This window comes from Pseudomonas sp. ACN8, assembly GCF_002303925.1.
Lineage (GTDB): Bacteria > Pseudomonadota > Gammaproteobacteria > Pseudomonadales > Pseudomonadaceae > Aquipseudomonas.
In genome coordinates this window covers 57,135-107,232 of the sequence record NZ_MRCS01000020.1, presented here as the reverse complement: position 1 = coordinate 107,232, position 50,098 = coordinate 57,135, and the positions used below count along the sequence as shown (strand labels likewise).

47 protein-coding genes and 2 tRNA genes (1 of these 49 running past the window's edge) are annotated in these 50,098 nt (G+C 60.7%); 31 read left to right on the top strand and 18 right to left on the bottom strand.

The window, feature by feature from the left end; translation table 11 throughout:
• Positions 1–280: 280 nt before the first annotated feature.
• Positions 281–1,189, bottom strand: coding sequence for a LysR family transcriptional regulator (locus BSF44_RS13640; protein WP_095943937.1), 909 nt, complete (start codon positions 1,187–1,189; stop codon positions 281–283).
• Between the two features lie 106 nt (positions 1,190–1,295).
• Here BSF44_RS13640 and BSF44_RS13635 point away from each other — a divergent pair, with 106 nt between their 5' ends.
• From BSF44_RS13635 to BSF44_RS13625, 3 genes are all read left to right on the top strand, one after another.
• Positions 1,296–1,892 carry a short chain dehydrogenase gene (locus BSF44_RS13635; protein WP_095943936.1) on the top strand — a complete coding sequence of 199 codons (597 nt, stop codon included), beginning with the start codon at positions 1,296–1,298 and terminating at the stop codon, positions 1,890–1,892.
• A 109-nt stretch (positions 1,893–2,001) separates the two neighbouring features.
• Positions 2,002–2,670 (top strand): COG3650 family protein, encoded by a 669-nt coding sequence (locus BSF44_RS13630; RefSeq protein ID WP_095943935.1) that lies wholly within the window; start codon positions 2,002–2,004, stop codon positions 2,668–2,670.
• Between the two features lie 95 nt (positions 2,671–2,765).
• A complete protein-coding gene (locus tag BSF44_RS13625; protein WP_095943934.1) occupies positions 2,766–4,379 on the top strand; it encodes an NAD(P)/FAD-dependent oxidoreductase in 1,614 nt (537 codons plus the stop codon).
• Between the two features lie 125 nt (positions 4,380–4,504).
• Here the strand turns inward: BSF44_RS13625 and BSF44_RS13620 are convergent, their stop codons facing one another.
• Positions 4,505–5,602, bottom strand: coding sequence for a PLP-dependent cysteine synthase family protein (locus BSF44_RS13620; protein ID WP_172435347.1), 1,098 nt, complete (start codon positions 5,600–5,602; stop codon positions 4,505–4,507).
• A gap of 247 nt (positions 5,603–5,849) precedes the next feature.
• Between BSF44_RS13620 and nhaA the strand changes: the two genes are divergently transcribed.
• Positions 5,850–7,037: a Na+/H+ antiporter NhaA gene (gene nhaA / locus BSF44_RS13615; RefSeq protein ID WP_095943932.1), complete on the top strand. Its 1,188-nt coding sequence runs from the start codon at positions 5,850–5,852 to the stop codon at positions 7,035–7,037.
• A gap of 101 nt (positions 7,038–7,138) precedes the next feature.
• Here nhaA and BSF44_RS13610 read toward each other — a convergent pair whose 3' ends face one another.
• On the bottom strand, positions 7,139–7,603 hold the full coding sequence (locus BSF44_RS13610) for a glycine zipper 2TM domain-containing protein (RefSeq protein ID WP_007992400.1): 465 nt from the start codon (positions 7,601–7,603) through the stop codon (positions 7,139–7,141).
• A gap of 165 nt (positions 7,604–7,768) precedes the next feature.
• Between BSF44_RS13610 and BSF44_RS13605 the strand changes: the two genes are divergently transcribed.
• Positions 7,769–8,005, top strand: a complete 237-nt coding sequence (locus BSF44_RS13605; protein ID WP_056720840.1) for a hypothetical protein — start codon at positions 7,769–7,771, stop codon at positions 8,003–8,005.
• Positions 8,006–8,010: 5 nt separating this feature from the next.
• Here BSF44_RS13605 and pdxH read toward each other — a convergent pair whose 3' ends face one another.
• The 5 genes from pdxH to dinG form a co-directional block, all read right to left on the bottom strand.
• Positions 8,011–8,658 carry a pyridoxamine 5'-phosphate oxidase gene (gene pdxH, locus BSF44_RS13600; protein WP_095943931.1) on the bottom strand — a complete coding sequence of 216 codons (648 nt, stop codon included), beginning with the start codon at positions 8,656–8,658 and terminating at the stop codon, positions 8,011–8,013.
• Positions 8,659–8,682: 24 nt separating this feature from the next.
• Complete coding sequence (locus BSF44_RS13595) at positions 8,683–9,690, bottom strand: OmpA family protein (protein WP_095943930.1); 1,008 nt, start codon at positions 9,688–9,690, stop codon at positions 8,683–8,685.
• A gap of 113 nt (positions 9,691–9,803) precedes the next feature.
• Positions 9,804–10,949 carry a serine hydrolase domain-containing protein gene (locus tag BSF44_RS13590; protein ID WP_095943929.1) on the bottom strand — a complete coding sequence of 382 codons (1,146 nt, stop codon included), beginning with the start codon at positions 10,947–10,949 and terminating at the stop codon, positions 9,804–9,806.
• 219 nt (positions 10,950–11,168) lie between these two features.
• Positions 11,169–13,556: a beta-galactosidase gene (locus BSF44_RS13585; protein ID WP_095943928.1), complete on the bottom strand. Its 2,388-nt coding sequence runs from the start codon at positions 13,554–13,556 to the stop codon at positions 11,169–11,171.
• Positions 13,557–13,652: 96 nt separating this feature from the next.
• Positions 13,653–15,797 (bottom strand): ATP-dependent DNA helicase DinG, encoded by a 2,145-nt coding sequence (dinG, locus tag BSF44_RS13580; RefSeq protein WP_095943927.1) that lies wholly within the window; start codon positions 15,795–15,797, stop codon positions 13,653–13,655.
• Positions 15,798–15,896: 99 nt separating this feature from the next.
• On the opposite strand from dinG, the gene BSF44_RS13575 reads away from it, so the two are divergent.
• Complete coding sequence (locus tag BSF44_RS13575; RefSeq protein WP_095943926.1) at positions 15,897–16,361, top strand: CopD family protein; 465 nt, start codon at positions 15,897–15,899, stop codon at positions 16,359–16,361.
• Positions 16,362–16,477: 116 nt separating this feature from the next.
• On the opposite strand, the gene BSF44_RS13570 is transcribed toward BSF44_RS13575, so the two are convergent.
• The 4 genes from BSF44_RS13570 to BSF44_RS13555 all read right to left on the bottom strand — a co-directional run bounded on the left by BSF44_RS13570 (position 16,478) and on the right by BSF44_RS13555 (position 19,143).
• The gene (locus BSF44_RS13570) at positions 16,478–17,236 is read right to left on the bottom strand and encodes a collagen-like protein (protein WP_095943925.1); all 759 of its coding nucleotides are present in this window, start codon (positions 17,234–17,236) and stop codon (positions 16,478–16,480) included.
• The gene (locus BSF44_RS13565; protein ID WP_095943924.1) at positions 17,229–17,507 is read right to left on the bottom strand and encodes a DUF1145 domain-containing protein; all 279 of its coding nucleotides are present in this window, start codon (positions 17,505–17,507) and stop codon (positions 17,229–17,231) included. Before BSF44_RS13565 ends, BSF44_RS13570 begins: the two co-directional genes overlap by 8 nt.
• A gap of 148 nt (positions 17,508–17,655) precedes the next feature.
• Positions 17,656–18,363, bottom strand: coding sequence for an OmpA family protein (locus BSF44_RS13560; RefSeq protein WP_095943923.1), 708 nt, complete (start codon positions 18,361–18,363; stop codon positions 17,656–17,658).
• A 90-nt stretch (positions 18,364–18,453) separates the two neighbouring features.
• Entirely contained in the window at positions 18,454–19,143 is a 690-nt protein-coding gene (locus BSF44_RS13555; protein ID WP_008052136.1) for an OmpA family protein, read from the bottom strand.
• Between the two features lie 189 nt (positions 19,144–19,332).
• Between BSF44_RS13555 and BSF44_RS13550 the strand changes: the two genes are divergently transcribed.
• The 4 genes from BSF44_RS13550 (at position 19,333) to BSF44_RS13535 (ending at position 21,096) form a co-directional block, all read left to right on the top strand.
• Entirely contained in the window at positions 19,333–19,830 is a 498-nt protein-coding gene (locus BSF44_RS13550) for a DUF6231 family protein (protein ID WP_095943922.1), read from the top strand.
• 4 nt (positions 19,831–19,834) lie between these two features.
• Complete coding sequence (locus tag BSF44_RS13545; RefSeq protein WP_095943921.1) at positions 19,835–20,311, top strand: YchJ family protein; 477 nt, start codon at positions 19,835–19,837, stop codon at positions 20,309–20,311.
• An 87-nt stretch (positions 20,312–20,398) separates the two neighbouring features.
• Positions 20,399–20,893, top strand: coding sequence for an LEA type 2 family protein (locus BSF44_RS13540; RefSeq protein ID WP_095943920.1), 495 nt, complete (start codon positions 20,399–20,401; stop codon positions 20,891–20,893).
• Entirely contained in the window at positions 20,890–21,096 is a 207-nt protein-coding gene (locus BSF44_RS13535) for an SEC-C metal-binding domain-containing protein (RefSeq protein WP_007955014.1), read from the top strand. Before BSF44_RS13540 ends, BSF44_RS13535 begins: the two co-directional genes overlap by 4 nt.
• A gap of 98 nt (positions 21,097–21,194) precedes the next feature.
• On the opposite strand, the gene BSF44_RS13530 is transcribed toward BSF44_RS13535, so the two are convergent.
• Positions 21,195–21,752, bottom strand: a complete 558-nt coding sequence (locus BSF44_RS13530) for a cysteine hydrolase family protein (RefSeq protein ID WP_095943919.1) — start codon at positions 21,750–21,752, stop codon at positions 21,195–21,197.
• A 194-nt stretch (positions 21,753–21,946) separates the two neighbouring features.
• On the opposite strand from BSF44_RS13530, the gene BSF44_RS13525 reads away from it, so the two are divergent.
• From BSF44_RS13525 to BSF44_RS13500, 6 genes are all read left to right on the top strand, one after another.
• Positions 21,947–24,397, top strand: a complete 2,451-nt coding sequence (locus BSF44_RS13525) for a penicillin acylase family protein (RefSeq protein WP_095943918.1) — start codon at positions 21,947–21,949, stop codon at positions 24,395–24,397.
• Positions 24,398–24,739: 342 nt separating this feature from the next.
• A complete protein-coding gene (locus tag BSF44_RS13520) occupies positions 24,740–25,522 on the top strand; it encodes a transporter substrate-binding domain-containing protein (RefSeq protein WP_056720873.1) in 783 nt (260 codons plus the stop codon).
• 56 nt (positions 25,523–25,578) lie between these two features.
• Positions 25,579–26,307 (top strand): ABC transporter permease, encoded by a 729-nt coding sequence (locus BSF44_RS13515; protein ID WP_095943917.1) that lies wholly within the window; start codon positions 25,579–25,581, stop codon positions 26,305–26,307.
• Positions 26,304–27,014, top strand: a complete 711-nt coding sequence (locus tag BSF44_RS13510; protein WP_046029299.1) for an ABC transporter permease — start codon at positions 26,304–26,306, stop codon at positions 27,012–27,014. The genes BSF44_RS13515 and BSF44_RS13510 overlap by 4 nt, the downstream gene beginning before the upstream one ends.
• A 27-nt stretch (positions 27,015–27,041) precedes the next feature.
• The gene (locus BSF44_RS13505) at positions 27,042–28,160 is read left to right on the top strand and encodes a succinylglutamate desuccinylase/aspartoacylase family protein (RefSeq protein ID WP_095943916.1); all 1,119 of its coding nucleotides are present in this window, start codon (positions 27,042–27,044) and stop codon (positions 28,158–28,160) included.
• 13 nt (positions 28,161–28,173) lie between these two features.
• On the top strand, positions 28,174–28,938 hold the full coding sequence (locus BSF44_RS13500; RefSeq protein ID WP_095943915.1) for an ABC transporter ATP-binding protein: 765 nt from the start codon (positions 28,174–28,176) through the stop codon (positions 28,936–28,938).
• A 128-nt stretch (positions 28,939–29,066) separates the two neighbouring features.
• Here BSF44_RS13500 and BSF44_RS13495 read toward each other — a convergent pair whose 3' ends face one another.
• Together BSF44_RS13495 and dcd are read right to left on the bottom strand one after the other, a co-directional pair.
• Positions 29,067–29,276, bottom strand: a complete 210-nt coding sequence (locus BSF44_RS13495) for a hypothetical protein (RefSeq protein WP_033047523.1) — start codon at positions 29,274–29,276, stop codon at positions 29,067–29,069.
• Positions 29,277–29,383: 107 nt separating this feature from the next.
• Positions 29,384–29,950 (bottom strand): dCTP deaminase, encoded by a 567-nt coding sequence (gene dcd / locus BSF44_RS13490; RefSeq protein WP_007940589.1) that lies wholly within the window; start codon positions 29,948–29,950, stop codon positions 29,384–29,386.
• Positions 29,951–30,303: 353 nt separating this feature from the next.
• Between dcd and BSF44_RS13485 the strand changes: the two genes are divergently transcribed.
• Positions 30,304–30,513 (top strand): cold-shock protein, encoded by a 210-nt coding sequence (locus tag BSF44_RS13485; protein WP_002554837.1) that lies wholly within the window; start codon positions 30,304–30,306, stop codon positions 30,511–30,513.
• A 149-nt stretch (positions 30,514–30,662) separates the two neighbouring features.
• Here the strand turns inward: BSF44_RS13485 and BSF44_RS13480 are convergent, their stop codons facing one another.
• Positions 30,663–31,670, bottom strand: a complete 1,008-nt coding sequence (locus BSF44_RS13480) for a DUF481 domain-containing protein (RefSeq protein ID WP_095943914.1) — start codon at positions 31,668–31,670, stop codon at positions 30,663–30,665.
• A gap of 163 nt (positions 31,671–31,833) precedes the next feature.
• Between BSF44_RS13480 and BSF44_RS13475 the strand changes: the two genes are divergently transcribed.
• The 4 genes from BSF44_RS13475 (at position 31,834) to BSF44_RS13460 (ending at position 36,623) form a co-directional block, all read left to right on the top strand.
• Complete coding sequence (locus tag BSF44_RS13475; RefSeq protein WP_095943940.1) at positions 31,834–32,187, top strand: MGMT family protein; 354 nt, start codon at positions 31,834–31,836, stop codon at positions 32,185–32,187.
• Positions 32,188–32,231: 44 nt separating this feature from the next.
• Entirely contained in the window at positions 32,232–33,791 is a 1,560-nt protein-coding gene (locus tag BSF44_RS13470) for an AmpG family muropeptide MFS transporter (protein WP_095943913.1), read from the top strand.
• A 143-nt stretch (positions 33,792–33,934) separates the two neighbouring features.
• Entirely contained in the window at positions 33,935–35,650 is a 1,716-nt protein-coding gene (locus BSF44_RS13465; RefSeq protein ID WP_095943912.1) for a proline--tRNA ligase, read from the top strand.
• A 19-nt stretch (positions 35,651–35,669) separates the two neighbouring features.
• A complete protein-coding gene (locus BSF44_RS13460; RefSeq protein WP_095943911.1) occupies positions 35,670–36,623 on the top strand; it encodes a hypothetical protein in 954 nt (317 codons plus the stop codon).
• 109 nt (positions 36,624–36,732) lie between these two features.
• Here the strand turns inward: BSF44_RS13460 and dinB are convergent, their stop codons facing one another.
• Positions 36,733–37,794 carry a DNA polymerase IV gene (dinB, locus tag BSF44_RS13455; RefSeq protein WP_095943910.1) on the bottom strand — a complete coding sequence of 354 codons (1,062 nt, stop codon included), beginning with the start codon at positions 37,792–37,794 and terminating at the stop codon, positions 36,733–36,735.
• Between the two features lie 300 nt (positions 37,795–38,094).
• On the opposite strand from dinB, the gene BSF44_RS13450 reads away from it, so the two are divergent.
• The 4 genes from BSF44_RS13450 to BSF44_RS13435 all read left to right on the top strand — a co-directional run bounded on the left by BSF44_RS13450 (position 38,095) and on the right by BSF44_RS13435 (position 42,697).
• Positions 38,095–38,171 (top strand) — tRNA-Met (locus BSF44_RS13450).
• A 232-nt stretch (positions 38,172–38,403) separates the two neighbouring features.
• Positions 38,404–38,480: transfer RNA gene (locus tag BSF44_RS13445), tRNA-Met, on the top strand.
• Between the two features lie 279 nt (positions 38,481–38,759).
• Positions 38,760–41,402, top strand: coding sequence for a bifunctional lysylphosphatidylglycerol flippase/synthetase MprF (mprF, locus tag BSF44_RS13440; RefSeq protein WP_095943909.1), 2,643 nt, complete (start codon positions 38,760–38,762; stop codon positions 41,400–41,402).
• Entirely contained in the window at positions 41,402–42,697 is a 1,296-nt protein-coding gene (locus BSF44_RS13435; RefSeq protein ID WP_095943908.1) for a virulence factor family protein, read from the top strand. Before mprF ends, BSF44_RS13435 begins: the two co-directional genes overlap by 1 nt.
• Before the next feature lie 169 nt (positions 42,698–42,866).
• Here BSF44_RS13435 and BSF44_RS13430 read toward each other — a convergent pair whose 3' ends face one another.
• On the bottom strand, positions 42,867–44,768 hold the full coding sequence (locus BSF44_RS13430; RefSeq protein WP_095943907.1) for a potassium transporter Kup: 1,902 nt from the start codon (positions 44,766–44,768) through the stop codon (positions 42,867–42,869).
• Between the two features lie 293 nt (positions 44,769–45,061).
• Here BSF44_RS13430 and rimO point away from each other — a divergent pair, with 293 nt between their 5' ends.
• The 6 genes from rimO to tsaA form a co-directional block, all read left to right on the top strand.
• A complete protein-coding gene (gene rimO / locus BSF44_RS13425; protein WP_008052161.1) occupies positions 45,062–46,399 on the top strand; it encodes a 30S ribosomal protein S12 methylthiotransferase RimO in 1,338 nt (445 codons plus the stop codon).
• A gap of 112 nt (positions 46,400–46,511) precedes the next feature.
• Entirely contained in the window at positions 46,512–46,985 is a 474-nt protein-coding gene (locus BSF44_RS13420) for a GNAT family N-acetyltransferase (RefSeq protein WP_095943906.1), read from the top strand.
• Positions 46,986–47,171: 186 nt separating this feature from the next.
• Entirely contained in the window at positions 47,172–47,882 is a 711-nt protein-coding gene (locus tag BSF44_RS13415; RefSeq protein ID WP_095943905.1) for an rRNA pseudouridine synthase, read from the top strand.
• Between the two features lie 75 nt (positions 47,883–47,957).
• The gene (locus BSF44_RS13410) at positions 47,958–48,428 is read left to right on the top strand and encodes a DUF1456 family protein (RefSeq protein ID WP_095943904.1); all 471 of its coding nucleotides are present in this window, start codon (positions 47,958–47,960) and stop codon (positions 48,426–48,428) included.
• 217 nt (positions 48,429–48,645) lie between these two features.
• Positions 48,646–49,416 (top strand): SDR family oxidoreductase, encoded by a 771-nt coding sequence (locus BSF44_RS13405; protein WP_095943903.1) that lies wholly within the window; start codon positions 48,646–48,648, stop codon positions 49,414–49,416.
• A gap of 187 nt (positions 49,417–49,603) precedes the next feature.
• Positions 49,604–50,098 carry the 5' portion of a tRNA (N6-threonylcarbamoyladenosine(37)-N6)-methyltransferase TrmO gene (gene tsaA, locus BSF44_RS13400; RefSeq protein ID WP_095943902.1) on the top strand. The gene runs 204 nt beyond the window's last position, so the window shows 495 of its 699 coding nt (coding positions 1–495); its start codon is at positions 49,604–49,606; the stop codon falls past the right edge of the window.

The window sequence follows — 50,098 nt, the reverse complement described above, 5'->3', positions numbered from 1 at the left end:
CTTCGATTCACGCTTCCTCCCCACACTCGGTCGCCCTCGTGCAGTTGCGCTTCACTTCGTTCGCTGTGGTCAGCTTACGGCGGGACTTTCACCCACAAGATTGCGCCCATGCTGGGCGCACACAAAAAACGGCCTTCACAGGCCGTTTTTTTATGCCCGCCATGAGATCCCTTGTAGGAGCGAGCTCGCTCGCGATGGACGTTAACGATGACGGGGGCTGGCTGGATGAACGTGGTGTCTATACGTTCTTCGCGAGCAAGCTCGCTCCTACAGGGGGTCGTTACAACCGATCCAACACTTCCCCACTGCGCTTGAACCACCCCATCAAATAATCCGCCAGTACCTGCGTGCGCTTGGGCAATCCACCCTGATAAGGATGCACCAGGTACATCGGCATGCTGCGGGTCTGATAATCGCGCAGGAGCCATCGCAAACGCCCGTCGGCCAGTTCTGTTGGCAGACAGTAGGACGGCAGGCGTGCAATACCGGCACCGACCAGCGCGGCTTTCTTCAACAGGTTGTAATGGTTGCTGGCGAACGGTCCCGATACCCGCACCCGCAACAACTCATGCTGCTGGTGATACAGCCATTCTTCGCGACCGCTGTAATGGCTGTTGAGCAGGCAACGATGTTCGGCCAGCGCCTGGGGCGTTTGCGGTTCACCGTATTGCTCCAGGTAAGCCGGGCTGGCACAGGTGAGCTCTTGCCACGCCAGCAACGGGCGCGCCACCAGTCGCTGGTCAATGGCCACGTCGGAACGAATCGCCAGATCGAAACCGTCGCGAGACAGTTCACGGTAGCTGTTGTTGAGCTCCAGTTCGATCTGCACTTGGGGATACTTGGCGGAGAACTCCAGCAACAGGCCATCGAAGAAGGTTTCCCCGAGCGACACCGGCACCGTCATCCGCACCGGGCCGGCCATGTCGTCTTTCAGACGCGCCAGGGCCTGGCGCGCCCGCTCGACTTGCACCACCAGCGCCTGGGCCTGGGGCAACAACGCAGCGCCGGCCGCGGTCAGGCTCAAGCGGCGGGTGGTGCGCTGCAACAGCACCACGGAAAACTGCGCTTCCAGCTGGCTGATACGCTTGGACAACTGGCCTTTGCTGCAACCGAGCTGCTGCGCCGCCAGGGTGAAACTCCCCGCTTCGATCAACACCGCGAACGCGGCAAGATCATCCATCTCGCTCATGGATTGTTTCCATTTGAAAACCAAAGGTTGCCTATTAGTGCGCTTATCTGGAGAAAAAACCACCCTAAACTGAAGCCTCGTTCAACCCACAACGAGGATCAGCCCCATGAAAATTCTTTTGATCGGCGCAGGCGGCACCATCGGCTCGGCCGTCGACAAGGAACTGTCGCAACGCCACGAAATCATCCGCATCGGTCGCACCAGCGGCGACTTTCAGGTGGACATCAGTGACAGCGCCTCGATTCGCAAACTGTTCGAGCAGACCGGAAAATTCGACGCACTGGTATGTGCAGCCGGCAACGTGACCTTCGCACCGCTCAATGAGATGACCGAAGAGAGCTTTGCCCTGGGCCTGAAAGACAAGCTCATGGGCCAGGTCAACCTGCTGCTGATCGGCCGCGAGTTCGCCAATGACCGCGCATCGTTCACCTTCACCACCGGCGTGCTCAGTCACGATCCGATCTACAGCGGTGCCTCGGCAGCACTGGTCAACGGTGCACTGGACAGCTTCGTCCGGGCCGCCGCCATCGAACTGCCGCGCGGCTTGCGCGTGAACTCGATCAGCCCGAACGTCCTCGTCGAAGCCATGGGCAAATACGCGCCGTACTTCCGTGGCTTCAAGCCGGTTCCTGCGGCGGATGTGGCTTTGGCCTACGCCAAAAGCGTGGAAGGCCTGCAAACAGGTCAGACCTTTCACATCTGAAGATAAAAAACGCAACCTGCATCAGCGCCAATACAACGTGGAGACGATAACGGGTTGTGATGAACGGTCAGGCTGAGTAACGTGGCGACACTTGTCAGGAGACCCCAAGATGCGTGTTGCCCGTTCCTTAGTCCTCGTTGCCCTGCTTCCGCTGTTTGCCGCTTGCCAGTTGTTCGACGGTGAACGGCAGAGCGCCTCCCATGTCGGCCAGACACGCATGCAAGGCCAGTTGACCGCGGCGCAGGGCAGACTGCTGTTCCAGCCGTGCAACCAGACAAACCGCTACGTGGTCAACGACACGGGCGGTACCAGCGTCCTGCAGCAGGCCGCAAACCTGGCGGACAAGCAGGGCAAGCTGTTTGCCGACGTGCGCGGACGGGTTGTGGCCGGCAGCGGTGGTGACGGCCAGCTCGATCTGGAGCAGTTGTACCGCGTCGAGCGCTCGGGCAACGCGTGCGACGATCCGAATTTCAAGCTGCTGATCCTGCGCGCCGCCGGCCACACCCCGGAGTGGAGCGTGAAAGTCAGCGGCAAAGGCATGGTCCTCGACCGGTCCGGGCAGCCGCCGTTGGCCGTGCCTTACGTCGAGGAGCAACTGGGCGATGGCCGTTTCAACCTCAGCACCGAAGCCAACAACCAGCACATCGAACTGTGGGTTGCACCGCAACGTTGCGTCGACAGCAGCACCGGCAGCATCCAGCACATGAGTGCCGAGTTGCGCATCGACGGTCAGGTACAGCGCGGCTGCGGGTATTTCGGCGGATCGCGCGACGACTGATCGTATAAGCCTCACGGGCCTGCGCCTTTGCGGCTTATAATCGCGGGCTTCAAACGCCCTGGCGCAGTTGTGCGCCCCGCGAACCGGATCCCGCCATGTTACGAATCACCGAACTCAAGTTGCCGATCGACCATCCCGAAGAAGACCTGCGCCCTGCCATCGTGCAGCGCTTAGGGCTTGCCAGCGATGACCTGCTCGATTTCACCTTGTTCAAGCGCAGCTACGATGCGCGTAAAAAGTCCTCCGAGCTGTGCTTCATCTACACCATCGACCTTGAAGTTCGGGACGAGGCGTCGGTACTGCAAAAGTTCGCCGATGACCGTAACGTCAGCGTGGCGCCGGATGTCAGCTACAAAGCGGTCGGCCAGGCACCGGCCGACCTGAGCGCGCGTCCGATCGTCGTCGGTTTCGGTCCGTGCGGGATTTTCGCCGGGCTGCTGCTGGCGCAAATGGGCTTCAAGCCGATCATTCTCGAACGCGGCACCGAAGTACGCCAGCGCACCAAGGACACCTGGGGCCTGTGGCGCAAAAGCGTGCTCAACCCGGAATCCAACGTGCAGTTCGGTGAAGGCGGCGCGGGGACATTCTCCGACGGCAAGCTCTACAGCCAGATCAAGGACCCGAAGTTCCTCGGCCGTAAAGTCTTGCACGAATTCGTCAAGGCCGGTGCCCCGGAAGAGATCCTCTACGTCAGCAAACCGCACATCGGTACGTTCCGTTTGACTGGCGTTGTGGAAAACATGCGTGAACAGATTCGCGCCCTGGGCGGTGAAGTGCGCTTCCAGCAGCGTGTCACCGATGTGTTGATCGAAGACGGCCAACTGGTCGGCGTCGAGCTCAACGGCGGCGAGCAGATCCACTCGAAACACGTGATCCTGGCCCTCGGCCACAGCGCACGCGACACCTTCCGCATGCTCCACGGCCGTGGCGTGTTCATGGAAGCCAAGCCGTTCTCGGTGGGTTTCCGCATCGAGCACCCGCAGTCGCTGATCGACCGTGCGCGCCTGGGCAAATACGCCGGCCACCCGAAACTGGGCGCCGCCGACTACAAACTGGTGCACCATGCCAAGAATGGCCGTTCGGTCTACAGCTTCTGCATGTGCCCGGGCGGCACCGTGGTGGCGGCGACCTCCGAGCCGAACCGCGTGGTCACCAACGGCATGAGCCAGTACTCGCGTAACGAGCGCAATGCCAACTCCGGTATCGTCGTCGGCATCACGCCGGAAGTCGATTATCCGGGCGGCCCGCTGGCCGGTATCGAGCTGCAGGAACGTCTGGAATCCCATGCATTCGTGCTGGGCGGCAGCAACTACGAAGCGCCGGCGCAATTGGTCGGCGATTTTATCGCAGGCAAACCGTCCACCGAACTGGGCAGCGTCGAGCCGTCCTACAAGCCGGGCGTAGCCCTGGGTGATCTGGCGCTGGCACTGCCGGCATTCGCCATCGAAGCGATTCGCGAAGCTTTGCCGGCGTTCGAGAAGCAGATTCGTGGTTACTCGCTGCACGACGCGGTGTTGACCGGCATCGAGACCCGCACCTCCTCGCCGCTGCGCATTACCCGGAACGAGTTGTTGCAGAGCCTGAACGTGAAGGGCTTGTTCCCGGCCGGTGAAGGTGCCGGCTATGCGGGCGGGATTCTGTCGGCGGGTGTTGATGGGATTCGCATTGCCGAGGCTGTGGCTCGGGACATCCTCGGCCTGGAAGCCTGACGCAAATCCCCTGTAGGAGCGAGCCTGCTCGCGATAGCGGTAGATCAGTCAACATCACTGTTGAATGCTGATCCGCCATCGCGAGCAGGCTCACTCCCACATTGGTACTCAGTGTCTGAAAGATCTCAGATATTGGCGCGCAACACCGACGCCGGCAACGGCTCACCCCGCTCCACCGTCGCCGCCACCGTCGCCATCAAACCACTCAGTTCATACCCCTGAGCCTTGAGCCAGTCCTGATCGTAATAGGTCGTGGCATAGCGCTCGCCGCTGTCACACAGAATCGCCACCATCGACCCCGTCTCCCCCGCCGCTTTCATGTGCTGGGCGGCCATCAGTGCGCCGATCAGGTTGGTCCCGCTCGACCCGCCCACATGGCGTCCCAGACGCTCCGCCAGGTAGTGCATGGCCGCCAGCGACAGGGCATCCGGCACTTTGACCATCGCGTCGATCACCTTGGGCAGAAACGACGCCTCCACCCGCGGCCGGCCGATGCCTTCGATGCGCGAGCCGTGGTCCAGTCGCAGGCTGGCATCGCCGGTCTGGTAGTAATCGAAGAACACCGAACGCTCGGCATCGGCACACAGCACGCGAGTGCCGTGCTGGCGATAACGCACGTACCGGCCCAAAGTGGCTGTGGTGCCGCCGGTACCGGGGCTGGAAATCAGCCAGCTCGGCTCGGGATGCTGTTCGAAGCGCATCTGCTGAAAGATCGACTCGGCAATGTTGTTGTTCGCTCGCCAGTCAGTGGCGCGCTCGGCGTAGGTGAACTGGTCGATGAAGTGCCCGTCGTGTTCACGAGCCAGGCGCTCGGACTCAGCGTAGATCTGGGTCGGATCGTCCACCAGATGGCTTTGGCCACCGTAAAAGGCGATCTGCGCAATCTTTTCCTTGGACGTGGTCGCTGGCATCACAGCAATGAACGGCAAGCCCAGCATGCGCGCGAAGTACGCTTCGGAAATCGCCGTCGAACCGCTGGAAGCCTCAATGACCGGCGCGCCGGGTTTGAGCCAGCCGTTACACAGCGCATACAGGAACAGCGAACGGGCCAGGCGGTGCTTGAGGCTGCCCGTGGGGTGGCTGGACTCATCCTTGAAATACAACTCGATGTCCGGAAAACCCGGCAGCGGCAAGGGGATCAAGTGGGTGTCGGCGCTGCGCTGGAAATCGGCTTCGATGATCCGGATCGCTTCGCGGGACCACTGTCGGTTGTCGCTCATGATGGTTTTCTCGTTGTATCGGGCAGGAGTCGGCCTTATGACAAGGCTCATCCAACAAGCTTAGGAAAAATCCTGCGTCCAGCACAGGTACAGCTGAAATCCAATACGCCCGGCAACTGCTAGGCTCAGGTCGGTGCCGAGGGATCAGTCTGTAACGACATATAACAAAAAAGAATATAACTTTTGTTTTAACAACTAACAGTACTTGTTAGGGTGTAACACCTTTTGAATTCACAGATGGAGAGCGACCTTGCCTCTGCGTAGCACTTTCACGCGTTTCTTTCAGTTGGAAGCTGCCAGCGGTCTGTTACTGATCGCCGCTGCCGTTCTGGCTCTGATTATCAACAACTCGCCGCTGTCGTGGCTGTACAACGGCCTGCTGGACACCCCCGTGGTGGCCCAGATCGGCGCGCTGAAAATCGCCAAGCCCTTGCTGCTGTGGATCAACGACGGCCTGATGGCGCTGTTCTTCCTGCTGATCGGCCTGGAAGTGAAGCGCGAAGTCCTCGACGGCCAGTTGTCCAGACCGTCGCAAATCGTCCTGCCCGGTGCCGCCGCCATTGGGGGCATGGTGGTGCCGGCGCTGATCTACTGGTACCTCAATCGCGACACGCCACCGGCCCTCAACGGCTGGGCAATCCCGACCGCCACCGACATTGCCTTCGCCCTTGGCGTGCTGGCGTTGCTGGGCAAACGGGTTCCGGTATCGCTGAAACTGTTCCTGATGACCCTGGCGATCATCGACGACCTCGGCGCGATCATCATCATTGCGATCTTCTATTCCGGCGCGTTGTCGACCCTGTCCCTGGCGCTGGCCGCGACCTGTATTGCGGCGCTGATCGGGATGAACCGGCTCGGTGTGGTCAAGCTTGGGCCGTACATGATCGTCGGCCTGATCCTCTGGGTCTGCGTACTCAAAAGCGGTGTCCACGCCACCCTGGCCGGCGTGACCCTGGCTTTCTGCATTCCGCTGCGCACGAAAAATGCCGAACCTTCGCCTTTGCTGACCCTGGAACACGCCCTGCATCCATGGGTCGCCTACGGCATCCTGCCGCTGTTCGCCTTTGCCAATGCCGGCCTGTCCCTGAGCGGAGTCACCGTCGAAAGCTTCACTCACCATGTTCCGATGGGCATCGCCATCGGGCTGCTGCTGGGCAAGACCGTCGGGGTCTTCGGCCTGACCTGGCTGGCCGTGAAAACCGGTATCGCCGCCTTGCCCCAAGGCGCCAACTGGGGCCAGATACTGGGCGTAGCAATACTCTGCGGCATTGGTTTCACGATGAGCCTGTTTGTAGGCTCGCTGGCCTTCGAGCCGGGCGTGAGTGATTTCGCCGGGATGGACCGCATGGGGATCTTGACCGGTTCGATTCTGGCGGCGCTGATCGGTTATGTGGTGACGGCGATGGCCAGCCGCAAGAACACTGCGCTGACCTCCTGATAAACCGCAATAACGCCTGGCGCCGATCAAGCCCCTCCTGAGCTGAAAAACAAAAAACCCGATCAGTCACCTGATCGGGTTTTTTTATCCGGTGTTTGCGCTTAGTGCGAAACGCGACTGGTGCCATTCACACTGGCGATGCGCACACGCTCGCCAACACGGAACACTTCGTTCGGCTGAACTTCCTGAACGTAGGCGCGCATGCTGCCATCGTCTTCGCGCACGGTAATTTCCACGCCCTGGGTGCGGGTCAGGCCTTCTTCAGCGGCTGAACCGAGCAGGCCGCCGGCCACGGCACCGATGACTGCAGCAACGACGCTGCCTTTGCCGCCACCGATGGAGCTGCCGCCAACGCCCCCGACCACTGCGCCAGCAGCGCCGCCGATCGGGGTTTTGGTGCCTTCGATTTTCACCGGGCGCAATGCTTCGATGGTACCCATGCGAACGGTCTGCACACGACGCGCCTCGTCACGGGAATAGGAGTCACCGGTCAGGCTCGATTGGCAACCAGTGAGCAACATCGCCATCGTGGAAAAGGAAGCAACCAGTAGAACAGACTTACGCATAGCATCAACTCCAAAGAAACAGTTGTTCATTAAACTCCGCCGCTTGACGCCTGTCACGGCATCGCCCGGGTAAAATTGGTTTGATTCAGGCTCCGTTAAGGCGCCTCCACGAACTCACACAGTAGCGGCAAATTCGCAAAACTGCCCCACTGGCCAAGGATTTCAATGGACTATTTTATCATCGTCGTCACGACTGTTGCCGGTTTGTACTTCCATTGGTGGCTGTACGTGCGGATCAAACGCTGGATGGACCGCGACCTGGCGCTAGCGCTGGCGGGCAAGGACGAGCAGAAAAAAGCCTTCATGCTCGAACGATTGGCGAGTGCCCGGGCGCAAAAGATCAAGCGTCGAGACCTGCCGAAGTGGCTGGAAGCCGCTGCGGCAGGCTATCCCGATCGGTAGACTGCTCAGGGTGCCAGACGTTCAAGAATCCAGTCGGCGCCCTGCTGGCGGTAGTTGAGGCGGTCGTGCAGGCGACTTGGGCGGCCCTGCCAGAACTCGATGCGCTCCGGCAGCAGGCGATAACCGCCCCAGTGTTCCGGGCAATGGGGTTGGGTGTCGCTGAAACGTTGCTCCGTGTCCTTGAGCAGCGCTTCGAGCTCGCTACGATCGGCGATCACCCGGCTCTGCGGTGACGCCCAGGCCCCCAGGCGACTGCCCAGTGGACGGACCTGATAATAGGCGTCGGACTCCTCAGGCGTCACCTTCACCACCCGCCCTTCGATGCGCACCTGGCGCTCCAGCGCCGGCCAGAAAAACGTCATGGCCGCGAACGGATTCGCAGCCAGATGCTGGCCCTTGGCGCTTTCGTAGTTGGTGAAAAAGGTGAAGCCCTGCTCGTCCAGGCCCTTGAGCAACAGAATGCGACAGTGCGGTCGACCATCCTGGTCGACGGTGGCCAGGGTCATGGCGTTGGCTTCCACCGGTGCCTGCTCGGTTTTCACCGCGTCGGCGAACCACTGGTGAAACAGAGCGAACGGCTCGGCCGGGGCTTGAGCCTCGGTCAGGCCATCACGGGTGTAGTCACGACGCATATCAGCCAGGCCCTGGGTCATGGCGCATTCCTTTTGGTTAACGAATCACTGCTTTGCAGTATCGGTGGCGACGACTTTCTTGTCAGCCGTCGAGGCTTTGGCTGGCGTGGTCTTTTTTGCCGGCGTTGCGGTTTTCGCAGGCGCTTTCTTCGCCGATGCTTTTTTCGCGGGGGCTTTTTTCGTTGCCGGAACCGAAGCCTTTTTAGTCGCAGGGGCCGGTGTCACAGGCTTGGCGACCGGCTTGGCGTCCGCGGCGGCAACCATGGTCACAGGTGCTGGAGCCGGCATGTTGTACTTGCTCAGCAGTGCGACCATGGTGTTTTGCGGGGTCACCAGCAGTTCCACGCGACGGTTCAACGCACGACCCTGCACGCTGTCGTTGGCGGCACGCGGTGCATCACCGCCCAGACCACGCAGCATCAAGCGATCACGCTGCAAACCACTGAGACGGAAAATCGCCGCAACGGACTGGGCACGCTCCTGGCTGAGTTTGACGTTGGCAGGCGCAGCGCCGGACGTATCGCTGTGGCCGAGGATCAACACAGCGGTCTTAGGATCGGCTTCAAGGATCTTGGCAACGCGGGTGAACGGACCGAGCGTGACTGGCAGCAGCATGGCCGGACGATCAGGGTTGAACGAGCCTTCGACCGGCGCAGTCACCACCAGTACGTTTTCACGGCGCTCGAGTTGCATGTTGCTGCCCTTGACCGCCTCGCGCAGTCGCGGTTCGTAGTCGTCAAGCCAGGCCTGGGTGACTTTCGGGTCTGGCATCGGTACAACCTTGGCAGTGCTCTGCTCGCTACCGCCGAACGGCCACCACCACTTGCTGCCGCTATCGGTTTCGGCCTTGGTCACCGCAACGGGTTTGACTTCAGGTTTTACCTCCGGCTTGGTCACGGGCTTGCCGGCGCTGTCGTCGGAACCGAACGGCCAGTACCAGTGGCTACCGCTTTCAGTCTTGGCGACAGGTGCCGTCGCGTCTTTCTGTGGAGTCTGTGCGCAACCGGTAATAGCGAAGCACAGGGCCAAAGCGAGGGTTTTATTGGATGACATTGGATATCCACAAAAATGAAGTCAAAAAAATCAGGCCACATTGGCCGGTAGAAGCAGACGCTTTGAAACTGGAAAGGCTAACGGGTTCCAGCCCTGGAACCCGATAGTCGTTTTTACAGACAAGTGGCCAGAACCCGCACCAGCTTTTGCGCGCGCGGGTCCATCAAGACGTACGGCCCCAGGGTATTTGTCACAAACCCGAAAGCCACATCGTGCTCCGGGTCGGCAAAACCGATGGAGCCGCCGGCACCCGGATGACCAAACGCCCGCGGGCCAAGGCCGAAGGTGGCATTGGCAACGTCCGGTTGATCGAGCATGCAGCCCAGGCCGAAACGGGTCTGGGTCAGTAAAGTCTTGTCCTCGCCGAGGCTGTGCTCGCGAGTCAATTCATCGAGCATTTCGCTTTCCAGGAGGCTGCCGTCCAGCAGGCCCGCGTAGAATCCGGCCAGGCTGCGGGCATTGCCATGACCATTGGCGGCCGGCTGTTGCATGCGTCGCCACTCGGGTTTGTTGGTGCTGGTCATGATCGACGGCGGGTTAGTGAACGCCCGGGTCGTCATGGCCGTTGGCTCACGCATGGTCACTTGCAACAGGCGCTGGGCAGCGGCATCGCCGACATTGCCCTTGCCCCGCGCAATGTGGGCCACGCGATGGAACTCTTCGTCGGCCAGACCCACATGAAAGTCCAGGCCCAACGGTTTGGCGACCCGCGCGACGATGGATTCCCCCGGTCCACGACCGTCGGCACGGCGCAGCAATTCGCCGATCAGCCAGCCATAGGTGATCGCCGCGTAACCGTGGCCTTCGCCCGGCGTCCACCACGGCGCTTCGGCGGCCAGGGCGTCAACCATGGTTTGCCAGTCGTAAAGGGCTTCGGGGGCCAGCAACTCGCGCAATGCCGGAAGGCCGGCCTGATGGCAGAGCAGTTGACGCAGGGTGACGGACGCTTTGCCCGCTGCAGCAAATTCGGGCCAGTAGCGCGCAACCGGGGCATCCAGTTGCAGCTTGCCTTCGGCCACCAATTGCAACGCGGTGACCGCGGTGAAGGTCTTGGTGCAGGAGAACAGGTTGGCGATGGTGTCGCTGTGCCAGGCCTCGGCCCCATCCTTGTCGGCAGTGCCGGCCCACAGATCGACAACGGTTTCGCCGCCGACCTGAATGCACAACCCTGCGCCACGCTCCTGAGGATCGTCGAACAGCGCCGCGAACGCCTCTCGCACCGCTTCGAACTTAAGCTCGTAATGACCCTGAATCTGCACCCGTAACTCCCCGGATTAACGCTCTACAAAGTGGTCGGCATTGTTCCAGCCCTTGAGGGTTTTGGGAACAGGGTTGGGCCGGGCGGTCAACGTGTTACCGGTCCAAAATGCAACAGTGATGCTAATGATGTCTTCGCGAGCAGGCTCGCTCCCACAGGAGAATGCATTCCAAAGTGGGAACGAGCCTGCTCGCGAAGAATGATGACGCGGTTTCGGGTCTTAGTGACCTTTGCCGGAATGCCCACCGGCGCCCTTCCCCGGCCCCTTGCCGGCCTCGGCCTTGCGGCCGCCCTCGGCGTCGTGACTGGCTTTGTCGGCGGCGGCAGCCTTCTCGGCCTCTTTGCCCAGTTGCTCGACTGTCGCCAGGTTGCTCTTGCGCACGCTGTCGACAAAACCCTGGAACGGCAGATCAGTAATGCCCACCAACCCGAAGTGACCATTTTCACCGTCAAGCAAGCGCCCGGTGACCGGTTGATCGAGGTACTGGAACCAATGCACACCGACAATCGACGGCTCGCTCAATGCCTGCTTGAGGAAGTTGGCGTACGCCGGGCCGCGATCCTCTTCCTTCAACAACGGGGTGACGCCGCCCCAGAACGGGCCACGATCAGCCGAGCCGAAATTGAACTCGGTGATCAGCACCGGTTTGTCGAGACTGCGCAACTTGGCGAAGTCGTAACCATCCTGGGGTTGCAGGGTGTACATGTTGAAGCTCAACACGTCGCAGTACTGGGCGCAGGACTCCACCGCTTGCGGCGTGCCGATCGCGAAACGGCCACCGAGCAGCAGCTGGTTCGGCGCGTGCCACTTGAGTGAATCGGAGATGGTCTTGAAGTAGGTGTCGGCAAAGACCTTCTGGAAGTATTTGAAGTCGGCTTCGATTTCCGGGTGCTCGGCGCTCGGAAGCGGTGGCACGAACCCTGGATCTTCCATCAGCTCCCAGGCTGGCAGATCAATGCCCCAGGCTTTCGACAGGCCAGCCTGATTGCGGTACTTGTCACGCAGTTGCTTGAGGAACGCGCGCTTGGCCGGCACGTCGGTGGTCATTTTCAAAGTGCCGTAGGCCAGGGCATAACGGGCTTTCGGATCATCGCCTGGACCGGCCCAGGCCAGTTCGTTGTCGGCGTAGTAACCGATCAGCCACGGATCGTCACGATGGTCGCGGGCAGCAATCGCCACTGCACGCTCGGTGGCCATGGCAAAACGCGGATCGAACGGGTCCGGCATGCCGCCCCACCAGTCGGTGCCGGTGCTGATGCTGGCGTAGTCGCCGACGATCGACAACGGCAAGGTGTAAGGCACACGATCAGCGTCGCCCAATACGGGTGCGCTCCAGTTGCCGACGGTGTTGAAGCCCCAGGCCTGCAAGCGATCGAGGGTGTGGCGGGCCCAGCGCTGCTCGTCGAATAGCGTTTTGCACGGTTCTACGGAATTCGGCGCTGCCGTCGCTTCGGACTTGGCTGTTTCGGCGACGCCGGCCTTGGTTTCTTTGCCCTGCGCGCAAGGATCGCCATACAGGCGCTGCAGGTTGGCAGCGTAAAAGTCGTACCAACGCCCGGCATTGTAGCCGCGCCCTTGATCGGCACCGTTGCCGCCACGGTTGTCGCCATCTCCGTAATGACTGGCCAGCGCCTCGTCAGCCTTGGGCAAGGATTCGAACATCCACTCGCGACCGGCAACGTAGGTCTGGTTGACATCCGGCGCCACGGTATTGACCCCAAGGGAATAGAACGGGTGCCCCTCGGGCGTCACCAGGTACCAGCGACCATCACGCTTTTCCGTGCGGAAAAAGCCGCTGGCCTTGAAGGTCGGGCCTTTGTTTAAACCACCGAACTTGTCCAGGGAGGACTTTTCGCGCTCGGCCAGCCAGGTTTTCAGTTGCTGCTGCTCCTTGCTGGCAGCACTTTTCAGTTGTTCGTCGCTGCTGATTTTTTCCGGCCATTTGGCCCGGGTCGACTGGCCGTAAGCATCCACCAATCCGCCATACACGGCCTGGGTGACCGACTCGCCGTCCTGCACACCAAAGCGTTCCAGCAGGATGCTTTGCGCGGCTTTGGGCTGGTCCATCGACAAGCTCACCGACACCACCTGGCTGCGATCCAGTTCACCGGCGCTGCTGGCCAGCAACACACGCTGGCCCTCGACGGTCATCGGCATCGGCGGGCCAGCCTTCATGCCCTGGCTCAACGGCGATGTCGCTTGCAGCGGTACCAACAGGGTTTGCGCAGGCCCCGCCGGCAGATCGACGCGGCTGACCAGGGTCTTGCCGTCGTTGCTCTGGATGGTCACGTACAGGGTCAAAGCCCAGTCCATCGCGCTCTGGATCCGCAGGCTCATGACGCCCGACTGCGACCAGTCCCAGGCGCCGGTTTGCGGGGTCAGGCGCAAAGTCGGCCGGGCGACCGGGTTGAACGTCACCCGGCGCAGCACTTCGCCCTCGGGGGTTTGCTCGGCGTTGGATTGCGGCAGGCTGGCGTCCTGAGTCGCCACCTGGACCACGTCGGCGGGGCGCACAAAATTGAACAGCGTCTGCTGGCTGGCGGGGGCGGCCAATAGCGGTGTTGCGAACATCAGGGCAAAAACGGCAGGCAACGAACGGCAAATCATGAGAACGAATTTCTCCCTAACGACCTTCAATGGGCCAGTGGAAAAGCGATGGCAGAGAGATAGACAACACGGTGGGCAAAACTGCCCACCGGTGTTTCAGGAAATTTCTCGACGGAACGGCGGCAACGCGTTGAGGATGGCTTTGCCATAGCGCTGGGTCACCAGGCGCCGGTCGAGCAAGGTGATGGTGCCGCGGTCTTCTTCGGTGCGCAGCAAGCGACCGCAGGCCTGGACCAGCTTCAGCGAGGCGTCCGGCACGGAGATTTCCATGAACGGATTGCCGCCCCGGGCTTCGATCCACTCGGCCAGAGCTGCTTCCACCGGATCATCGGGTACCGAGAACGGAATCTTGGCGATCACCACGTGCTCGCAATAGGCACCGGGCAAGTCGACCCCTTCGGCGAAGCTCGCCAGGCCGAACAGCACGCTGGAATCGCCGCCATCGACTCGCGCCTTGTGCTTGTTCAGGGTTTCCTGTTTCGACAGGTTGCCCTGGATGAACACTTGCTTGCGCCAGTCGCGGTCGAGGCCGTCGAACACGTCCTGCATCTGTTTACGCGAGGAAAACAGCACCAGCGTGCCCCGCGAGCCTTCGACCAATTCAGGCAGGTCGCGAATTATCGCGGCGGTATGCGCCGCTGCATCACGGGGATCGGCGTTCAGGTTCGGCACCCGCAGCACACCGGCGTCAGCGTGATGGAAGGGGCTCGGCACCACCGCCGTCACCGCCTTTTTAGGCAGGCCGGCGCGCATACGGAAGCGGTCGAAGGTGCCGAGGGCAGTCAGGGTCGCCGACGTCACCAGGCAGCCATAGGCCACGTTCCACAGGTTGCGGCGAAGCATCTCTGCCGCGAGGATGGGACTTGCGTTGACCTCGATGTCGAACAGCGAACCGCTCTCGGCCAGGGTCAGCCAGCGGGCCATGGGCGGGTTGTCTTCCGGGTCTTCGACGGTGAAGGCGGTCCACAACTCCCAGTTGCCGGAAGAACGCGACAACAGGCTGCCGAACAGCGGATACCACTCCTCGGCCTGGTTGCTGGCGATGCCGATGTTGACCTCGCCGTCCATGCCTTCCTTGAGCAACTCGGTCAGGCGGGTGAACAGATCGGTCAGCCGCGCGAAGCCTTTCTTCAGTTCGATGCCCATTTCACGCATGTGCTCGGGAATCACCCCGCCGACGAATCGGTGACGCGGGCGCTCGCGGCCTTCGACGTCTTCGCCGGGTTTGAAATCGGCAATCTGCTCGCAGGCGGTAAACATGAACTGCTGCTGGGTCTTGATCTCCCGCGCCAGCTCCGGCACCTGCTCGATCAACTTGCCCAGGTCCCCCGGCAGCGGGTGCTGGGCCAGAAGCTTGGTGAGGTTCTTGGCGGTGGTTTCCAGCCAGTCGGCGGTGGAACGCAGGCGCGTGTAATGGGCGAAGTGGCCGATGGCCTTGTCCGGCAGGTGATGACCTTCGTCGAACACGTAGAGGGTGTCGCGCGGATCGGGCAGCACGGCGCCGCCGCCCAGGGCCAGGTCGGCCAGCACCATGTCGTGGTTGGTGACGATCACGTCGACCTTGCCCATGCCTTCGCGGGCCTTGTAGAAGGCGCACTGGCCGAAGTTCGGGCAATGACGATTGGTGCACTGGCTGTGGTCGGTGGTCAGCCGTGCCCAGTCGGCGTCTTCCAGGGCGGTGGACCAACTGTCGCGGTCGCCGTCCCACTTATTGCCGGCGAGTTTTTCGATCATGCTGGTGAACAGCTTCTGGCTGGCCTCGTCGACCTCGATCTTGAAGCCTTCTTCTTCGAACAACTGAGCGGTGGCGGTTTGCGCGTGGCCTTCCTGGAGCAACATGTCGAGCTTGGACAGGCACATATAGCGCCCGCGCCCCTTGGCCAGGGCGAAGCTGAAATTCAGCCCGCTGTTGCGCATCAGGTCAGGCAAGTCCTTGTAGACGATCTGCTCCTGCAGGGCCACGGTGGCCGTGGCGATCACCAGGCGTTTGCCGGCGGCCTTCGCCGTGGGAATCGCCGCCAGGCTGTAGGCCACGGTCTTGCCGGTACCGGTGCCGGCTTCCACCGCGACAATCGCAGGGTCGCCACTGCGCCGGCCTTCGTCGTCGGTGTCGATGTCCCCCAGGACCTTGGCGACTTCGGCAATCATCAGGCGTTGGCCATAACGCGGCTTGAGGCTCTTGGCTTCGAGAAAACGCGAGTAGGCGCCCTGGATCGTGGTTTTGAGTTCAGTGCTGATCATGGATTGTCGGGCGCAAAAAACGCTGGATAAATTTTCAGTGGTTCGGTTCGGCGGCTATCATACCCCGCTAATGAATCCCGCGCAGAACGGAGTAACCCAATGACACCTTTTAGCCTCATTTATAGCCTGCATGTACTGGCGGCCCTGGTCTGGGTCGGCGGCATGTTTTTCGCCTGGATGGTCCTGCGCCCCGCTGCGATCAAAGCACTTGAAGGCCCTGCCCGGCTGAAGCTGTGGGTAGAAGTGTTTCAAGGTTTTTTCCGCTGGGTCTGGGTGGCGGTGGTGCTGTTGCCAGTCAGCGGCGTGGGCATGCTGCACATGCACTTCGGTGGCTTTGAAACTGCGCCACGTTATGTGCAGGTGATGATGGGCTTGTATGTGGTGATGACCGCGCTGTTTATCCGCATTCAGGCGTTGATGCTGCCCGAACTGCGCGCCGCGGTGGCCGAACAGGATTGGCCCGCTGGTGCAGCGGTGCTGGGTCGGATCCGCAAGTTGGTGGGGATCAATCTGTTGGTGGGGCTGGCTTTGGTGGCGATTGCCGCCGCTCGGCCGATGCTCTAAAAGCATCGTCGGATCGCCGCACGGACCAAGCTCGCACACAGGGGCTGTACAGATCCTGTGGGAGCGAGCTTGCTCGCGATAGCGGTCTGACAGACAGCTCACATTTCGGCGATTGCTTACATCCGCTGTACCGTCACCGAACCCGCCGCGCCTTCCGGCCCCGGCTGCCCGTCAGCCCCAGGCTTACCGCTCTTGCCGCCATCGGTCTTGTAAATCAGGCAGCCCTTGGCCTTGCCACCCGCGCCAGGTTTGCCGCCAGGGCCGGCCAGGCCACCGGCACCGCCGGCCACCTGAACCTTGATCCGGTCTGCCGGGAAGTCGTGGGGCACGGCCAGCTTGACCAGCGCCCCCGGCGCTCCGGGTTGACCATTGCTGCCATCACTGCCATCGGCACCGCGCCCCGCTTGACCCCAGGTGCAGCCCGGCTCCTGGCCGTTGGCCCCATCAAGGCCAACGAACCCCGGTGCGCCCGCACCACCGCGGGCATCAACGATCAACTGCGCTGCATTCAGTGTCTTGATCTGCAAATCAAGGTTGCGCCCGGATCGAGCGGCCTTCTGGTAAGTCCCGGGGGCGCCACGGGAGGTGATCTGGCTGCCTTCGGACAAGTCAGCGCGACGGACCTTCAGCGCCAGCGCCTGTTCCCCCGGCACGATAGCTATGCGCGCTTCGCGCCCCAGATGCAATTCACCCACGGTGACTTCCGTGACGTTCGAAGGAATCAGCAAGGTGCCGTAATCGGCCACTTCCAGGCGTTCCAATTGCAGGGTGCTGGCGGTGTTGGGCAAGCGCATCAGCGAGTTGGTTTCGACACTCACCACCTGTGCGCTGGCCAATGGGCTTATGAGTACGGCGAGCAGACAGAGTTTACGCATGGGAAGCCTTCGAAGCGGTGGGGGCTGGAATGGTTTGCAGGTGGAATACGCCGAAAATGACGATCTTCAGGCGGTCAAGCCAGGGATGGGCACGACCCCGGAGGCTGCGATAGCACAGCAACGCTTCCAGAAGATGGATGACTCCCAACAGGCCGCCGGCCAGATTGACCAATGGGTGCAGCGGAAAGACAAACGGTATGAGCAGATTGACCAGCGCTACCGCCCAGAACAGCAAGGTCAGTAACCGCCCCAGTCCCCATATGACTTTCATACGCGCCCCCGATGAGAATTATTGTTTGCGCGCACAGTAACGGCTTCCACGCGGGATAAGCCAGAGGGCAACGGAAAATTCTTCATGAAGGCCGCCAAACGGCCGTCGCAGCGATCACACACGTCGCCCGACGGCTCTATCTCTTGGCTCAGCGGTTTATATGCAGCTCCACGCGACGGTTTTTCGCGCGGCCTTCTTCTGTTTCGTTGTCGGCAATCGGTTGGCTCTCGCCCCTGCCTTCGCTGGTGACTTTGTTCGGCGCCACACCCTGGCTCAACAGGTATTCCGCCACGCTGCTGGCACGCCGCTCCGACAAGGCCTGGTTATAGGCATCCGAACCGACGCTATCGGTATGACCGACCACCTTGATGCTGACCACATCGGCATCCTCGAACTTGCTCATCAACGCGTCCAGTTGACTCTTCGCCGTCGGGGTCAGCTCGGATTGATTGAAGACAAACAGTACATCGCTCAGAGTAATGACTTCGGATTGCGCAGGCTCGACCTGGACGCTATCCGGGTACTGCGGCACCGGGCAACCGCGATGGTCGACCGGGGTATTGGCGGGAGTATCAGCGCAACGGTCGCGCCGGTCGAAAATGCCGTCGCCGTCTTCGTCGCCATCCTGGGCATAGCATATCAAGCCGCCGGACAAGATACCCAGCGCCGCCCCACCCGCGGCCCAACCACCACTCTCGATTGCGCCCAGACCACCACCGACCAGGCCGCCGATGAGGCTGCAAATTGGCCAGGTGCGTTGATTGAGGGGGGCAGTGCCATCGCTGTGGGTTGCGCAGCCGGTCAAGAGGCTGCCAAGTAGCAGAACCGGCAAGACGGTCCTTGTGAGAACGATCATATTGAAAGCTCCTGTGTACCGGCCAATACCGGTTACACAGGAGTAAAGACCCGCATCCGCGACTGCACAAGGCGCGGATGCGAGGGGAGCTTAACGCTGGATTTTGATTTCGGTACGACGGTTCTGTGCACGACCGTCAGCGGTTTTGTTGTCCGCAACCGGCTGGCTTTCACCGGCACCGACAACCGAGACGAAGTTGCTGCGAGGTACGCCTTGCTCGATGAGGTATTCAACCACCGAGTGGGCGCGTTTATCCGACAGTTTCTGGTTGTAGGTGTCACTGCCCACGCTGTCGGTATGGCCGGTCACGGTCAGTTGAGCGGTAGGGGCTTCGGCTTTCAGGCGAGTGGCAATCTTGTCGAGTACCTGTTTGTCGGACGAGGTAAGCGTGGCTTTGTCAAACTGGAAGTGAACATCGCGGATGACGATGGTTTCTTCCTGAACCACAACCGCTTCTTCGACCACAGGCGCAGGTGGTGGGCAACCGTTGGCATCGACCTGAACGCCTTTTGGCGTGCCTGGGCACTTGTCGCGACTATCCGGCACGCCATCACCGTCTTCGTCGCCATCACCGTGCACCCAGCAATAAGCCGCCGCCGTACCGCCGACGAGCAGAGCACCATACCCTGCCCATGCCGAGCTTTCGGTCGCACCGAGGCCCGCACCCACGACACCCCCCACTGCCGCACAGGTCGGCCAGTCGGTTTTCTGCAAACCTGCGCAACCAGTCAAGACACTGGTTAGCAGAACCAAGGGTAATGCTGTCCGAACTATGCTCATCTAGTTTTCTCCTGAAGGATCGGCTTAGAACCGATTCAGGTAGTAAAGACCCGAGTTTTAAACTCCGCCAGCAATAAACCCTGCTGTTTATTCGCGTATTAACGGCAGCTTGGCGCTTTTGTCACCAAGGCGCTCTAGGCCCGAACGTTAGGGCAGGCTAGTCTTGGCAGATCTGATTGAGGATCTTCGATGATTGCAGGTATTTCTTCACGCACGCCACAACAGGCACTGGCCGCGTTACTCGACCGATATGCCCCCGCGCGCCTGTTGTTGATCGGCGCCAGCGAGTTCCCGGCACTGGAAGCTTTCAAATTCGCTCACCCGGACAGCAGTGTCGCTTTCGCGCCCCCCGGGCCGTTGCCCGACGAGTTGGCGGCCCGCCGTTTCGACCTGGCCCTGGTGGTCGACTGCCTGGAGCATTTGCCCAAGCGCGAGGGCCTGAACCTGCTGGGCGGCATCCGCAACCTCAACGCCAGCCGCATCGCAGTGCTGGCGGATCTGCCGGCCTGTGGCTGGCAGGAAACGGACTTTTTCTCCCTGGCACTGCAAGCCAGCGAACGCTTTCAACGGGACGAACAGGTCCTGACCCTGTTCACCTACGATCTGCTTGAATACAAACAAGTCCCCGACTGGCTCAATTCGCGCTTCTGGGCCAATCCGGAAAACTTCGGGAAATACTGGTGGTAATGCAATGAGTACATCCATTTGCCCTTGCGGTAGCGGCACCCTGCTCGACGCCTGCTGCGGCCACTACCATGCCGGGCACCCGGCACCGTGCGCCGAAGCCTTGATGCGCTCGCGCTACAGCGCCTACGTGCTGGGGCTGGTCGACTATCTGGTGGCCACCACCCTGCCCGCCCAGCAGGCCGGTCTGGACCGTCAATCGATCAGCGACTGGAGCGCGCAAAGTACATGGCTGGGCCTTGAGGTGGAAAGCTCAGAAGTGCTGGGCGGCCAGCCTGAACACGCTTTCGTGACCTTCACCGCGCGCTGGCACGACAGCAGTGGCGAGCACAGCCATCGAGAGCGCTCATCGTTCGTACAGAACACCGGGCGCTGGTACTTCATCGACCCCACCGTACAACTCAAACTCGGGCGCAATGACGCCTGCCCGTGCGCCAGTGGGCAGAAGTTCAAGAAGTGTTGTGCGGGGTACTTCAGCAGTTAGGACATGCATAGACGGCCCGCCACGCAGGCGCTGTCGAAGGCTGCGATCCTTTGGGTCTAGACTGGTGTTCAAGGGAGAAACACCACGATGATCATCCGCCGCGGCGCACTCTGTCTGCTCACGTTGTTCCTGACACTGGGACTTGGTGGCTGTGCGTCATGGTTCGACGACGACTTGCCGGATCCCGAGGTCCATCTGGTGAACATCGAGGTGGTCAGCGCCAAACTGCTGGAACAGAAATTCCTCCTGCATTTTCGCATCGACAACCCCAACGACAGCGACCTGACCGTGCGCAGCCTGGAGTATCGCGTTCACCTGGGTGACATACTGCTGGCCGACGGCGAGTACGAACACTGGTTCACCATCAGCCCCAGGCACAGCGCTTACTTCAAGGTGCCGATCCGCACCAACCTGTGGTCCAAGGTCCGTGAAATGGCCAAACTGCTGAAAAAATCCGATCAGCCCATTCCCTATCGTCTGGAAGGTGAACTGGAAACCGGTATATTCATCGCCCACTACGTGCACCTGGCGCGCAATGGCGTGATAATCGCCGCCGATTTAATTCCGGAGCAACACCGATGACCCAGCAACCCCACGTCCACGGCCCTGACTGCAACCACGATCATGACCATCACCACCATGATCACGACCACGGCCATGTCCACGGTCCGAACTGCGGCCACGCTCATCAGGAACCGGTGCGCAATGCCCTGAAAGATGTCGGCCGCAACGATCCGTGCCCGTGCGGCAACGGCAAGAAATTCAAGAAGTGCCACGGCGCTTGATGCACTCCCCTGTAGGAGCGAGCCTGCTCGCGATGGACTGTCAGTCGACATCTGTGTCGCTGACACACCTTCGCGAGCAGGCTCGCTCCTACAGGTTTTTAATCTGCCTTTAATACACACGCAGCGCTGACCACCGTCGCATACTCACCATGCAAATTCCCCAACGACATCCCATGCACCTCTTCGGCGCTATGGGCATGGCCGAAAAAATCAGCCTTGTCGAAGGTAAAGCACGCATCCTCGGCCACCCACGTATCAAACCCCAGGTTGCCCGCTGTACGCGCCGTGGATTCCACCGAATTATGGGTCGCGACACCCACGATGATCAACTGCCCGATCCCCGCCTCGCGCAACTGCGCCTCCAGCCCCGTTGAACAAAACGCATCGGGCACCTGCTTCTGGATCAAGCGTTCACCGGCCATTGGCTGAAACCGTTCCTGAAACTCCACTCCCGACTGCTGCGGCCAGAATACCGAGTCCTCCGAGCGGGACAGGTGTTGCACATGGATCACCGGCCTGGCGGTGCGCCGCCAATGGCCGAGCAATTCCAGCATGCGCTCTTCGGCCAGAGGATTATTCCTGCGGCCGAGCCTGGGATGCAGGATGCCTTTTTGTTGATCGATGATGATCAGTGCCGCGTTTGCCTTGAGCTCCATGCCGACTGTTCTCCTGGATTGTTGAGCGTGTCGCACTTCAACATCCCCCATTGCCACTGGCAAGACTGCGATCTTTTCGGTTTATCAGACAAATCCTGAAATAACCTTGTACCCCGCTTGCGCGGCCACCTCCCGCTCACTAACGTAGCGCCTTTATTGCGCGCCGCCGCCTCTACCCCCGCAGGAGCTTTGCCATGGCCTCGCCAGCCCTTACTCATTTTCTACCCCGGTTCGGCGTTGCCGCAGCAGTGGCCGGTGTGTTGAGCCTGACCGGTTGTCAGAACTTCAGCGCCCAGGACACCCTCCCGCCGACCTCCGGCGTACAGCCACTCAAGGGCCTGGCGCAGAGCGTTTCGGTGCGCCGCAATGCCATGGGCGTGCCGCTGATCGAAAGCAACAGCTTCCACGACGCGCTGTTCACCCTCGGTTACGTGCATGCCAGCGACCGCATCACGCAGATGGTCACCCTGCGCCTGCTGGCCCAGGGCCGTTTGGCCGAGATGCACGGTGCCGACCTGCTGGATGCCGACCGTTACATGCGGGCGGTCAACCTGAAGAAAAGTGCCGGCGAGTTGTACAAGGCTTCTTCGCCGCGCCTCAAGCGTTTCTTCGAAGTCTATGCGCGCGGGGTCAACGCCTACCTGTTCCGCTACCGCGACAAGCTGCCGGCAGATCTGGCAGCCACCGGCTACAAGCCTGAATACTGGCAGCCGGAGGATTCGGCGCTGATTTTCTGCCTGCTGAACTTCAGCCAGTCGACCAACCTGCCGGAAGAAATTTCCTCGCTGGTACTGGCCCAGACCGTCACCACCGACAAACTGGCGTGGCTGACGCCGTCGGCTCCCGACGAAAAACTGCCGGTCGCCGAAAGCGAAAAACTGCAAGGTCTTAAGCTCAATGGGCAAGTACCGGGGCTGGCGGAACTCAGCAAGGCCACCGGGCAACTGTCGGACCTCAACCTGCTCGGCGCCACCTCGTCGAACAACTGGGCCATCGCTGCGCAACGCAGCCGCAGCGGCAAGAGCCTGCTGGCCAGTGACAGTCACGGCCCGCTGGGCGTGCCTTCGTTGTTCAGTTACGTGCAGATTCGCGCTCCGAAATATCAGGCGTCCGGCGTGACCATCGCAGGCCTGCCGATGGTGCTTGGCGGTTTCAACGGCAAGGTGGCGTGGAGCATGACGTCCGTGATGGGCGACAACCAGGACCTGTTCCTGGAGAAGATCAAGCGCCAGGGCAACGGGCTTACCTACGAAAACGCCGGGAAGTGGCAGCCGGCGATCGTGCGCAATGAAACCTATTTCGTCAAAGGCCAGCGGCCGATTCGCGAAGCCGTGTACGAAACCCGCCATGGCCCTCTGCTCAACAGCGCCCAGGGCACCACGCTGGCCAATGGTTTCGGCCTGGCCTTGCAGACGCCGAACTTCACCGACGACAAAACCCTGGACGCGTTCTTCGACCTGTCCCGCGCCCAGAGCGTCGAGAAAGCCTCGGATGCCAGCCGCGAAATCCGCGCCATTGCGCTGAACCTGGTATTCGCCGACGCCAGCCACATCGGCTGGCAAGTCACCGGTCGTTACCCGAACCGTCGTGAAGGCGAAGGCCTGCTGCCCTCACCGGGCTGGGAAGGTCGTTACGATTGGGACGGTTACGCCGACCCGATGCTGCACCCGTACGACCAGGACCCGGCCCAAGGCTGGCTCGGCACCGCCAACCAGCGGGTCATTCCCCATGGCTACGGCATGCAGTTGTCCAATTCCTGGGCGGCTCCGGAGCGCGGCGAGCGCCTGGCGGAACTGGCCGGCGCAGGCAAGCACGACAGCCGCAGCCTGATCGCCATGCAATACGACCAGACCACTACCTTCGCTGCCAAACTGAAGAAAATGTTTGAAGCGCCGGGCATGGCCCAGCCGCTCAAACACGCCATGGAGACCTTGCCGGCGGCCGATCGCGCCAAGGCACACGAAGCCTATAGCCGCTTGATGGCGTTCGATGGCAAGCTCGGCCCAGCCTCCACCGATGCGGCCATCTACGAACTGTTCCTGCAGGAAAGCACGCGGCAGATCTTCCTCGATGAACTGGGCCCTGAAAGCAGCCCGGCGTGGAAAGCTTTTGTCGCCGAAGGCAAGTTGTCCTACGCGGCCCAGGCCGATCACTTGCTCGGGCGTGAGGACAGCCCGTTCTGGGATGACGTGCGCACTGCACAGAAAGAAGACAAACCGGCCATCCTCGCTCGCAGCCTCGCCGCCGCAATCAGCGCCGGCGACAGCCAGTTGGGCGGTGATCACAACGCCTGGCAATGGGGCAAATTGCATCGCCATGAATGGAAAAACAGCAGCGGCCAGACCGTGCGCGGCCCCCAGCCGGCCGGCGGCGATCACACCACCCTCAACACAGCCGCCTTCGCCTGGGGCCAGGACTTCAACACCACGCTGGCGCCAGCCATGCGCTTTATCGTCGACTTCGGCCAGTCCGAACCGCTGATGGCGCAGAACGGCACCGGCCAATCCGGCAACCCGGCCAGCCCGAACTACCTCAACAGCATCGAGCCGTGGCTCAAGGGCCAGTACATGAGCCTGCCGATGCAGCCGCAGAACTTCGATAACGCCTATGGCAAGGCGCGGTTGACCCTGACTCCAGGAAAGTAACCCGCCCTTTACTTGCTCGCGATGGCGGTCCGACATTCAACATAGAGGTTGAATGTCGGACCGCCATCGCCGTTGCCCTGACGCAAGAACAAGTCGTGTCGACGAGGTGGAGAGACTGGCACCCCGCTCAGTCAATCCGTTTTTTGTAGCGAGATGATTTGGTGCACCCATTTCCCTGCGCCCGTTTTCGTGCATAAATCTGTCTCCGGCCATTTCCAAGTACCTTTTAAACGCTTGTTCGGCACTCTGGTTCGGAAATTGCTACTTTCAACAGGTCTTACGCTTTCCAGTAACAATAATTCTGCGCCACGAGCGCTCATATTGGTTTTTAGGGATTGAATAATGAAAAAAGCATTGCTGACCCTTTCCGCACTGGCGTTGTGCATGGCTGCTGGCTCCGCCATGGCGAAGGAGTACAAAGAACTGCGTTTCGGCGTTGACCCTTCCTACGCACCGTTCGAATCGAAAGCGGCCGATGGCAGCCTGGTAGGCTTCGACATCGATCTGGGGAACGCGATCTGCGCCGAGCTGAAGGTCAAGTGCAAATGGGTCGAAAGCGATTTCGACGGCATGATTCCGGGCCTGAAAGCCAATAAATTCGACGGTGTGATCTCGTCGATGACCGTTACCGAAGCCCGCGAAAAAGTCATCGACTTCTCCAGCGAACTGTTCTCCGGCCCTACCGCCTACGTGTCCAAGAAAGGTTCTGGCGTGACTGAAGACGTCGCCTCGCTCAAGGGCAAGACCGTCGGCTACGAACAAGGCACCATTCAGGAAGCCTATGCCAAAGCCGTTCTGGACAAGGCCGGCGTGAAAACCCAGGCCTACGCCAACCAGGATCAGGTCTATGCCGACTTGACCTCCGGTCGTCTCGACGCAGGTATTCAGGACATGCTGCAAGCCGAACTGGGCTTCCTGAAGTCGCCACAGGGTGCCGACTACGACGTCAGCAAGCCGGTCGACAACGCTTTGCTGCCAGCCAAAACAGCCATCGGCATTAAGAAAGGTAACACCGAGCTGAAAGCACTTTTGGATAAAGGTATCAAAGCGTTACACGATGATGGCACCTACGCCACCATTCAGAAGAAACACTTTGGCGATCTGAATCTGTACAGCGGCAAATAATGCCCGGCGCCCATCTCTCGATGGGCGCTTTTTTCATCCGATCAGGTTGCTGATTTATGTTCGAAAACCTATTAGAAAATCTGGGGCTCTCTGCCTTCAGCCTCAAGGGCTTCGGTCCGCTGCTGATGCAAGGCACCTGGATGACGATCAAGTTGTCGGCGTTGTCGCTGTTGGTAGCCGTGTTGCTCGGGCTGCTCGGTGCCAGTGCCAAGCTGTCAAAAGTCAAACTGATGCGCGTGCCTGCCCAGCTCTACACCACACTCATTCGCGGCGTTCCGGATCTGGTCCTGATGCTGCTGATCTTCTACAGCCTGCAAACCTGGCTGACGTCGCTTACCGATTACATGGAATGGGAATACATCGAGATCAACCCGTTCAGTGCCGGGGTCATTACCCTGGGCTTTATCTACGGTGCGTATTTCACTGAAACCTTCCGTGGCGCGATTCTCGCCGTCCCACGGGGTCAGGTCGAAGCGGCCACCGCCTATGGCCTCAAGCGCGGCCAGCGTTTCTGGATCGTGGTGTTCCCGCAGATGATGCGTTATGCCCTGCCGGGTATCGGCAACAACTGGATGGTGATGCTCAAGGCCACGGCCCTGGTGTCGATCATCGGCCTCGCCGACCTGGTCAAGGCTGCCCAGGACGCAGGTAAAAGTACCTATCAGCTGTTTTATTTCCTGGTGCTTGCCGCGCTGATCTACCTGGTGATCACCAGTGCATCCAACTTCATCCTGCGCTGGCTTGAACGTCGTTACTCCGCCGGGACCCGGGAGGCCGTACGATGATCGAACTCCTGCAGGAATACTGGAAACCCTTCCTCTATAGCGACGGCAACAACATCACCGGCCTGGCCATGACCATGTGGCTGCTCAGCGCTTCGATCTTCTTCGGTTTTATCGTGTCGATCCCGCTGTCCATCGCCCGTGTATCGCCGCACTTCTACATCCGTTGGCCGGTGCAGTTCTATACCTACCTGTTCCGCGGTACGCCGCTGTATATCCAGCTGCTGATCTGCTACACCGGGATCTACAGCCTCGCCGCCATTCGGGCCCAGCCAGTACTGGACGCATTCTTTCGCGATGCGATGAACTGCACGATCCTGGCCTTTGCCCTGAACACCTGCGCCTACACCACGGAGATCTTCGCCGGGGCCATTCGCAGCATGAACCACGGTGAAGTCGAAGCGGCCAAGGCTTACGGGCTGACTGGCTGGAAACTGTATGCCTACGTGATCATGCCGTCGGCCTTGCGCCGTTCGCTGCCTTACTACAGCAACGAAGTGATTCTGATGCTGCACTCGACCACCGTGGCTTTCACCGCGACCATCCCGGACATCCTGAAAGTCGCGCGGGACGCCAACTCGGCGACCTTCCTGACCTTCCAGTCGTTCGGCATCGCCGCGCTGATCTACCTGACCGTCACTTTTGCGCTGGTCGGCCTGTTCCGTCTTGCCGAACGCCGATGGCTGGCCTTCCTCGGGCCGACCCACTAGGTCTCAACCAGTTTCAGGAAACAACAGATGCGCCACCAGAAACATGACCTGCTGGCCCCGCTGCCGGGGACCGCGAGACAGATCCACAGTTTTCACTTCGGCCCACAACCGGCAAACCGCAAGATCTACATCCAGGCCTCCCTGCACGCCGACGAGATGCCCGGCATGCTGGTGGCCTGGCACCTCAAGCAGCGCCTGGCAGAGCTGGAAGCCGCCGGTCGCTTGCGCTGCGAAATCGTACTGGTGCCCGTCGCCAACCCGGTGGGGCTGGAACAGGTACTGATGGATGTGCCGCTGGGCCGCTACGAGCTGGAAAGCGGGCAGAACTTCAACCGCTGGTTCGTCGACCTCAGTGAAGAAGTCGGCAACGCGATCGAAGGCAAGCTCAGTGGCGATCCACAGCACAACCTGCAATTGATCCGCAGCAACCTGCGCGATGCATTGGCCCGGCAGACCGCCGCCACCCAATTGCAATCCCAGCGCCTGACCCTGCAACGATTGGCCTGCGACGCCGACATGGTGCTCGACCTGCATTGCGATTTCGAAGCGGTCGCCCACCTCTACACCACACCTGAAGCCTGGCCGCAGGTCGAGCCGCTGGCCCGCTACATCGGCGCCGAAGCCAGCCTGCTGGCAACCGACTCCGGCGGCCAGTCGTTCGACGAATGCTTCACCCTGCTCTGGTGGCAGTTGAAGGAACGCTTCGGCGAGCACTTCGACATTCCGCCGGGCAGTTTTTCGGTGACCGTCGAACTGCGCGGTCAGGGCGACGTCAATCACCCGCTGGCCAGCCTCGACTGCCAGGCGCTGATCGATTACCTGATCCATTTTGGCGCGATCGCCGGCGAACCCGCGCCCCTGCCCGAGCTGCCCTACCCGGCGACACCGCTGGCCGGTGTTGAGCCGGTGGCCACGCCGGTGGGCGGGCTGCTGGTGTTCACCGCATTGCCGGGTGAATACCTGGAAGCCGGGCAACTGATCGCCGAGATCATTGATCCGGTCAACGATCTGGTCACTCCCGTTCATTGCGCCACAGCCGGGCTGATGTATGCCCGCTCGCTGCGCCGCATGGCCACTGCCGGCATGGTGATCGCCCATGTCGCGGGCACCGAAGCCTATCGCAGCGGCTATCTACTTTCGCCTTGAGGATGCACGTCCCATGTACAAACTGACCATCGAAGGCCTGCATAAAAGCTACGGCGACCATGAAGTCCTCAAAGGTGTTTCGCTCAAGGCCAGGACCGGCGACGTCATCAGCCTGATCGGCGCCAGCGGCTCGGGTAAAAGTACCTTTCTGCGCTGTATCAACTTCCTGGAACAACCCAACGACGGCGCCATGAGCCTCGACGGGCAGAACATCCGCATGATCAAGGATCGCCACGGCATGCACGTGGCCGACGCCGATGAGCTGCAGCGGATTCGCACTCGCCTGGCCATGGTGTTCCAGCATTTCAACCTGTGGAGCCACATGACGGTGCTGGAAAACATCACCATGGCCCCGCGCCGGGTGCTGGGCTGCGACAGGAAAGAAGCCGAGGACCGCGCCCGGCGCTACCTCGACAAGGTGGGGCTGGCTTCCCGCGTGGCTGACCAATACCCGGCCTTCCTGTCCGGCGGTCAGCAACAACGGGTAGCGATTGCCCGCGCACTGGCCATGGAACCGGAAGTCATGCTGTTCGACGAACCGACCTCGGCGCTGGACCCGGAACTGGTGGGTGAAGTGCTCAAGGTGATCCAGGGTCTGGCCGAAGAAGGCCGGACCATGATCATGGTGACCCACGAAATGAGCTTCGCCCGCAAAGTGTCGAGCCAGGTGCTGTTTCTGCACCAGGGCCTGGTGGAGGAAGAAGGCGCGCCGGAAGACGTGCTGGGCAATCCGAAAAGCGAGCGGTTGAAGCAGTTCCTGAGCGGCAACCTGAAATAACAACCTGCCCCCCCCTGTAGGAGCGAGCCTGCTCGCGATAGCGGTTTTTCAGTCGACATCATTGCTGACTGAACCGACGCCATCGCGAGCAGGCTCGCTCCTACAGAGGATCCAGGGTGTCTGGGGTATCAGGCCACAGGTGCAGGCGGTGGCTCATCCGGCAGCGTAGGCTCGCCCGGTTCATTAGGCTGTTCGTTCGGGGTATCAGGATCAGGCTGGCCGGGAATACCCCCTGCCATGCTGACGGGCGGGTGTGCCAACAAGGACCAGGCCAGAACGCCAACCTGATTGGGTTCAAGCCTTGCCAGTTCGGCACTGATTCGCGGATCGATCTTCATTCGGCACTCCTGAGCGATGGCCCGACCCGCCTCGCGCGGATCGGAACAGTACACCCCATAGAGTGTACGCCCGCTCAGGAATTCCCGACATTTGTCAGACGGTTGACTCAGGTGCGCGGCAGGGTCACGCCACGCTGACCCTGATACTTGCCACCACGGTCCTTATAGGACACTTCACACTCTTCGTCAGACTCAAGGAACAGCATCTGTGCCACGCCTTCGTTCGCGTAGATTTTCGCCGGCAGATTGGTGGTGTTGGAGAACTCCAGGGTCACGTGGCCTTCCCACTCAGGCTCGAGCGGCGTGACGTTGACGATGATGCCGCAGCGCGCGTAGGTGCTTTTACCCAGGCAAATGGTCAACACGTTACGCGGAATGCGGAAGTATTCGACGGTGCTGGCCAGGGCGAAGGAGTTCGGCGGAATGATGCACACGTCGCTGTGGATGTCGACGAAGCTGCCGGCATCGAAGTTCTTCGGGTCGACGATGGCCGAATTGATGTTGGTGAACACCTTGAAATGATTGGTGCAACGCACATCGTAGCCGTAGCTCGACACGCCGTAGGAGATCACACGGCTATCGTCGCTGCCGCGCATCTGGCGCTCGACGAAAGGCTCGATCATGCCGTGTTCCTGCGCCATGCGGCGAATCCACTTGTCCGATTTGATGCTCATGGCGGGTGTCCTGAATAGCGAGGTCGAAAAATTCTGTCCGGCATCTTACCGGGCGCGCCGCCGGGTTCAAAGTCCGCGGTGCAAATCTCGCCGAACAGGCGGGAATTACCTGCTCTGGCGACGAACCGTCACACCGCCGATCCTTAAAACAGAGAAACCTGTGCAAGAAGCATTGGCACGTCCCGGAAAAAGGGTTAAGGTGGCGCCACTGTGCTGCTTGTGTCACTGAGAATCTCTACACGATATGTTGAATTTCGATCCAACCATCTACAAGAATTTTTCCTGCTCTTTGCACTCAGTCTCGGCCAGGGTTCTTCCTGAGTCGCAGTTATCTTTGTTCAAGGAGTTACACCATGTCTAATCGCCAAACCGGTACCGTTAAGTGGTTCAACGATGAAAAAGGCTTCGGCTTCATCACTCCACAATCCGGTGACGACCTGTTCGTTCACTTCAAAGCTATCCAGTCCGACGGCTTCAAAAGCCTGAAAGAAGGCCAACAGGTTTCTTTCATCGCTACCCGCGGTCAGAAAGGCATGCAAGCTGAAGAAGTTCAAGTTATCTAACTTGTACTTGCTTTAGTAAAAAGCCCCGCCCTCAACAGCGGGGCTTTTTTGTGGGCGAGTGTTTTGTTCACACAAAAAAGATCGCCGCCTTCGACAGCTCCCGGGTTGACCCTGCGGGAGCTGTCGAAGGCGGCGACCTTTAGATGCTCTTACCAGGTCACGCCAAACCCTGCGGTGTAGCGCGTCTTGTCCAGATCCGAATCGTCGGTGCCACTGATGATGTCGCGCTCCGCCTTCAGGTTCAGCGAAGCCCAGTCAGTCACCTTGTAGCGCAACCCCATTTCGGCATCGAGCGCGTAGTCGGCCACACCCGACAGCGGCTTGCCAACCTCGCCATTAGTAAAGAACTCGACACGCTTGCCGACCAGGTAGCGGTTGTAGTCCCACGTCATGGCCAGGGCGTAGAAATTTTCATCGCTGCCATCGGAAAATTCATAGTCCGTGCGGTTGACCAGCGAGCCCAGGGAGAACGCTCCGAGCTCATTATCCCAGAACTGATAGCCCGGACCGGTACCGACCGTTCGTTGCCGGGAAAGATCCTCGACCTTGTCGCGCTTGTAGACCAGGCGCCCCTGCCAGAACCATTGCTCGGTCAGGAATCGGTCGATGGAGTACTCGGCCCGCCAGTTGTCCGTGGTCACCACGTCGTCCTGGAACTCACGGTTGTATTCACCCTCAGCGGTGTGCCGCCAGCGACCGTGTCGCGCACTGGTCTTGAAATCGATGTCGTAGTCATCGGTGTCGTTTTCCGCCCGCTGGTAATCCAGCGCGACATCGACGTTGCCTTTCCACACCAGATCCTCGACCACAGGTTTTGGCTTGAGGATCTGCTGAATGCTCCCCAGCTCGACCGTCTTCGGTGCGTCGCCGTTGGCCAGCGTAACCTTGCCGGCGTCCGCCGCTTTCAGCGATTTGGTTTTCTCGCCACTGTAGGCATCCTGCTTGACCAGCAACTCCTGATCGCTGTCCAGGGTCTTGACCTGTTTCCAGTCGATCGTCACCGCACCGGCGTACTCGGTCTGGATCAGCAGCTTGCCGCCATCGAACAGGGTGATCTTGCCGCTCAGCTTGTCACCGTTCTTCAACCACACGGTATCGGCCAGCAAGGGAGAGGATGCGCCAAGGACGGCGAGACACAGCAGGGATCTGGACAACATAAACAAAATACAGGCTCAGGCTTGCGAGAACAGTCGGCATTATCCGTAGGAATAAGGCCCTGACAAGGACTGACCCGACTATTTCTGTTGAGTTCATTTCTCAACTTCCTGCGAAGGAATTACTCTTAAGATGGTAAAGCAAACCTCTTCAGGACTGACGGACGTGACCGATCCAACCGATGAAGCCGATAGTGCAGCGCAGATCCGACGCACGGCGCTGTATTTGACGCTGGCACAGGTACCCGAGGGCAAAGTCGTCAGCTACGGCCAATTGGCCGAGCTTGCTGGACTGGGTCGCGCCGCCCGCTGGGTCGGGCGCACCCTCAGTCAACTGCCCGGCGACAGCAAGTTGCCCTGGCACCGTGTTCTGGGCGCAAACGGGCGTATCAGCCTGCCGGCGGGCAGCCCTTCGGGTGATGAACAGCGCGCACGATTACGCATGGAGGGCATCAGTATCCTGAATAATCGTGTTGATATTCAGCGCCATGGCTGGCGCCCGGTAGAGCACAGCGGTTAGAGTGCGCGCTTTGTTTCCGTATTTCTTGAGGCAGACTCCAGCCCATGCCCCGTAAAACCTGGCGCGCCGCGCTCGCCGCTTATGCCAGCCCCTCGACACTCGTGCTGTTGCTGCTTGGTTTCGCCGCCGGCTTGCCCTACATGCTGGTGTTTTCGACACTTTCAGTCTGGCTGCGTGAAGCTGGCGTGGCGCGTGAAACCATTGGCTATGCAAGCCTGATCGGCCTGGCGTATGCCTTCAAATGGGTCTGGTCGCCCTTGCTCGACCAATGGCGACTGCCATTGCTCGGTAAACTCGGTCGACGACGATCCTGGCTCGTGCTGTCCCAGGCATTGGTCATCCTTGGCCTGATCGGGATGGGTTTCTGCGACCCGCAAAAGCATTTGTCCTGGCTGATCGCCATTGCCGTCGTCGTCGCTTTCGCATCAGCGACGCAGGACATCGCGGTCGACGCCTACCGCCTGGAAATCGCCGAAGACAACCGCCAGGCCGCACTGGCCGCCAGCTACATGTCCGGTTACCGGGTCGCTGCGCTGCTGGCTACCGCAGGCGCGCTCTACTTCGCCGAAGGCTTTGGCTCCACCGGCTTCAACTACAAGCATTCGGCCTGGGCCGGCACCTACATCCTGTTCGGCGCCCTGATGGTCCCGGCACTGCTGACCAGCATGTTCATGCGCGAACCGCCGGTCCCGTTGCGCACGCAACTGCAGGCCGGGCGCTACAGCTTCATGCATCAACTGGCCTCAGTGTTCGTGCTGATCATTTTGCTGGTGTCCGTGCCAGCCATGTTCACCCAGCTCTACAACACCGACTTCGCCAGCGTACTGTTCGAAGGCGTGAGCCCGCTCGACCTGCTGCTCGAAGACCGCGCCTTCCTGCGGGCCATCCTCTATATCATGCTCACCACCCTGTGCCTCTCGGCCATGGGCCGTCGTGGCCTGGCGCCAGTGCTGACACCGGTCAACGACTTCATCCTGCGATACCGCTGGCAAGCGCTGCTGCTGCTTGGCTTGATCGCCACTTATCGGATGTCCGATACGGTCATGGGCGTGATGGCCAACGTGTTCTACATCGACCAGGGTTTCACCAAGGACCAGATCGCCAGCGTCAGTAAAATCTTCGGCCTGATCATGACCCTGGTCGGCGCCGGCATGGGCGGCCTGCTGATCGTGCGTTTCGGCATCCTGCCGATCCTGTTCATCGGCGGTGTCGCATCCGCGGCAACCAACATCCTGTTCCTGATGCTCGCCGACATGGGCCCCAACCTGAACATGCTGGTGCTGACCATCTCCCTGGACAACTTCAGCTCGGGCCTGGCGACCTCGGCGTTCGTCGCCTACCTGTCGAGCCTGACCAACCTCAAGTTCTCCGCCACCCAATACGCCCTGCTCAGCTCGATCATGCTGTTGCTGCCGCGCCTGATCGGCGGCTATTCCGGGGTCATGGTGGAAAAATTCGGTTACCACGACTTCTTCCTGATCACCGCCCTGCTGGGCGTCCCGACCCTGCTGCTGATCGCCTTGCACTGGTTCCAGGAGAACCACCGTGCAGGTCCGTCACCTACACCGGAGCCGGTGCAGACCCCGCTCACCGAAGAATCGTAGGATCTTTACGCCGGAAAAATCGCGGAGGGCCGAGTGAATCGCGCCCTCCTGCCTCACCGCCGACCGCACGCCTGTACGTCAGCGGATCTCGCCCGTACAATGCTCCGTCATTTCTCGTCATCAGCAATCGATAACGGCCAACCATGCGCACCAGTCAATTTTTGCTCGCCACACAAAAAGAAACGCCTTCCGACGCGGTCGTGATCAGCCACCAGCTGATGCTGCGTGCCGGCATGATCCGCAAGCTCGCCTCGGGCCTGTACACCTGGCTGCCGATGGGCTTGCGGGTAATGCGCAAGGTCGAAGCCGTCGTTCGCGAAGAAATGAACGCCGCCGGCTCTCTCGAAGTGTTGATGCCGAGCACGCAACCGGCGGAGCTGTGGCAGGAGTCCGGGCGCTGGGAAGAGTACGGCCCTGAATTGCTGCGCTTCAAGGATCGCCATGGCCGCGACTTCTGTGCAGGTCCCACCCATGAAGAAGTCATCACCGATCTGATGCGCAACGAATTGAGCAGCTACAAGCAGCTGCCGATCAACCTGTACCAGATCCAGACCAAGTTCCGTGACGAAATCCGCCCACGCTTCGGCTTGATGCGCGGCCGCGAATTCATCATGAAGGACGCCTATTCGTTCCACGCCGATCAGCCTTCGCTGCAGGTCACCTACGACCGCATGCACCAGGCTTACTGCAACGTGTTCACCCGTCTGGGGCTGAAGTTCCGCCCTGTAGAAGCCGACAACGGCTCCATTGGCGGTGCCGGCTCCCACGAGTTCCACGTACTGGCCGAATCCGGTGAAGACGACATCGTGTTCAGCAACGGTTCCGACTACGCGGCGAACATCGAGAAAGCCGAAGCCGTGCCTCGCGAGACCTCGCGCGGCGCTCCGAGCGAAGAGCTGCGCCTGGTCGACACGCCGAACGCCAAGACCATTGCGCAACTGGTCGAAGGCTTCAACCTGCCGATCGAGAAAACCATCAAGACCCTGGTGGTGCACGCTGAGGAGAAAGGCAAGCTGATTGCCCTGATCGTCCGTGGCGACCATGAACTGAACGAAATCAAGGCCGCCAACCAGCCTGGCGTTGCCAGCCCGCTGGTCATGGCGTCCGAAAGCGAGCTGCGCGAGGCCATTGGCGCCGGCGCCGGTTCCCTCGGCCCGTTGAACCTGCCGCTGCCGATCATCATCGACCGTTCGGTCGAACTGATGAGCGACTTCGGCATCGGTGCCAACATCGACGACAAACACTACTTCGGCGTGAACTGGGAACGCGACCTGCCTGTTCCGACCGTTGCCGATCTGCGCAACGTTGTTTCCGGCGACCCTAGCCCGGATGGCAAGGGCACCCTGGAAATCAAGCGCGGCATCGAAGTCGGGCACATCTTCCAGCTGGGCAACAAGTACAGCAAAGCGATGAAATGCGAAGTGCTGGGCGAGAACGGCAAGCCGGTCACCCTGGAAATGGGCTGCTACGGTATCGGCGTATCCCGCGTGGTGGCCGCCGCCATCGAACAGAACAACGACGAAAACGGGATCATCTGGAGCGATACCCTCGCGCCGTTCCAGATTGCCCTGGTACCGCTGCGCTACGAGACCGAGCAGGTTCGCGAAGCCACCGACAAGCTGTACGCGGAACTCACCGCTGCCGGCTTCGAAGTGCTGCTGGACGACCGCGACAAGAAAACCAGCCCGGGCATCAAGTTCGCGGACATGGAACTGATCGGCATCCCACACCGGATCGTGGTCAGCGACCGCGGCCTGGCCGAAGGCAACCTGGAATACAAGAGCCGTACCGAGGCCGACGCACAAGCGCTGCCGGTCGCCGACGTGCTGCCCTTCCTTCAGGCCCGCATCCGCCGCTGAAAGCAGATATAGAGACGTCATGGTCAAGCGAAACACCTTAGGCCTCGGTGGTGCCGCCTTGTGCGGCGCCCTGCTGGTCAGCGGCTGTGCCAATCACATGTCACAACGCAGCGAGCACGAGGAGCGGGTCGAGCGCAAATTGCTCGATCACAGCCTGCAGATCGATGTCGGTGAGCCCAAGGTGCTTGAGCTGCCGCAACGGCGGGTGAAAATCCACGAGCAGAAGACTTTCGAAGTCACCGAGTACGAAGTCACTCGTCACTACGATCGCTATACGCCGTACCAACCCTGGCGGGAGGTTTACGAAATTCCGCTGGGCGCGGTGGCCGTGGTGGCAGGTGTCGGTGCCAACGTGGTCAACGTGTTCGCCCTCGGCAATCTGCCGGACAGCGTGACCAAGGACTGGCTGAGCTACGGTTTCGCCGGGCTCAACCCGTTCATGAACGTGCAGTCCCACGGTCGCGCGCAGCAGAACCTGGCCGGTATTGATGAAGTCCAGCGCGACAAGCGTACGGAATACTCAAGCCTGCCCTGGAGCGAGCGCCCGGTCGAGGTCAAGGCCGGCAAGGAAACCTTCGAACTGACCACCGACAAAAACGGCATATTGCGCCTGAATCTGTTGGACAACCCGTTCGCCGAACATGACATCAATCACCTGAGCCGGTTGCTGATTCGTGTCGAGGATGCCCAGGACGACGTGCACACCGACTCCTCGCTAGCCGTCAGCAGCACCTTGCGCAGCAAGCTCTATGAGGCCCACGGGCTGATTTATGACGATCTCGAAGGCGACGAAGTCAATCAGTGGGTCCACCGGGTCAAGCGCCTGTCGGAGCTGGGTCTTGAAGAAGAAGCCAGCGAACTGGAACAGAGCCTGATCGAACTGACGCGCAACGATCCCGAATTACAGACCGAATTCCTGAAGTCGCTGGCCCGCAATGGCGAACGGCTGGTGGCGAATCCGGGGCTGAACTAAGAGCCAAAAAGCTTCGCGAGCAGGCTCGCCCCCACATTGGATTTGTGAACATTCAAATCCCTGTGGGGGCGAGCCTGCTCGCGAAGAGGCCCGCAAACTCACCACCCAACTACCGTTCAAACAACTCCATCTGCTCGAACCCGCCCCGCAAATCCTCCAGCCGCACGCCGACACCCAGCAACCGCACCGCTTTACCACCGCGATTGAAGGCCTGGGTCAGCATCAACTGATAACTCCCCAGATCCCGCCCTGCCCCGGCCTGCTCCAATGTCGTCTGGGTGAAGTCGTGGAACTTCACTTTGACGAATGGTTTGCCCGGACGATAGCTGCTGTCGATCCGCGCCATGCGACCCGCCAGGGTCTCCAGCAGCTCGGGCAACTTGTCCAGACAGCTCTTCAGGTCCGGCAGATCGACGTCGTAGGTATTTTCGACACTGATCGACTGACGACGACTGTCGTTGTGCACCACGCGGTCATCGATCCCACGGGCCAGGCTCCAGAGTCGCTCGCCAAAGCTGCCGAATTCACGCACCAGTGCCAACTTGTCCCACTCGCGCAATTGCAGGCAATCGGTGATACCCAGCTTGCCGAGCTTGTCGGCGGTGACTTTGCCGACCCCGTGCAACTTGCTCACCGGCAAGCCACTGACAAAGTCCTCGACCTGGTCCGGAGTGATGACAAACAGGCCGTTGGGCTTTTTCCAGTCACTGGCGATCTTGGCCAGAAACTTGTTCGGCGCCACGCCCGCCGACACGGTGATATGCAACTGGTTGGAGACCCGGCGCCGGATGTCCTGGGCGATTCGCGTTGCACTGCCGGCGAAATGCGCGCTGTCCGACACATCGAGGTACGCCTCATCGAGCGAGAGCGGTTCGATGATCTCGGTGTAATCGCGAAAGATCGTGTGAATTTCCCTGGACGCTTCTCTATAGGCGTCCATGCGTGGCTTGACGATGGTCAGGTCCGGGCACAGCTTCAAGGCATGCCCGGAGGACATCGCCGAACGCACCCCGTACGCTCGCGCCTCATAATTGCAGGTAGCGATCACCCCGCGCCGGTCCGCCGACCCACCTACCGCCAGTGGTTTACCGGCGAGGCGTGGGTCGTCGCGCATCTCGATGGCGGCATAGAAACAGTCGCAATCGACGTGGATGATTTTGCGTTGGGTCATAGCAAAGCCGTGTTCATGGCAAAGAAAAGGCGTCATGGCGTGCCGGACAAACAGTATCTCACCGACACCTGTATATAGCACCAGTAGTCTGAATGTTCTTTTTCAATCGTAGGAAGAGTCGATTGTGAATTTATTTTTTCAATCGAAAAATTACTTTCAATAGACGCGCAGGCCTTACGCTACTTGCCTTACAGACCGGTCGACCTCCCATTTTTAACGCTAACCGATTGAACAGGAAGAGGTTTTATCGGAATTGGAGGTTGACACCCGAGCGCATCTCTATAGAATGAGCCACACAGACGCGGGATGGAGCAGTCTGGTAGCTCGTCGGGCTCATAACCCGAAGGTCGTCGGTTCAAATCCGGCTCCCGCAACCAAACATCAAAAAAGGCTACTCGAAAGAGTGGCCTTTTTTGTGCGCGCTCATTTTGTAGCACCGAACGCCGAAACAAGCCCTGGACGCTCAAACAGACCGAAACCGGAAATCGTTCTGATTCCGAAACTTAGGCCACCCCTGCGACCGTTTGACGCGATTCAACATTTATTTGACCTGCTTCAGGATTAACGGTTGACACCCCGGCGTATCTCTATAGAATGCCGCCACACAGACGCGGGATGGAGCAGTCTGGTAGCTCGTCGGGCTCATAACCCGAAGGTCGTCGGTTCAAATCCGGCTCCCGCAACCAAACATCAAAAAAGGCTACTCGAAAGAGTGGCCTTTTTTGTATCTGTTGAAAAAGTCCTTTCGCAACAATGGCCTGTCACTGTGTAGCGAGCTATTCGGGGTCCCCCATGCGCCGAGGCGCCGACTATGCTCCATCACAGCCGGAAGCCTCCACGACTGATAACGCGCCGCCCCTGTTGCCGGGTGATAGGCGTTAATATTTGTGATTATTTTTTTCTACAGGGATTGGTAACTTGGCTGGATACCTCCATCCTGTCGCGCACAATCCAAGAGGTGATTGATGCGCGCCAACTCGTCTGATTCACAAGACACTGTCACAGCGACACAACCGATCAATGCCGAGCGTTTGCGCCTGCTTGATCGATTGAGCAAGTACCGTCAACCCATTGGTCTGGCGGTCACCCTGCTGCTGTTCGCGATCGCGCTGATTGCCTGTCGCCACCTGTTGAGCGAACTCGACCTTGACGCGCTGCACGACTCGATCCTCGAGATTCCGAAACCTGCCTTGATGGGCGCACTGGGCGCGACCGTGGCGGGCTTCATCATTCTGCTCGGCTACGAATGGTCGGCCAGCCGCTATGCCGGGGTGAGCCTGGCACCGCGTGAGCTGGCGCTGGGTGGGTTCACGGCCTTTGCCATCGGCAACGCCATCGGTCTTTCAATGCTGTCGGGCGGTTCTGTCCGCTATCGCCTCTATGCCCGCCATGGCCTGGGAGCGGCTGAAGTCGCCCGCATGACGTTGTTCGCCAGCCTCTCGCTGGGTTGCGCCCTGCCACCGCTGGCTGCCCTGGCGACGCTCAGCGACCTGCCAGCGGCGTCCTCCGCCCTGGGACTCTCCCAGACGTTGTTGGGCGTAGTGGCGACCGCCGTGCTCGTACTGTTTTCCGGGTTGGCCATCGGTATCTACCGTCGTCGGCTGCCGGATCAGCCTTACCCGGACAACCTGCTGGTCAGGGTCGGGCGCCGCACCTTGCGCCTGCCCGGGCGTCGCTTGACCTTCCTGCAATTGGTCATCACCGCTCTGGACGTAGCGGCCGCCGCGACCGTGCTCTATCTACTGCTGCCGGAAACGCCACCCTTCGGTGCGTTCCTTCTGGTTTACCTGCTGGCCCTGGCCGCCGGCGTGCTCAGCCATGTGCCGGGCGGTGTCGGGGTGTTCGAAGCCATTTTGCTGGCGGCGTTTTCCGACACCCTTGGCGCTGCGCCACTGGCGGCTGCCCTGCTGCTCTATCGCTTGATCTATGTGGTCTTGCCCCTGCTGGTGGCCTGCCTGTTGTTGCTGGTCAACGAAGGTCAACGCCTGTTCCAGACACGCCAGACGTTGCGCGCGGCCTCGGGCCTGGCGGCACCGATACTGGCAGTGCTGGTGTTCCTGTCCGGCGTTGTCCTGCTGTTCTCCGGCGCCACCCCGGAAATCGATACCCGCCTGGAACACATCGGTTTTCTGATCCCCCATCGACTGGTCGATGCTTCGCACTTCGGTGCCAGCCTGGTCGGTGTGCTTTGCCTGCTGCTGGCCCAGGGGCTGCGTCGCCGGCTGTCGGCCGCGTGGATGTTGACCACCATTCTGTTGCTGGTCGGCGCCCTGCTCTCGCTGCTCAAAGGCTTCGACTGGGAAGAAGCCAGCCTGATGGTGCTGACGGCGAGCCTGCTGGGGGTATTCCGCCGCTCGTTCTATCGCCCCAGCCGCCTGACCGAAGTACCGTTCTCGCCGTTGTACCTGGTGGCTAGCCTGTGCGTACTCGGTGCGTCGATGTGGCTGCTGCTGTTCGCCTACCAGGACGTTCCGTACAGCCACCAACTCTGGTGGCAGTTCACCCTCGACGCTGACGCCCCTCGCGGCCTGCGCTCGCTGCTCGGGGCTGCCGTGCTGCTGGTGGTGGTGTCCCTGACCTGGTTGTTGCGCACCGCGCGTCCGGTCATTCACCTGCCCACGCCCGACGAACTGGAGCGCGCCAGCAAGATCCTCATGGCATCGGCCCAACCGGATGGCGGCCTGGCCCTGACCGGTGACAAGGCGCTGCTATTTCACCCCAATGACGAAGCCTTCCTGATGTATGCCCGTCGCGGCCGCAGCCTGGTAGCGTTGTATGACCCGATCGGCCCGGGCCAGCAACGGGCGGAAATGATCTGGCAGTTCCGCGACCTGTGCGACATCCACCACGCCCGTCCCGTGTTCTATCAAGTGCGCGCCGAGAACCTGCCGTACTACATGGACATCGGCCTGACCGCGATCAAGCTCGGCGAAGAAGCCCGGGTCGACCTCAAGCGTTTTGATCTCGAAGCCAAGGGCAAAGAGATGAAGGACCTGCGCTACACCTGGAACCGTGGCACCCGGGACGGCCTGTCCCTGGAAATCCATGAGCCGGGGCAGGCACCGATGGATGAGCTCAAGGTGATTTCCGATGCCTGGCTGACCGGCAAGAACGTCCGCGAGAAAGGCTTCTCGCTCGGCCGCTTCAGCGATGACTACCTCAAGCATTTCCGCATCGCGGTGATTCGCTTTGAAGGACGCCCGGTGGCGTTCGCCAACCTGCTCGAGACCTACGGCCACGACCTGGCCAGCCTCGACCTGATGCGCGCGCACCCGGACGCCCCGAAGCTGACCATGGAGTTCATGATGGTCGGCCTGATTCAGCATTATAAAAACCATGGATACGCGCGTTTCAGCCTGGGCATGGTGCCGTTGTCGGGGTTGCAACCCCGTCGCGGCGCGCCATTGACCCAGCGCCTGGGCTCGATGGTATTCCGCCGTGGTGAGCAGCTGTACAACTTCCAGGGCTTGCGCCGCTTCAAAGACAAGTTCCAGCCTGATTGGGAACCCCGTTATATGGCCGTGCCCGCCGGACTCGATCCGCTGGTTGCGCTGGCCGACACTGCCGCCCTGATCGCGGGCGGCTTGACCGGATTGGTGAAACGCTGATGATTCAACGCTCCTTGCGGTATGTATTGGGCACGCTGGTGATAGTGGCCCTGATTCTCGGTGGCGGTTTCTGGTACCTGAAACGCCCGGCACCGGAACCGACCCTCCAATTGCTGACCCCGGCCGAGGGTGCGGCCATGACCCGCGTCATCCCCGGCACCACGCCACACGCCCAAGTGCTGGTGGCGGTCAACGAAGACCAGAAACTCAGCGACAAGCAATTGATCACCCTGAGCCGCAGTGGTTCGGCGCAAATTGTCCAGGTGATCCTGCCCAAGGACTGCCTGCTGCAAAGCCGTGCCCTGCAATCGGGACTGCGGGAACTCAAAGGCCCGGCGACCCTGGTCAGCGGCATCGGCCCTGGCGCCGTGCTGGCCTGGCGCTGGTTGTCCGAGCAAAAGGACGACAAGGCCTACGCCGTCTCGGTCGACCTGGCCCTGGAAAAGGGCGGCTGCACGCACCTGTTGCCGAAAAGCGCCGCCCACGGCCACTGGCTGGCGGCGTGGAACGACAATCCGGACGATACCAGTGCCGGCTTCGTGCGTGACCAACCGAACGCCGAAACCAGCATCAGCGACTACGACATCAACCTGCCGCAAGTGCTGAACAACGAACTGCGCAAGATCCTCGTCGGCGGCGACAAAGCTGCGGGCGGCCTGCAGATTCCGGTGGTCGAAGTGCCGGCGGGCCAGGCCAGGGACACCGTGACCCTGTTCCTTTCCGGTGACGGCGGCTGGCGCGACCTCGACCGCGACGTGGCGGGCGAAATGGCCAAGATCGGCTACCCGGTGGTCGGCATCGACACCCTGCGCTACTACTGGCAGCACAAGAGCCCGGAACAAAGCGCGCTGGATCTGGCTGAACTGATGCAACACTACCGGCAGAAATGGGGCACCAAGCGCTTCATCCTGACCGGCTACTCGTTCGGCGCCGACGTACTGCCGGCGATCTACAACCGTCTGGCCGAGTCGGAGCAGCAACGCGTCGATGCGATCATCCTGCTGGCCTTCGCCCGTACCGGCAGCTTCGAGATCGAAGTCGAAGGCTGGCTCGGCAATGCCGGCAAGGAAGCCGCCACCGGCCCGGAAATGGCCAAGCTGCCAGCCGCCAAAGTGGTGTGCATCTACGGCGAAGAAGAAACCGACGAAAGCGGCTGCACCGACAAGACCGCGGTGGGTGAAGCCATCAAGCTGCCTGGCGGCCACCACTTCGACGAGAACTACCCGGCGCTGGCCAAGCGTCTGGTGGATGTGATCGAGAAGCGGCAAGCCAAAGAAGCAGAAGCTCAAGAGTGATCTGAGCCTCGCTGAAGAAAAGCCCCCGCCATCTCACGATAGCGGGGGCTTTTTCATTCAACGCCACAAATCCCTGTAGGAGCGAGCCTGCTCGCGATGGTCTTCAACGATAACGCTGAACACCTGACACCCAGTGGTGATCTCAGGTTCATCGCGAGCAAGCTCGCTCCTACATCTCCACCTGCGTCCCCAGTTCAATCACCCGGTTCAGCGGCAGATTGAAGAAACGCAGATTGCCGTTGGCGTTCTGCAACATGAACGCAAACAACGCCTCACGCCAGCGCGACATGCCTTCGAGTTTGGAGGCGATGACCGTTTCGCGGCTGAGGAAGTAGGTGGTGCGCATCGGGCTGAAGTCCAGCTCTTCGAGATGACACAGTTTCAACGCCTTCGGTACGTCCGGCTCGTCGGTAAAGCCGAAATGCAGAATTACCCGATAGAAACCTTCGCCGTAGGCATCGACCTCGAACCGTCGTGTTGGCGGCACCCGCGGGATGTCTTCGTACACCACCGTCAGCAGCACCACTCGCTCGTGCAGCACCTGGTTATGCAGCAGGTTGTGCAACAGCGCGTGGGGTACGGCATCCGGCCGTGCCGTCAGGAACACCGCAGTGCCCTGAACACGATGTGGAGGCTGTACGGCAATGCTGCTGATGAAGATCGGCAGCGGCAAGCCACCCTCATCGATACGCTCGACAAGCAACTGCTTGCCGCGTTTCCAGGTGGTCATCAACACAAACAGCGCGAAACCGGCGATGACCGGGAATGCACCGCCCTGAACGATTTTCGGCACGTTGGCGGCGAAGTACAGGCCATCCACCAGCAGGAAACCGAGCAACAGCGGAACGGCGAGAAGCGGTGGCCATTTCCACAACAGCAAAATCACGGCCGACACCAGGATGGTGGTCATCAGCATGGTCCCGGTCACCGCCACACCGTAGGCCGAGGCCAGGGCGCCGGAGGATTCGAAACCCAGCACCAACAACACCACGCCGACCATCAGCGCCCAGTTCACCGCGCCGATGTAGATCTGGCCCTGTTCGGCACTGGAGGTGTGCCGGATGTGCATGCGCGGAATGTAACCGAGCTGGATCGCCTGACGGGTCAGGGAAAACGCACCGGAAATCACCGCTTGCGAGGCGATCACCGTGGCCAGGGTCGACAGGCCGACCAGCGGGAGCAATGCCCAGTTCGGTGCCAGCAGATAGAACGGGTTACGGGCAGCTTCCGGGTCACCCAACAGCAAGGCACCCTGACCAAAATAGTTCAACACCAGCGCCGGCAGCACGAGGATGAACCAGGCACGAGCGATCGGCTTGCGGCCGAAGTGGCCCATGTCCGCGTACAGCGCTTCGGCACCGGTCAATGCCAGTACTACAGCGCCGAGAATTGTCACGCCCATGCCCGGGTGGTCGATGAAGAAACGTACGCCCCACACCGGGTTCATCGCTTGCAGGACTTCCGGATGCTGGCTGATGCCATAGACGCCCAATGCACCCAGCACAAGGAACCAGGTGACCATGATCGGCCCGAACAGAATGCCGATGCGCGCCGTGCCGTGACGCTGGATCAGAAACAACGCGACAAGTACCACCAGTGACAGCGGCACGACCCAATGGTCGATGCCTTCGAAGGCCAGCCCCAGGCCTTCAATCGCCGACAGTACGGAGATCGCCGGGGTGATCATGCTGTCGCCATAGAACAACGCCGCGCCGATCAGTCCGCAGACCACCAGCAACATGCGCAATTTGGCGTGCCCCGCCGCCGCCCGCCGGGCCAGCGCGGTCAAGGCCATGATCCCGCCTTCGCCCTGGTTGTCGGCGCGCAGTACGAACATCATGTACTTGATCGACACAACCCAGATCAGCGACCAGAAAATGAGTGCCAGGATCCCCAGCACGCCGTCATGGTTGACCGGTACGCCATAGCCACCGGAAAACACTTCCTTGAGGGTGTACAACGGACTGGTGCCGATATCGCCATAAACCACCCCGACTGCCGCGACCAGCATGCCGATCGGCTTGACCGCCGAATGCTCGGCACCTGCAGCCTGACTACTTGCCTGACCCATCCACCACTCCTGATTCTCAGACCCGGGCTTCTTTCAAAGAAGCACTATGCTTTGTCGTGCAGCATGCGCTGTTTTACTTCACGTTACAGACGTTTTGTTGACTGTAAAAAAACAGTAAAGCGTAACGGCGCGAAGCATAACGCAGCACTCGTCGTATTTCCCTGCATAAAGCTGGTCAAGTGAACGACTCATCGCTAGAATTGCGCACTTTTTGATCAGAGGCGCCGTTCAAGCGCCCGTCCGTCGGTTTTGCCCTGCCCGGCAAGCGGCGTCACAAAATACCGAGGTTAGACATGTCCACCACTCCTGCGCCGGCCAATCCAAAGGTTGGCTTCGTATCCCTGGGTTGCCCCAAAGCACTGGTCGACTCCGAGCGCATCCTTACCCAGCTGCGCATGGAAGGCTATGACGTGGTGTCGACCTACCAGGACGCCGACGTCGTGGTAGTCAACACGTGCGGCTTCATCGATTCGGCCAAGGCCGAGTCCCTGGAAGTGATCGGCGAAGCCATCAAGGAAAACGGCAAGGTCATCGTGACCGGCTGCATGGGCGTCGAAGAAGGCAACATTCGCAACGTACACCCGAGCGTGCTGGCCGTGACCGGCCCGCAGCAGTACGAGCAAGTGGTCAACGCCGTGCACGAAGTCGTGCCGCCGCGCCAGGACCACAACCCGCTGATCGACCTGGTGCCGCCACAAGGCATCAAGCTGACCCCGCGCCACTACGCGTACCTGAAGATTTCCGAAGGTTGCAACCACAGCTGCAGCTTCTGCATCATCCCGTCGATGCGCGGCAAGCTGGTCAGCCGTCCGGTCGGCGACGTGCTCGACGAGGCCCAGCGCCTGGTCAAGTCCGGTGTCAAGGAACTGTTGGTGATCTCCCAGGACACCAGCGCCTACGGCGTCGATGTGAAATACCGCACCGGTTTCTGGAACGGCGCGCCGGTGAAAACCCGCATGACCGAACTCTGCGAAGCCCTGAGCACCCTCGGCGTCTGGGTGCGCCTGCACTACGTTTATCCGTACCCGCACGTTGACGAGCTGATCCCGCTGATGGCCGCCGGCAAGATCCTGCCGTACCTGGACATCCCCTTCCAGCACGCCAGCCCGAAAGTGCTGAAGTCGATGAAACGCCCGGCCTTCGAAGACAAGACCCTGGCCCGCATCAAGAACTGGCGTGAAATCTGCCCGGACCTGATCATCCGTTCGACCTTCATCGTCGGCTTCCCGGGTGAAACCGAAGAAGACTTCCAGTACCTGCTGAACTGGCTGACCGAAGCCCAGCTCGACCGCGTCGGCTGCTTCCAGTACTCGCCGGTAGAAGGTGCACCGGCCAATGACCTGGACCTGGAAGTCGTCCCGGACGACGTCAAGCAGGACCGCTGGGAGCGCTTCATGGCGCACCAGCAGGCCATCAGCTCGGCGCGCCTGCAAATGCGCATCGGCCGTGAGATCGAAGTGCTGGTCGATGAAGTCGACGAGCAAGGCGCGGTGGGCCGCTGCTTCTTCGATGCCCCGGAAATCGACGGCAACGTATTCATCGACAACGGCAGCAACCTCAAGCCGGGCGACAAGGTCTGGTGCAAAGTGACCGACGCCGACGAATACGATCTGTGGGCAGAACAGATCTAAACGCAAAAAATACGCAAAGCCCCGCTCTCTAGACGAGATGCGGGGCTTTTTTACGGCTATCGTTTTAGGTTGAAAGGATTCCTATCAACCACTGCACAAGAGGCAGACGGGCATGCGTCAGCATTCGGTCATCCACACGCCGAAACTCGGCGACTACGAAGAATTGACCCGGGTCTGGGAGGCCTCGGTCCGCGCCACCCATGATTTTCTGCCCGACAGCTATATCGAACTGCTGAAGAACCTGGTGCTGACCCGCTACCTCGATTCGGTGATGCTGATCTGCACCAAGGATTCGAACCAGCGCATCACCGGGTTCGCCGGTGTCGCGGCCGGCAAGGTCGAAATGCTCTTCATCGACCCTGACCATCGCGGCCAGGGCCTGGGCAAGAAATTGCTGCGCTATGCCCTGGAACACCTGAACGCCTATGAACTGGACGTCAACGAACAGAACCCGCAAGCCCTGGGCTTTTACTTCAAGCAGGGCTTCGAGGTCATCGGTCGCTCGGAAGTCGATGGCATGGGGCAGCCGTATCCGTTATTGCACATGCGTATGCGTCAAAACCAGCAGCGCTCACAACAGGCCTGACGCCATAGAAACCTGTGGGAGCTGGCCTGCCAGCGATTGCATCATCCTGGTGTATCTGACAAACCGTAGCGTCTGCATCGCTGGCAGGCCAGCTCCCACAGGAAATGCAACCGCATTGAAATGGAACCGGGATTAACCGGCGCCAGGCAGGTACAATGCCCACCCCCTTTTTGTTACGGCCCTGACATGACTGACCCGATTCGTCTCTCCAAACGCCTCATCGAACTCGTCGGCTGTTCCCGTCGGGAGGCTGAGCTGTTCATCGAGGGCGGCTGGGTCACCGTCGACGGTGTGGTCATCGACGAGCCGCAATTCAAGGTCGAGACCCAGAAAGTCGAGCTTGATCCCGAAGCCAAGGCCACCGCGCCGGAACCGGTGACTCTGCTGCTCAACGTGCCCGCCGGCATGGACGCAGACACCGCCATGGCCACCCTCGGCGCCGAGACGCTGAGCGAAGAGCACCGCTACGGCAAGCGACCGTTGCGCGGGCACTTCCTGCGCCTGACCGCCAGCACCGACCTGCAGGCCAACGCCAGCGGTCTGCTGGTGTTTACCCAGGACTGGAAAATCCTGCGCAAACTCACCGCCGACTCCAGCAAGATCGAGCAAGAGTATGTGGTCGAGGTTGAAGGCGAAATAGTGGCCCACGGCCTGAACCGCCTGAACCACGGCCTGACCTACAAGGGCAAGGAGTTGCCGGCGGTCAAGGCCAGCTGGCAGAACGAGAACCGCCTGCGCTTTGCCATGAAGAACCCGCAGCCGGGCATCATCGCCCTGCTTTGCCAGGCGGTCGGCCTCAAGGTCGTCGCCATCCGTCGCATCCGCATCGGCGGCGTGTCCATCGGCAAAGTGCCGGTGGGGCAATGGCGCTACCTGTCCGGCAAAGAGAAGTTCTAAGGCTTTTCTCGCCGCCACACATTTCGGCGCCGCGCCTGGCCGCGACGCCCACAGCTGAATATCAGGACTGCACACATGATTCATAACGACGTACTGCGCAGCGTGCGCTACATGCTCGACATCAGCGACAAGAAAGTCATCGAGATCATCAAGCTCGGCGGCATGGACGTGACCCTGCCGGACCTGCTGACCTACCTCGACAAGAAAGAGGAAGACGAGGAAGGTTTCGTACGCTGCCCGGACGAAGTCATGGCGCACTTCCTCGACGGCCTGGTGATCTTCAAGCGCGGCAAGGACGAAAGCCGTCCGCAGCAGCCGATCGAAGTGCCGGTGACCAACAACATCATCCTGAAAAAGCTGCGGGTGGCGTTCGAGCTCAAAGAAGACGACATGCACGCGATCCTCAAGGCCGCCGAGTTCCCGGTGTCCAAGCCTGAGCTGAGCGCACTGTTCCGCAAGTTCGGCCACACCAACTATCGCCCGTGCGGCGACCAGTTGCTGCGCAATTTCCTCAAGGGCCTGACCCTGCGCGTTCGGCCGCAATAAACCTCAGGCTGATTGCTATCCCTGTAGGAGCGAGCTTGCTCGCGATGGACTCAAGAGCGCCGTGTTTAGCCAGTAAATACGCGTTATCGTTACCGACCATCGCGAGCAAGCTCGCTCCTGCCAGGGCCGAATGGCTTCCCATTCCGCACAAAAATAGTGGCTCCGCTTCTGGCGGCTGACGACTAGGGTGTAAAGACCTCAGCTCTCAGGATTTGCCATGCATCCCTACTTTTCCCTGCAAGGCCGCACCGCCCTGGTGACCGGCGGCACCCGTGGTATCGGCAAGATGATCGCCAAGGCTTACGTCGAGGCGGGCGCCACCGTGTACGTCTGCGCCCGCGACGTCGAAGCCTGCCAGCAAACCGCCGACGAACTCGGTGCACTTGGCCGCTGCCGCGCCATCGCGGCGAACCTGGCCAGCGAAGAGGGCGTCCTGCAACTGGCCACGCGCCTGGGCGAGCAGATCACACATCTGGACATCCTGGTGAACAATGCCGGCACCACTTGGGGCGCACCGTTGGAGAGCTACCCGATCAAGGGCTGGGAAAAAGTCATGCAGCTCAACGTGACCTCGGTGTTCAACTGCATCCAGCAGTTCCTGCCCCTGCTGCGTAAGGCCGGTTCCGAAGCGAATCCGGCGCGGATCATCAACATCGGATCGGTGGCCGGGATTTCCTCCTTCGGCGAGCAGGCGTATGCCTACGGGCCGAGCAAGGCTGCGTTGCATCAACTGTCGAGGATTCTGGCGCGGGAGCTGGTCAGCCAACACATCAACGTCAACGTGATCGCGCCGGGGCGTTTTCCGAGCAAGATGACTCAGCACATTGGCAATGATGAGCAGGCACTTGCACAGGATACGGCGCTGATTCCAATGAAGCGCTGGGGGCGCGAGGAAGAGATGGCAGCGCTGGCGATCAGTCTGGCGAGTACTGCAGGGGCCTATATGACCGGGAATATCATTCCGCTGGATGGCGGGTTCAGCCTCTGAAATCGGCGGTGCGGCTTTCGCGAGCAGGCTCGCTCCCACAGGGGATTTGTGGTGGACAGAAAACGAAAGAGCGCCCCCGAATCAATGTGGGAGCGAGCCTGCTCGCGATAACGGACTGACCGGCGCCACCGGGCCAGAGGCCGTGTGGGTTATCATGCCAGCCTTAATTCCACCTCGACCCCAAACCATGACCTACAGCGTTTCCCCCATCGGCTTCGTGCGCTCCTGCTTCAAGGAGAAGTTCGCCATTCCGCGCCAACCGCAACTGGCCCCGGCCGCCCGGGGGGTGCTGGAACTGGTGGCGCCATTCGATCAAGGGGACGCGGTACAAGGTCTGGAGCAAGTCAGCCATGTGTGGCTGTTGTTCCTGTTCCACCAGGCCCTGGAGGAAAAGCCTCGCCTGAAAGTCCGCCCTCCTCGCCTCGGCGGCAATAAGTCCATGGGTGTATTCGCCACCCGCGCCACCCACCGCCCCAATGGCATTGGGCAGTCGGTGGTGAAACTGGACAAGGTCGAAGCCGGCCGGTTGTGGATCTCGGGCATCGATCTGCTGGATGGCACACCGATTCTCGATATCAAACCCTACGTGCCCTACGCCGACATCATCGACACAGCCTCTAACAGCATCGCCAGCGCCGCGCCGCAACTGATTCCCGTGCAGTGGACGGGCACAGCGCTGCAA

What these genes read in the sequence shown, in the direction of transcription:
- BSF44_RS13540 (WP_095943920.1), top strand. Translation starts at nt 20,399, where the DNA reads ATGATCATCCGCCGCGGCGCACTCTGTCTGCTCACGTTGTTCCTGACA.
- BSF44_RS13595 (WP_095943930.1), bottom strand. Translation starts at nt 9,690, where the DNA reads ATGTCATCCAATAAAACCCTCGCTTTGGCCCTGTGCTTCGCTATTACC.
- dinG (WP_095943927.1), bottom strand. Translation starts at nt 15,797, where the DNA reads ATGATCAGCACTGAACTCAAAACCACGATCCAGGGCGCCTACTCGCGT.
- rimO (WP_008052161.1), top strand. Translation starts at nt 45,062, where the DNA reads ATGTCCACCACTCCTGCGCCGGCCAATCCAAAGGTTGGCTTCGTATCC.
- BSF44_RS13500 (WP_095943915.1), top strand. Translation starts at nt 28,174, where the DNA reads ATGTACAAACTGACCATCGAAGGCCTGCATAAAAGCTACGGCGACCAT.
- BSF44_RS13575 (WP_095943926.1), top strand. Translation starts at nt 15,897, where the DNA reads ATGACACCTTTTAGCCTCATTTATAGCCTGCATGTACTGGCGGCCCTG.
- BSF44_RS13460 (WP_095943911.1), top strand. Translation starts at nt 35,670, where the DNA reads ATGGTCAAGCGAAACACCTTAGGCCTCGGTGGTGCCGCCTTGTGCGGC.
- pdxH (WP_095943931.1), bottom strand. Translation starts at nt 8,658, where the DNA reads ATGACCCAGGGCCTGGCTGATATGCGTCGTGACTACACCCGTGATGGC.
- BSF44_RS13610 (WP_007992400.1), bottom strand. Translation starts at nt 7,603, where the DNA reads ATGCGTAAGTCTGTTCTACTGGTTGCTTCCTTTTCCACGATGGCGATG.
- BSF44_RS13525 (WP_095943918.1), top strand. Translation starts at nt 21,947, where the DNA reads ATGGCCTCGCCAGCCCTTACTCATTTTCTACCCCGGTTCGGCGTTGCC.
- BSF44_RS13635 (WP_095943936.1), top strand. Translation starts at nt 1,296, where the DNA reads ATGAAAATTCTTTTGATCGGCGCAGGCGGCACCATCGGCTCGGCCGTC.
- BSF44_RS13625 (WP_095943934.1), top strand. Translation starts at nt 2,766, where the DNA reads ATGTTACGAATCACCGAACTCAAGTTGCCGATCGACCATCCCGAAGAA.
- BSF44_RS13545 (WP_095943921.1), top strand. Translation starts at nt 19,835, where the DNA reads ATGAGTACATCCATTTGCCCTTGCGGTAGCGGCACCCTGCTCGACGCC.
- BSF44_RS13470 (WP_095943913.1), top strand. Translation starts at nt 32,232, where the DNA reads ATGCCCCGTAAAACCTGGCGCGCCGCGCTCGCCGCTTATGCCAGCCCC.
- BSF44_RS13630 (WP_095943935.1), top strand. Translation starts at nt 2,002, where the DNA reads ATGCGTGTTGCCCGTTCCTTAGTCCTCGTTGCCCTGCTTCCGCTGTTT.
- BSF44_RS13410 (WP_095943904.1), top strand. Translation starts at nt 47,958, where the DNA reads ATGATTCATAACGACGTACTGCGCAGCGTGCGCTACATGCTCGACATC.
- BSF44_RS13640 (WP_095943937.1), bottom strand. Translation starts at nt 1,189, where the DNA reads ATGAGCGAGATGGATGATCTTGCCGCGTTCGCGGTGTTGATCGAAGCG.
- BSF44_RS13565 (WP_095943924.1), bottom strand. Translation starts at nt 17,507, where the DNA reads ATGAAAGTCATATGGGGACTGGGGCGGTTACTGACCTTGCTGTTCTGG.
- BSF44_RS13495 (WP_033047523.1), bottom strand. Translation starts at nt 29,276, where the DNA reads ATGAAGATCGATCCGCGAATCAGTGCCGAACTGGCAAGGCTTGAACCC.
- BSF44_RS13420 (WP_095943906.1), top strand. Translation starts at nt 46,512, where the DNA reads ATGCGTCAGCATTCGGTCATCCACACGCCGAAACTCGGCGACTACGAA.
- BSF44_RS13535 (WP_007955014.1), top strand. Translation starts at nt 20,890, where the DNA reads ATGACCCAGCAACCCCACGTCCACGGCCCTGACTGCAACCACGATCAT.
- BSF44_RS13560 (WP_095943923.1), bottom strand. Translation starts at nt 18,363, where the DNA reads ATGATCGTTCTCACAAGGACCGTCTTGCCGGTTCTGCTACTTGGCAGC.
- BSF44_RS13430 (WP_095943907.1), bottom strand. Translation starts at nt 44,768, where the DNA reads ATGGGTCAGGCAAGTAGTCAGGCTGCAGGTGCCGAGCATTCGGCGGTC.
- BSF44_RS13465 (WP_095943912.1), top strand. Translation starts at nt 33,935, where the DNA reads ATGCGCACCAGTCAATTTTTGCTCGCCACACAAAAAGAAACGCCTTCC.
- BSF44_RS13435 (WP_095943908.1), top strand. Translation starts at nt 41,402, where the DNA reads ATGATTCAACGCTCCTTGCGGTATGTATTGGGCACGCTGGTGATAGTG.
- BSF44_RS13555 (WP_008052136.1), bottom strand. Translation starts at nt 19,143, where the DNA reads ATGAGCATAGTTCGGACAGCATTACCCTTGGTTCTGCTAACCAGTGTC.
- mprF (WP_095943909.1), top strand. Translation starts at nt 38,760, where the DNA reads ATGCGCGCCAACTCGTCTGATTCACAAGACACTGTCACAGCGACACAA.
- dcd (WP_007940589.1), bottom strand. Translation starts at nt 29,950, where the DNA reads ATGAGCATCAAATCGGACAAGTGGATTCGCCGCATGGCGCAGGAACAC.
- BSF44_RS13585 (WP_095943928.1), bottom strand. Translation starts at nt 13,556, where the DNA reads ATGATTTGCCGTTCGTTGCCTGCCGTTTTTGCCCTGATGTTCGCAACA.
- dinB (WP_095943910.1), bottom strand. Translation starts at nt 37,794, where the DNA reads ATGACCCAACGCAAAATCATCCACGTCGATTGCGACTGTTTCTATGCC.
- BSF44_RS13530 (WP_095943919.1), bottom strand. Translation starts at nt 21,752, where the DNA reads ATGGAGCTCAAGGCAAACGCGGCACTGATCATCATCGATCAACAAAAA.
- BSF44_RS13550 (WP_095943922.1), top strand. Translation starts at nt 19,333, where the DNA reads ATGATTGCAGGTATTTCTTCACGCACGCCACAACAGGCACTGGCCGCG.
- BSF44_RS13510 (WP_046029299.1), top strand. Translation starts at nt 26,304, where the DNA reads ATGATCGAACTCCTGCAGGAATACTGGAAACCCTTCCTCTATAGCGAC.
- BSF44_RS13515 (WP_095943917.1), top strand. Translation starts at nt 25,579, where the DNA reads ATGTTCGAAAACCTATTAGAAAATCTGGGGCTCTCTGCCTTCAGCCTC.
- BSF44_RS13485 (WP_002554837.1), top strand. Translation starts at nt 30,304, where the DNA reads ATGTCTAATCGCCAAACCGGTACCGTTAAGTGGTTCAACGATGAAAAA.
- BSF44_RS13505 (WP_095943916.1), top strand. Translation starts at nt 27,042, where the DNA reads ATGCGCCACCAGAAACATGACCTGCTGGCCCCGCTGCCGGGGACCGCG.
- BSF44_RS13605 (WP_056720840.1), top strand. Translation starts at nt 7,769, where the DNA reads ATGGACTATTTTATCATCGTCGTCACGACTGTTGCCGGTTTGTACTTC.
- BSF44_RS13570 (WP_095943925.1), bottom strand. Translation starts at nt 17,236, where the DNA reads ATGCGTAAACTCTGTCTGCTCGCCGTACTCATAAGCCCATTGGCCAGC.
- BSF44_RS13480 (WP_095943914.1), bottom strand. Translation starts at nt 31,670, where the DNA reads ATGTTGTCCAGATCCCTGCTGTGTCTCGCCGTCCTTGGCGCATCCTCT.
- BSF44_RS13415 (WP_095943905.1), top strand. Translation starts at nt 47,172, where the DNA reads ATGACTGACCCGATTCGTCTCTCCAAACGCCTCATCGAACTCGTCGGC.
- BSF44_RS13405 (WP_095943903.1), top strand. Translation starts at nt 48,646, where the DNA reads ATGCATCCCTACTTTTCCCTGCAAGGCCGCACCGCCCTGGTGACCGGC.
- BSF44_RS13520 (WP_056720873.1), top strand. Translation starts at nt 24,740, where the DNA reads ATGAAAAAAGCATTGCTGACCCTTTCCGCACTGGCGTTGTGCATGGCT.